General features: G+C 42.4%; 52 protein-coding genes, 5 tRNA genes and 1 pseudogene. 52 read left to right on the forward strand and 6 right to left on the reverse strand.

Annotation, left to right across the window (positions count from 1 at the left end):
• The first annotated feature begins 92 nt into the window (after positions 1-92).
• The 18 genes from PGZ10_RS09005 (at position 93) to PGZ10_RS09090 (ending at position 23,916) form a co-directional block, all read left to right on the forward strand.
• On the forward strand, positions 93-1,190 hold the full coding sequence (locus PGZ10_RS09005) for an ABC transporter substrate-binding protein (RefSeq protein WP_117834863.1): 1,098 nt from the start codon (positions 93-95) through the stop codon (positions 1,188-1,190).
• Between the two features lie 142 nt (positions 1,191-1,332).
• Positions 1,333-2,844 carry a sugar ABC transporter ATP-binding protein gene (locus tag PGZ10_RS09010; protein ID WP_117823726.1) on the forward strand — a complete coding sequence of 504 codons (1,512 nt, stop codon included), beginning with the start codon at positions 1,333-1,335 and terminating at the stop codon, positions 2,842-2,844.
• Positions 2,844-3,911 (forward strand): ABC transporter permease, encoded by a 1,068-nt coding sequence (locus PGZ10_RS09015; RefSeq protein WP_008372590.1) that lies wholly within the window; start codon positions 2,844-2,846, stop codon positions 3,909-3,911. The genes PGZ10_RS09010 and PGZ10_RS09015 overlap by 1 nt, the downstream gene beginning before the upstream one ends.
• Complete coding sequence (locus tag PGZ10_RS09020; protein WP_008372592.1) at positions 3,911-4,936, forward strand: ABC transporter permease subunit; 1,026 nt, start codon at positions 3,911-3,913, stop codon at positions 4,934-4,936. Before PGZ10_RS09015 ends, PGZ10_RS09020 begins: the two co-directional genes overlap by 1 nt.
• 174 nt (positions 4,937-5,110) lie before the next feature.
• On the forward strand, positions 5,111-5,554 hold the full coding sequence (gene rpiB, locus PGZ10_RS09025; protein ID WP_022220180.1) for a ribose 5-phosphate isomerase B: 444 nt from the start codon (positions 5,111-5,113) through the stop codon (positions 5,552-5,554).
• A 540-nt stretch (positions 5,555-6,094) separates the two neighbouring features.
• A complete protein-coding gene (locus tag PGZ10_RS09030) occupies positions 6,095-7,222 on the forward strand; it encodes a GntR family transcriptional regulator (RefSeq protein ID WP_243002841.1) in 1,128 nt (375 codons plus the stop codon).
• Positions 7,223-7,272: 50 nt separating this feature from the next.
• Entirely contained in the window at positions 7,273-8,868 is a 1,596-nt protein-coding gene (locus PGZ10_RS09035; RefSeq protein WP_270541200.1) for a xylulokinase, read from the forward strand.
• Positions 8,869-8,907: 39 nt separating this feature from the next.
• A complete protein-coding gene (araD, locus tag PGZ10_RS09040) occupies positions 8,908-9,597 on the forward strand; it encodes an L-ribulose-5-phosphate 4-epimerase (protein ID WP_270541201.1) in 690 nt (229 codons plus the stop codon).
• Positions 9,598-9,769: 172 nt separating this feature from the next.
• Complete coding sequence (araA, locus tag PGZ10_RS09045) at positions 9,770-11,269, forward strand: L-arabinose isomerase (protein WP_270541203.1); 1,500 nt, start codon at positions 9,770-9,772, stop codon at positions 11,267-11,269.
• A 272-nt stretch (positions 11,270-11,541) separates the two neighbouring features.
• Complete coding sequence (locus PGZ10_RS09050; RefSeq protein ID WP_270541204.1) at positions 11,542-12,531, forward strand: LacI family DNA-binding transcriptional regulator; 990 nt, start codon at positions 11,542-11,544, stop codon at positions 12,529-12,531.
• Positions 12,532-12,860: 329 nt separating this feature from the next.
• Positions 12,861-14,099 carry an ABC transporter substrate-binding protein gene (locus tag PGZ10_RS09055; RefSeq protein ID WP_117558541.1) on the forward strand — a complete coding sequence of 413 codons (1,239 nt, stop codon included), beginning with the start codon at positions 12,861-12,863 and terminating at the stop codon, positions 14,097-14,099.
• 68 nt (positions 14,100-14,167) lie between these two features.
• Positions 14,168-15,103 carry a carbohydrate ABC transporter permease gene (locus tag PGZ10_RS09060; RefSeq protein ID WP_117558543.1) on the forward strand — a complete coding sequence of 312 codons (936 nt, stop codon included), beginning with the start codon at positions 14,168-14,170 and terminating at the stop codon, positions 15,101-15,103.
• Positions 15,103-15,924, forward strand: coding sequence for a carbohydrate ABC transporter permease (locus PGZ10_RS09065; RefSeq protein WP_022220172.1), 822 nt, complete (start codon positions 15,103-15,105; stop codon positions 15,922-15,924). The genes PGZ10_RS09060 and PGZ10_RS09065 overlap by 1 nt, the downstream gene beginning before the upstream one ends.
• 86 nt (positions 15,925-16,010) lie before the next feature.
• Entirely contained in the window at positions 16,011-19,004 is a 2,994-nt protein-coding gene (locus tag PGZ10_RS09070) for a glycoside hydrolase family 2 TIM barrel-domain containing protein (RefSeq protein WP_118217628.1), read from the forward strand.
• Between the two features lie 21 nt (positions 19,005-19,025).
• Entirely contained in the window at positions 19,026-21,338 is a 2,313-nt protein-coding gene (locus PGZ10_RS09075; RefSeq protein WP_118217629.1) for a glycoside hydrolase family 65 protein, read from the forward strand.
• A gap of 22 nt (positions 21,339-21,360) precedes the next feature.
• Positions 21,361-22,266: a DMT family transporter gene (locus PGZ10_RS09080; protein WP_118217630.1), complete on the forward strand. Its 906-nt coding sequence runs from the start codon at positions 21,361-21,363 to the stop codon at positions 22,264-22,266.
• Positions 22,238-22,882, forward strand: a complete 645-nt coding sequence (gene pgmB, locus PGZ10_RS09085; protein WP_022220168.1) for a beta-phosphoglucomutase — start codon at positions 22,238-22,240, stop codon at positions 22,880-22,882. Before PGZ10_RS09080 ends, pgmB begins: the two co-directional genes overlap by 29 nt.
• A gap of 17 nt (positions 22,883-22,899) precedes the next feature.
• Positions 22,900-23,916, forward strand: coding sequence for a M20/M25/M40 family metallo-hydrolase (locus PGZ10_RS09090; protein ID WP_117558549.1), 1,017 nt, complete (start codon positions 22,900-22,902; stop codon positions 23,914-23,916).
• A gap of 97 nt (positions 23,917-24,013) precedes the next feature.
• Here PGZ10_RS09090 and PGZ10_RS09095 read toward each other — a convergent pair whose 3' ends face one another.
• Positions 24,014-25,147 carry a cell wall hydrolase gene (locus PGZ10_RS09095; protein WP_270541205.1) on the reverse strand — a complete coding sequence of 378 codons (1,134 nt, stop codon included), beginning with the start codon at positions 25,145-25,147 and terminating at the stop codon, positions 24,014-24,016.
• A gap of 146 nt (positions 25,148-25,293) precedes the next feature.
• Here PGZ10_RS09095 and PGZ10_RS09100 point away from each other — a divergent pair, with 146 nt between their 5' ends.
• The 9 genes from PGZ10_RS09100 to PGZ10_RS09140 all read left to right on the forward strand — a co-directional run bounded on the left by PGZ10_RS09100 (position 25,294) and on the right by PGZ10_RS09140 (position 32,721).
• Positions 25,294-26,136, forward strand: coding sequence for a Cof-type HAD-IIB family hydrolase (locus PGZ10_RS09100; RefSeq protein WP_270246820.1), 843 nt, complete (start codon positions 25,294-25,296; stop codon positions 26,134-26,136).
• 12 nt (positions 26,137-26,148) lie between these two features.
• Positions 26,149-26,967, forward strand: a complete 819-nt coding sequence (locus tag PGZ10_RS09105) for an undecaprenyl-diphosphate phosphatase (protein WP_270541206.1) — start codon at positions 26,149-26,151, stop codon at positions 26,965-26,967.
• A 120-nt stretch (positions 26,968-27,087) separates the two neighbouring features.
• Entirely contained in the window at positions 27,088-27,861 is a 774-nt protein-coding gene (locus PGZ10_RS09110; protein ID WP_008372628.1) for a basic amino acid ABC transporter substrate-binding protein, read from the forward strand.
• A gap of 24 nt (positions 27,862-27,885) precedes the next feature.
• On the forward strand, positions 27,886-28,575 hold the full coding sequence (locus PGZ10_RS09115; RefSeq protein ID WP_008372629.1) for an amino acid ABC transporter permease: 690 nt from the start codon (positions 27,886-27,888) through the stop codon (positions 28,573-28,575).
• Positions 28,565-29,308, forward strand: coding sequence for an amino acid ABC transporter ATP-binding protein (locus PGZ10_RS09120; protein ID WP_055261689.1), 744 nt, complete (start codon positions 28,565-28,567; stop codon positions 29,306-29,308). Before PGZ10_RS09115 ends, PGZ10_RS09120 begins: the two co-directional genes overlap by 11 nt.
• Positions 29,309-29,421: 113 nt before the next feature.
• On the forward strand, positions 29,422-30,099 hold the full coding sequence (locus PGZ10_RS09125) for a phosphatase PAP2 family protein (RefSeq protein WP_243002843.1): 678 nt from the start codon (positions 29,422-29,424) through the stop codon (positions 30,097-30,099).
• Positions 30,089-31,123 (forward strand): lysylphosphatidylglycerol synthase transmembrane domain-containing protein, encoded by a 1,035-nt coding sequence (locus tag PGZ10_RS09130; protein WP_055261693.1) that lies wholly within the window; start codon positions 30,089-30,091, stop codon positions 31,121-31,123. Before PGZ10_RS09125 ends, PGZ10_RS09130 begins: the two co-directional genes overlap by 11 nt.
• Positions 31,117-31,758, forward strand: coding sequence for a CDP-alcohol phosphatidyltransferase family protein (locus tag PGZ10_RS09135; protein WP_270246818.1), 642 nt, complete (start codon positions 31,117-31,119; stop codon positions 31,756-31,758). Before PGZ10_RS09130 ends, PGZ10_RS09135 begins: the two co-directional genes overlap by 7 nt.
• 96 nt (positions 31,759-31,854) lie before the next feature.
• On the forward strand, positions 31,855-32,721 hold the full coding sequence (locus PGZ10_RS09140) for a phosphatidylserine decarboxylase (RefSeq protein WP_178413643.1): 867 nt from the start codon (positions 31,855-31,857) through the stop codon (positions 32,719-32,721).
• 273 nt (positions 32,722-32,994) lie between these two features.
• On the opposite strand, the gene PGZ10_RS09145 is transcribed toward PGZ10_RS09140, so the two are convergent.
• Entirely contained in the window at positions 32,995-33,777 is a 783-nt protein-coding gene (locus PGZ10_RS09145) for an HAD family hydrolase (protein WP_055261699.1), read from the reverse strand.
• Positions 33,778-33,934: 157 nt separating this feature from the next.
• Here PGZ10_RS09145 and PGZ10_RS09150 point away from each other — a divergent pair, with 157 nt between their 5' ends.
• The 6 genes and pseudogenes from PGZ10_RS09150 to eda all read left to right on the forward strand — a co-directional run.
• Entirely contained in the window at positions 33,935-34,381 is a 447-nt protein-coding gene (locus tag PGZ10_RS09150; protein WP_270541207.1) for a TnpV protein, read from the forward strand.
• A 214-nt stretch (positions 34,382-34,595) separates the two neighbouring features.
• On the forward strand, positions 34,596-34,925 hold the full coding sequence (locus tag PGZ10_RS09155) for a DUF6442 family protein (RefSeq protein WP_005608366.1): 330 nt from the start codon (positions 34,596-34,598) through the stop codon (positions 34,923-34,925).
• Complete coding sequence (locus PGZ10_RS09160; protein WP_003865061.1) at positions 34,922-35,128, forward strand: helix-turn-helix transcriptional regulator; 207 nt, start codon at positions 34,922-34,924, stop codon at positions 35,126-35,128. Before PGZ10_RS09155 ends, PGZ10_RS09160 begins: the two co-directional genes overlap by 4 nt.
• A 9-nt stretch (positions 35,129-35,137) precedes the next feature.
• Positions 35,138-35,440 carry a hypothetical protein gene (locus tag PGZ10_RS09165; RefSeq protein WP_008121271.1) on the forward strand — a complete coding sequence of 101 codons (303 nt, stop codon included), beginning with the start codon at positions 35,138-35,140 and terminating at the stop codon, positions 35,438-35,440.
• A gap of 19 nt (positions 35,441-35,459) precedes the next feature.
• Positions 35,460-36,257, forward strand: coding sequence for a YhfC family intramembrane metalloprotease (locus PGZ10_RS09170; RefSeq protein ID WP_226854287.1), 798 nt, complete (start codon positions 35,460-35,462; stop codon positions 36,255-36,257).
• Positions 36,258-36,542: 285 nt separating this feature from the next.
• Positions 36,543-36,947, forward strand: a pseudogene (eda, locus tag PGZ10_RS09175) (bifunctional 4-hydroxy-2-oxoglutarate aldolase/2-dehydro-3-deoxy-phosphogluconate aldolase); the annotation flags it as partial.
• A 129-nt stretch (positions 36,948-37,076) separates the two neighbouring features.
• Here the strand turns inward: eda and PGZ10_RS09180 are convergent.
• Together PGZ10_RS09180 and PGZ10_RS16945 are read right to left on the reverse strand one after the other, a co-directional pair.
• Complete coding sequence (locus PGZ10_RS09180) at positions 37,077-37,376, reverse strand: hypothetical protein (RefSeq protein WP_182438613.1); 300 nt, start codon at positions 37,374-37,376, stop codon at positions 37,077-37,079.
• Positions 37,377-37,435: 59 nt separating this feature from the next.
• Positions 37,436-38,434, reverse strand: coding sequence for an N-acetylmuramoyl-L-alanine amidase (locus tag PGZ10_RS16945; protein ID WP_330674261.1), 999 nt, complete (start codon positions 38,432-38,434; stop codon positions 37,436-37,438).
• Between the two features lie 419 nt (positions 38,435-38,853).
• Between PGZ10_RS16945 and PGZ10_RS09195 the strand changes: the two genes are divergently transcribed.
• The gene (locus PGZ10_RS09195; protein WP_270541208.1) at positions 38,854-39,543 is read left to right on the forward strand and encodes a hypothetical protein; all 690 of its coding nucleotides are present in this window, start codon (positions 38,854-38,856) and stop codon (positions 39,541-39,543) included.
• A 416-nt stretch (positions 39,544-39,959) separates the two neighbouring features.
• Here PGZ10_RS09195 and pckA read toward each other — a convergent pair whose 3' ends face one another.
• Both pckA and PGZ10_RS09205 read right to left on the reverse strand, forming a co-directional pair.
• Positions 39,960-41,564, reverse strand: coding sequence for a phosphoenolpyruvate carboxykinase (ATP) (pckA, locus tag PGZ10_RS09200; RefSeq protein WP_008372665.1), 1,605 nt, complete (start codon positions 41,562-41,564; stop codon positions 39,960-39,962).
• A 286-nt stretch (positions 41,565-41,850) separates the two neighbouring features.
• Entirely contained in the window at positions 41,851-43,143 is a 1,293-nt protein-coding gene (locus tag PGZ10_RS09205) for an HlyC/CorC family transporter (RefSeq protein WP_270541209.1), read from the reverse strand.
• A 288-nt stretch (positions 43,144-43,431) separates the two neighbouring features.
• Between PGZ10_RS09205 and murB the strand changes: the two genes are divergently transcribed.
• The 18 genes from murB (at position 43,432) to PGZ10_RS09295 (ending at position 57,541) form a co-directional block, all read left to right on the forward strand.
• Entirely contained in the window at positions 43,432-44,343 is a 912-nt protein-coding gene (murB, locus tag PGZ10_RS09210; RefSeq protein ID WP_117823387.1) for a UDP-N-acetylmuramate dehydrogenase, read from the forward strand.
• A gap of 2 nt (positions 44,344-44,345) precedes the next feature.
• On the forward strand, positions 44,346-45,227 hold the full coding sequence (rapZ, locus tag PGZ10_RS09215; protein WP_022219977.1) for an RNase adapter RapZ: 882 nt from the start codon (positions 44,346-44,348) through the stop codon (positions 45,225-45,227).
• 8 nt (positions 45,228-45,235) lie between these two features.
• Positions 45,236-46,195: a DNA-binding protein WhiA gene (whiA, locus tag PGZ10_RS09220; RefSeq protein ID WP_117823389.1), complete on the forward strand. Its 960-nt coding sequence runs from the start codon at positions 45,236-45,238 to the stop codon at positions 46,193-46,195.
• Positions 46,192-46,455, forward strand: a complete 264-nt coding sequence (locus PGZ10_RS09225; RefSeq protein WP_117558570.1) for an HPr family phosphocarrier protein — start codon at positions 46,192-46,194, stop codon at positions 46,453-46,455. The genes whiA and PGZ10_RS09225 overlap by 4 nt, the downstream gene beginning before the upstream one ends.
• Before the next feature lie 121 nt (positions 46,456-46,576).
• On the forward strand, positions 46,577-47,473 hold the full coding sequence (locus PGZ10_RS09230) for a diacylglycerol/lipid kinase family protein (RefSeq protein WP_117823391.1): 897 nt from the start codon (positions 46,577-46,579) through the stop codon (positions 47,471-47,473).
• Positions 47,474-47,569: 96 nt separating this feature from the next.
• Positions 47,570-47,641: transfer RNA gene (locus tag PGZ10_RS09235), tRNA-Glu, on the forward strand.
• A gap of 40 nt (positions 47,642-47,681) precedes the next feature.
• On the forward strand, positions 47,682-48,548 hold the full coding sequence (gene fba, locus PGZ10_RS09240) for a class II fructose-1,6-bisphosphate aldolase (RefSeq protein ID WP_022219974.1): 867 nt from the start codon (positions 47,682-47,684) through the stop codon (positions 48,546-48,548).
• 152 nt (positions 48,549-48,700) lie between these two features.
• Complete coding sequence (locus tag PGZ10_RS09245) at positions 48,701-50,821, forward strand: glutamine synthetase III family protein (RefSeq protein ID WP_117823392.1); 2,121 nt, start codon at positions 48,701-48,703, stop codon at positions 50,819-50,821.
• Between the two features lie 334 nt (positions 50,822-51,155).
• Positions 51,156-53,270, forward strand: coding sequence for a glutamine synthetase III family protein (locus PGZ10_RS09250; RefSeq protein ID WP_270541210.1), 2,115 nt, complete (start codon positions 51,156-51,158; stop codon positions 53,268-53,270).
• A 320-nt stretch (positions 53,271-53,590) separates the two neighbouring features.
• Positions 53,591-54,046, forward strand: coding sequence for a DUF1700 domain-containing protein (locus PGZ10_RS09255; protein WP_117834894.1), 456 nt, complete (start codon positions 53,591-53,593; stop codon positions 54,044-54,046).
• Between the two features lie 319 nt (positions 54,047-54,365).
• Entirely contained in the window at positions 54,366-54,599 is a 234-nt protein-coding gene (locus PGZ10_RS09260) for a hypothetical protein (protein ID WP_022219969.1), read from the forward strand.
• Between the two features lie 179 nt (positions 54,600-54,778).
• The gene (locus tag PGZ10_RS09265; RefSeq protein ID WP_117823400.1) at positions 54,779-55,939 is read left to right on the forward strand and encodes a THUMP domain-containing class I SAM-dependent RNA methyltransferase; all 1,161 of its coding nucleotides are present in this window, start codon (positions 54,779-54,781) and stop codon (positions 55,937-55,939) included.
• 19 nt (positions 55,940-55,958) lie between these two features.
• The gene (gene rdgB, locus PGZ10_RS09270; protein ID WP_195251722.1) at positions 55,959-56,564 is read left to right on the forward strand and encodes an RdgB/HAM1 family non-canonical purine NTP pyrophosphatase; all 606 of its coding nucleotides are present in this window, start codon (positions 55,959-55,961) and stop codon (positions 56,562-56,564) included.
• Entirely contained in the window at positions 56,561-57,043 is a 483-nt protein-coding gene (locus tag PGZ10_RS09275) for a metallophosphoesterase family protein (RefSeq protein WP_117823404.1), read from the forward strand. The genes rdgB and PGZ10_RS09275 overlap by 4 nt, the downstream gene beginning before the upstream one ends.
• A gap of 166 nt (positions 57,044-57,209) precedes the next feature.
• Positions 57,210-57,284: transfer RNA gene (locus PGZ10_RS09280), tRNA-Pro, on the forward strand.
• A gap of 8 nt (positions 57,285-57,292) precedes the next feature.
• Positions 57,293-57,363, forward strand: a tRNA-Gly gene (locus PGZ10_RS09285).
• 22 nt (positions 57,364-57,385) lie between these two features.
• Positions 57,386-57,459 (forward strand) — tRNA-Arg (locus PGZ10_RS09290).
• Between the two features lie 8 nt (positions 57,460-57,467).
• A tRNA-His gene (locus PGZ10_RS09295) sits at positions 57,468-57,541 on the forward strand.
• The last annotated feature ends 130 nt before the right edge of the window (positions 57,542-57,671 follow it).

Genomic DNA, 57,671 nt, shown 5'->3' on the forward strand with positions numbered 1-57,671 from the left:
TTTTGGGGCTTTTGACCCTGGCATCATGAAAATTTTATTATTATAAGTACATCAAGAGGTTAAGAAAACCCAATGAAGGAGGAACATGTAAAATGAAAAAAAGAAAAGTGTTAGCAGTATTGTTATGTGCAGCGATGACAGCAGCTTTAGCAGTTGGATGCGGTGGAAGCAAAGGATCTGACAGCAGCGACAAGAGCAGTGATTCATCAAGCTCATCCGATGATGTGATCACAGTAGGCTTCTCACAGGTAGGTGCAGAATCTGACTGGCGTACAGCAAACTCTCAGTCAATGAAAGACACATTCAGCAAAGAAAACGGATATGACCTGATCTTTGATGATGCTCAGCAGAAACAGGAAAACCAGATCACAGCAATCCGTAACTTCATCCAGCAGGAGGTTGATTACATTCTTCTTGCACCTGTTACAGAGACAGGATGGGATACAGTTCTTCAGGAAGCAAAAGATGCAGACATCCCGGTAATCATCGTTGACCGTATGGTTGATGTATCTGATGACAGCCTTTACACAACATGGATCGGAACCGATGCTCTTTGTGAAGGTCGTAAAGCAGCTGAATGGCTGAATGGATTTGCAGAAGCAAAAGGAATCGCAGCATCTGATATCCATATCGCTGATATCCAGGGAACAATCGGATCTACAGCTCAGATCGGACGTACAAAAGGTCTTGAAGAAGGCGTTGACAAATACGGATGGGATCTTGTAGCTCAGCAGACAGGTGAATTTACACAGGCTAAAGGTCAGGAAGTTATGGAGTCTATGCTGAAACAGTATGACAACATCAACGTAGTATACTGCGAGAACGATAACGAAGCATTCGGAGCAATCGATGCAATCGAAGCAGCAGGTAAGACAGTTGGATCTGATATCGCTAACGGCGAAATCATGGTAATTTCATTCGATACAACACATGCAGGACTTCAGGATGTTCTTGATGGAAAGATCGAATGCGATGTAGAGTGTAACCCACTTCACGGACCACGTGCTGAAGAACTTATCAAAAAACTTGAAGCTGGCGAAGACGTTGATAAACTGAACTATGTAGATGAAGAAATCTTTGCTCATGATGACACAGTTAAATCTGTAAAAGCTACAAACAGCTTAGACGAAGAAAAAGATTTTGATGTAACACCACTTACACAGGATATTCTTGACAAACGTGCATACTAAAATGCATTAGGAAAGTCGGATATATAATTTGACAGACACATAAGGGTGGATGAATAGAGAGGCGTGGTAGATAATAATCGGAATGTGCCGGATATTTATACTACGCCCTCTTTATTGAAAAAAGGAAAGCAGGTGGAAGAGTATGGAGGGTAATGTTGTACTTACAATGCGGGATATTTCCAAGACATTTCCCGGTGTAAAAGCATTGCAGCATGTTGATTTTACACTTCGCAAGGGCGAAATTCACGCTCTGATGGGTGAGAACGGTGCAGGTAAATCTACACTGATCAAGGTTCTTACCGGTGTACATGAATTTGAAAATGGCGAGATCCGTCTGGATGGAAAAGACGGTCCGATTATTAATAAATCACCTCAGGACGCACAGAACAATGGTATCAGTACTGTATATCAGGAAGTTAACCTTTGTCCGAATCTGACGGTGGCAGAAAATCTGTTTATTGGACGCGAACCAAGAAAAGCAGGATTTATTGACTGGCGTACAATGAACAAACGTGCAACAGAATTGCTTAAGAGTCTTGAAATTGATGCTTCAGCTACCCAGAAGCTGGAAGAGGTTTCTCTGGCAAGACAGCAGATGATCGCAATCGCACGTGCAGTTGATATGAAATGTAAGGTTCTGATCCTTGATGAGCCAACTTCATCTCTGGACGATGATGAGGTTGCAAAGCTGTTCAAACTGATGAACAGACTGAAAGATGAAGGTGTAGGTATTATTTTCGTAACACACTTCCTGGAACAGGTATATGAGGTCTGTGACAGAATCACAGTTTTACGAAATGGGGAACTGGTTGGCGAATACGAAGTCAAAGATCTGCCAAGAGTTATGCTTGTTGCCAAGATGATGGGTAAAGACTTTGATGATCTTGCAGATATCAAGGGAGATCATGCAGAACTCAAAGAATTCATCCCGGTTATCGAGGCAGAAGGACTTAGCCATAAAGGAACGATCAAACCGTTTGATATGACGATCAACAAAGGTGAGGTTGTCGGATTTACAGGGCTTCTTGGATCCGGACGTTCGGAACTTGTCCGTGCAATTTATGGAGCTGATAAAGCGGATTCCGGTAAACTGAAAGTTAACGGAAAAGAAGTGAAGATTCATGCTCCGATCGATGCAATGAAGCTTGGTATGGCATATCTTCCAGAAGACAGAAAGAAAGATGGTATCATCGCAGATCTGTCTGTCCGTGAAAATATTATTATCGCACTTCAGGCGAAAAAAGGTATGTTCCATCCAATGAGCAGAAAAGAAATGGATGAAGCAGCAGATAAATATATTAAGATGCTTCAGATTAAGACAGCAAGCCGTGAAACTCCGATCAAGAGTCTGTCAGGTGGTAACCAGCAGAAGGTTATCATTGGTAGATGGCTTCTTACCAATCCGGATTTCCTGATCCTGGATGAACCTACAAGAGGTATTGATATCGGAACCAAGACAGAGATCCAGAAACTGGTACTTGATCTTGCAGATCAGGGAATGGCGGTTGCATTTATTTCTTCAGAAGTAGAAGAAATGCTCCGTACCTGTTCACGTATGGCAGTTATGCGAGACGGTAAGAAGGTTGGAGAAATTTCCGGTGATGAATTATCACAGGAAGGTATCATGAAAGCAATCGCAGGAGGTGAAGAGTAATGAGCACAAATAAATCAACATGGAAAAAGCTTACCTCTATGAGGCTTTTCATGCCACTGGTGTGTCTGCTTGCAATCATTATCGTAGCTACAATTACAATTCCGGGCTTCTTAAGCATGTCTCTTAAGAATGGAGTTCCATACGGATATCCGGTCGATGTGATCAACCGTGCATCCGAGCTGGTTATTTTGTCAGTTGGTATGACACTTGTTACAGCAGCTTCCGGAGGACAGGACATCAGTGTCGGAGCTGTTATGGCAGTCGCAGGAGCCGTATGCTGCCAGATTCTTTCCGGTGGGGAAGTATCTGTAAACTCTCTGTCAGCACCGATTATCGTTGCATTCCTTGCAGCACTGGTTGCTTCAGGAATCTGCGGTGCATTTAACGGATTTCTGGTTGCAAAGCTGAATATTCAGCCGATGGTTGCGACATTGATCCTTTACACAGCAGGACGTGGTATCGCCCAGCTGATCACAGACGGACAGATTACATATATCCGTGTGAAATCTTATCAGGTATTCGGAAGCTATGTCGGAAAATTCCCGATTCCGATGCCAGTTGTAATTGCAATTATCGTAGTTATCATTGCATATGTTATTTTGAAAAAGACAGCTCTTGGACTTTATATCGAGAGCGTTGGTATTAACGGAACCGCATCCAGACTGGTCGGACTTAATTCAACCATGATCAAGTTCCTTACTTACCTGATCTGTGGTGTACTTGCAGGTGTTGCAGGATTTGTGGCTTCCAGCCGTATCTACTCAGCAGATGCCAACAACATTGGTCTGAACCTTGAAATGGATGCCATCCTTGCAGTTGCCCTTGGTGGAAATGCCCTTGGTGGTGGTAAGTTCAGCCTGATGGGATCTGTGATCGGAGCTTATACAATCCAGGCACTTACAACTGTTCTTTACGGATTGAATGTATCAGCCGATCAGCTTCCGGTCTACAAGGCAATCGTTGTTGTAGTCATCGTTGTCCTTCAGAGCCCGGTATTCAAGAAATTTATTGCAGTGCAGAAAGAAAAAAGAACATCAAAGGCTGCAGTGAAAGGAGGAGCTAACTAATGAAAGCAAAAGTATCCGGAACAAAAAAGAAAATTAACGGAACGACATTCCTCCTTATGATTACAATTTTACTGTTTGTTGTAATGTACGCAGCAGGTATGATCGTATTTAACGACAAAGGTTTTGCAAAACCGCAGATGTTCCTGAATCTGTTCATTTCCAATGCAGGTCTTCTGGTTATCGCGATGGGCGAAACGATCGTTATGATCACAGCCGGAATCGATATCTCAGTTGGTTCTGTTACAGCACTTGTATGTATGGTTGCTGCAAACCAGATGGAAAATCACGGCGCAAGCGCTTATACCGCACTTCTTATGGCACTGGTGATCGGACTTCTCTTTGGTCTGGTTCAGGGATTCCTGGTATCTTATCTGGAGATCCAGCCATTCATTGTAACACTGGCAGGTATGTTCTTTGGACGTGGTATGACATCAATCATCAGTACAGATATGATTTCTATCAAAAATGCAACTTTCATGGCATGGGCTAAATACAAAATTTACATGCCGTTTGGTTCTTACAGTAAGAGGGGAAAATTCCTCCCGGCATATATTTATCCGACAGTTATCATTGCAATCATCGTTCTGATCGTAATCATAATCGTTATGAAGTATACAAAATTCGGACGTTCTGTATATGCGATCGGTGGAAATGAACAGAGTGCACTTATGATGGGACTGAATGTTAAGAGAACAAAAATGGCTGCATACCTTCTGGACGGCTTTCTTGCAGGACTCGGCGGATTCCTTTTCTGTATGAACAGCTGTGCCGGATTCGTAGAACAGGCAAAAGGTCTTGAGATGGATGCGATTTCAGCAGCCGTTATCGGGGGTACACTACTTAGTGGTGGTGTCGGAACTCCATTCGGAACCCTGTTCGGTGTACTGATCAAAGGAACGATTTCCAGTCTGATCACTACACAGGGAACACTTTCAAGCTGGTGGGTACGAATCGTACTTTCCGCACTCCTCTGCTTCTTCATCGTTCTGCAGTCTGTATTTGCAAGCCTGAAGAAGAAAAACTAAAGAAAGAACAGTACTTGAAACATTACAGGCGAAAAGAGAAGACGACGGGTATTGACGGAAACTTTTTAATTGCCTATAATAAAAAAGTAGGATTTAAACACCGGATGTTCATATCGTACATCCGGTGTTCTTTTTGTAAGTATTGAGTATAAAGGGGAAGGAGGAAGATGAGATATGAAAATAGGGATTGCGAATGACCATTCTGCAGTGGATATGAAAAAGCAGGTGGTAGAGTATCTTGTGGAAAAAGGATATGAAGTTGTCAATTACGGAACTGATTCTTATGAGAGCTGTCCTTATCCGAAATATGGGGAAAAGATTGGAAAAGCAGTTGCAGACGGAGAAGTGGATCTCGGAGTTGCAATCTGTGGAACCGGTCTTGGCATTTCCATGGCAGCCAATAAGGTTCACGGTGTCCGCGCAGCGGTGTGTTCTGAACCATATACGGCAAAGATGGCAAGAGAACATAATAATGCAAATGTGATTGCGTTCGGTGCAAGAGTAATTGGAATCGAGATGGCAAAGATGATCCTTGATACATTTCTTGGTGCAGAGTTCCTTGGGGGACGTCACCAGGATCGTGTAGATATGATTATGGCGATCGAAGAAAATCAATAGCGCGGATGAAAAACAACAAGAGCAGATAAAGGCAATGAAAAAGCTTTTATCTGCTCTTGTTGTGTATATGGTGAGCCAAGTACAGATTTGTGCTTGTACAAGAATCTGTATTTGGCGAATGTACATCATCGAGCTGTTAAGCGAGATAGTGTACAAAGTATACGAATCGAGTAGAAGTCAGCCTACTCGATTGTATATGGTGAGTCAAGTGCAGATTGGCGCCTGCACAAGGTTCTGTATTTGGTGAAGGGAAGATGTTACAGAAGTACGGGAACCGAAAAAAAGCTTGTTATACTTGTTTTGGCGGCGTCAAAAAACAATACCATATTATTTGATGTTTTATAAGAAGTGCACAAAGGATGCAAAAAGAAGAATACAAGTTAGGACCTCGATGAAAAACAAATATGTATTCAAGTTGTACACATATAATAAATACAACTTAGCAAAAACATACAAAAGTTGTACGATAATTTGTAACATATTACGGGTTGAAAATCAGGTGTTTCTTAAGGTATATTAGAGGTAAGGAGAGCAGGGGATTTGTACGTAAATCAGGGGGAAAAGAAGAAAAAAGTGAAAGAAACATCAGCAAAATATGAAGGAATTGTAAGATGGATTCGAGAACAGATTGAAGCGGAAGAACTGCAGCCGGGAGAGCGGATAGAGTCGGAATACCAGCTTTGTGACCGTTTTGGGGTAAGCCGTCAGACCGTCAGACATGCGATCGCTGTTCTGGAAAAAGAAGGTATGATCGAGAAACGCCGTGGAAGTGGGACTTATATAAAGGAAAGTGGTATCATCGGGGTCAGACGAAAAAAAACGATGCAGATCGCAGTGATGACAACTTTTGTTCAGGAATATATTTTTTCTGGTATTATTCAGGAAATCGAGAACAAGATGTCACGCGCCGGATATGGAATCCAGATTTCCATCACCAACAATTCTGTAGAAAAAGAACGTTTTATATTGAAAAGCATTCTGGATAAGAAAAGAGTGGATGGAATTATAGCGGAACCGACAAAGAGTGGCCTTCCTAATCCAAATCTCGATCTGTACAGGCAGATCATGGAGCAGGGAATCCCGGTAATCTTTATCAACAGCTATTATCCGGAACTGAAAGCGCCGCATGTAAGTCTTGATGACAAGATGGCAGGGAAGATGGCGACGAAATATCTGATCCAGTGCGGACACCGTGAGATCGCAGCGATTTTCAAGGCAGATGACGGGCAGGGACACAGAAGGTATGCCGGTTATATCGAAGCTTTAATGGAAGCAGATATCAGGATCGAAGATAAACGGATTGTCTGGATTGATACCGAAGATGTGCGCAATCGCAATATGCGTGAGGAGAGCAGCTGGATTTTAAGAAGGATTCAGGGATGTACGGCATGTGTATGCTACAACGATGAGGTTGCGAGCAACCTTGCGGCGACATGTCTGGAACAGAAGATCAAAGTGCCGGACAAGATGTCGATCATTGGAATCGATGATTCTGACCTGGCAAATTATTGCGAAGTACCGCTCGCTTCTGTGAAGAATCCGATCCGGGAGCTAGCGAAGAAGGCAGCAGAAGAGATCCTTGATCTTATGCAGGAGAAAGAAGTGCCGGACAGTGTAGAACTGAAACCGGAGATTATCAACCGGAGTTCTGTAAAAATCATCAAATAAAAATATTTATCAAATCAAATATATTTTATGAAAGGAAAGGTAAAGAAAAAATGAGTGATGTAAAAAGTATGATCGAAGCGGGAAAGACTTCTCTTGGAATCGAGTTTGGTTCCACACGAATCAAAGCAGTTCTGGTAGGAGAAGATAATGCACCGATTGCTTCGGGAAGCCATGAATGGGAGAACCGTCTTGACAACGGTGTCTGGACTTACACATTAGAGGATATCTGGACAGGTCTTCAGGACTGCTACAGAGATCTTGCCGTAGATGTGAAGAAGCAGTATGACGTAGAGCTTACTACTGTCGGAGCACTTGGATTCAGTGCCATGATGCATGGATATATGGTATTTGACAAAGCAGGAGAACAGCTTGTACCGTTCCGTACATGGAGAAATACAATGACAGAGCAGGCAGCAAAAGAACTGACAGAATTATTCCGTTTCAATATGCCACAGAGATGGAGCGGAGCACATCTGTATCAGGCAATCCTGAACAAAGAAGAACATGTAAAGGATATTGATTTTATTACAACGCTTGCAGGTTATGTACACTGGAAACTGACAGGAGAGAAAGTCCTTGGCGTTGGTGACGCATCCGGAATGTTCCCGATCGACAGCACAACACGTAACTGGAATAAAGAGATGCTTGCCAAGTTTGATGAACTGGTTGCACCGAAAGGATATTCTTGGAAAGTAGAAGATATCCTTCCAAAAGTCCTGGTTGCAGGTGAAAAGGCAGGAACACTTACCGAAGAAGGTGCAAAGCTTCTGGACCCAACAGGAAAGCTTCAGGCAGGCATTCCGGTATGCCCTCCGGAAGGTGATGCAGGAACCGGTATGGCAGCTACGAATAGCGTCAGAGTCCGCACCGGTAATGTATCAGCAGGAACCAGTGTATTTGCAATGGTTGTTCTTGAAAAAGCACTTGAGAAAGTACATGAAGAGATCGATATGGTAACAACACCTGCAGGAGATGCTGTGGCAATGGTTCACTGCAACAACTGTACTTCAGATCTGAATGCATGGGTAAATATTTTCAAAGAATTTGCAGAAGCATTCGGTATGAAAGTCGATATGAACGATCTGTTCGGAACTCTTTACAACAAAGCTCTGGAAGGTGATGCAGACTGTGGAGGTCTGATGTCTTATAACTTCTTCGCAGGAGAACCGGTTGTTGGATTTGATGAAGGACGTCCGTTATTTGTTCGTATGCCAGACAGCAAATTCAATCTTGCAAACTTTATGAGAGCAAATTTATATGCATCTTTGGAAGTCCTGAAAGTCGGAATGGACATTCTTCTGAAAGAAGAGAAGGTAGCCGTTGATGAGATCCTCGGACACGGCGGACTCTTTAAGACAAAAGGCGTTGGACAGAGCATCCTGGCGGCAGCACTTGACACACCGGTATCAGTTATGGAAACAGCCGGAGAAGGCGGTGCATGGGGAATCGCACTTCTTGCATCTTACATGAACAACAAGGCAGAAGGCGAGGCTCTGGATGATTATCTGGATGCAAAAGTATTTGCAGGACAGAAGGGTACAAAGATGGATCCGGATCCGAAGGATGTAGAAGGATACAATGCATTTATTGAACGCTTCAAGAAGACGCTTCCGATCATGAAAGCTGCAACAGAGACTATGAAATAGAACCCGAAATATTTTACATAAACACAGGAGGTTAAAGCAATGTTAGAAGAACTGAAAAAAGAGGTTTATGAAGCCAATATGCTTCTGCCTAAGTATGGACTTGTCACATTTACCTGGGGCAATGTCAGCGGAATCGACCGCGAAAGCGGGCTTGTTGTGATCAAACCGAGCGGTGTGGATTATGACAAAATGACAGTAGATGACATGGTTGTTGTAGACCTGGAAGGAAACCGCGTGGAAGGCAACTTAAATCCGTCTTCTGATACGGCAACACATCTGGAACTCTACAAAGCGTTTCCGGATATGGGTGGTATCGTCCATACACATTCCCCATGGGCAACCAGTTGGGCACAGGCAGGAAGAGGAATTCCTTGCTACGGAACCACACATGCCGACTATATGTACGGTGAGATCCCATGTGTCCGCAATCTGACAAAAGAAGAAATCGACGAAGCATATGAGAAGAATACAGGAGTTCTCATTGTGGAACATTTCAAAGGTACAGAATACATGGCAATGCCTGCAGTACTCTGCAAAAACCACGGACCATTCACCTGGGGAACCGATCCACACAATGCAGTACATAATGCAGTCGTACTCGAAGAAGTAGCCAAAATGGCAGCTCGCTGCGAAATGATCAATCCAGACGTAAAACCTGCCCCACAGGAATTACAGGATAAACACTACTACAGAAAACACGGTAAAGACGCATACTATGGACAAGGCTAAAGCACTTAATGAATGCGAGCCGTAGGCGACACATGAATTTAGTGCGTTGCCTGTTCGGCGCACTTAGCGAGCGGGAGCGTATGCGACTGAGAGCTTAGTAAGACCGAACTTGTGTTGGAGAGATAGAGTAAATCAATCAACAAAGAAATCAAATAAAAAGGAGAATAAAAACATGTTAGTACAGAAAGATTACAAATTTTGGTTTTGCACAGGATCACAGGATTTATACGGAGATGAATGCCTCGCACACGTAGCAGAACATTCACAGATCATCGTAAAAGCCCTCAACGAATCAGGAATTCTTCCATACGAAGTAGTCTGGAAACCAACCCTGATCACGAATGAAGTAATCAGAAGAACCTTCAACGAAGCAAATACAGATGAAAACTGTGCAGGTGTTATTACATGGTGTCATACATTCTCACCGGCAAAATCATGGATCCTCGGATTAAAGGAACTGAGAAAACCATTACTTCACCTTCACACACAGTTCAACCGTGAAATCCCATACGACACCATCGATATGGACTTCATGAATGAGAACCAGGCAGCTCATGGCGACCGTGAATTCGGACATATTTTCACACGCCTTCATAAGAACCGTAAAGTCATCATGGGTTACTGGGAAGACAAAGAAACACAGGAAAGAATCGGTGACTGGATGCGTACAGCAGTTGGTGTCATCGAAAGCAGCCATGTACGTGTTATGCGTGTAGCTGACAACATGAGAAACGTTGCCGTAACAGAAGGTGACAAAGTAGAGGCTCAGATCAAATTCGGATGGGAAGTTGATGCTTACCCGGTAAATGAAGTTGCTGACGCAGTAGCTCAGGTTGGACAGGGTGATGTAAATGCACTTGTTGAAGAATACTATGACAAATATCAGATTCTTCTGGAAGGAAGAGATGAAGCTGAATTCAGAAAACATGTAGCAGTTCAGGCTCAGATCGAACTTGGATTTGAAAGATTCCTTGAAGCAAACAATTATCAGGCAATTGTTACACACTTCGGAGATCTTGGATCACTTCAGCAGCTTCCGGGACTTGCAATGCAGAGACTGATGGAAAAAGGATATGGTTTCGGTGCGGAAGGTGACTGGAAGACAGCAGCTATGGTTCGTGTAATGAAGATCATGACACAGGGCAAGAAAGATGCAAAGGGAACTTCCTTCATGGAAGACTACACATACAACCTTGTACCTGGAAAAGAAGGTATCCTGGAAGCTCATATGCTGGAAGTTTGCCCGACAATCGCAGATGGACCGATCAGCATCAAGTGCCAGCCGCTTAGCATGGGTGACAGAGAAGATCCTACACGTCTTGTATTTACAGCCAAAGAAGGACCGGCTGTCGCAACATCACTTGTTGATCTTGGCGACAGATTCCGCCTGATCATCAACAGTGTAGACTGCAAGAAGACAGAAAAACCGATGCCGAAGCTTCCGGTTGCAACTGCATTCTGGACACCACAGCCAGACCTCAGAACAGGTGCAGAAGCTTGGATCCTGGCAGGTGGAGCTCACCATACAGCATTCTCTTATGACCTGACACCGGAACAGATGGGTGACTGGGCAGAAGAAATGGGAATCGAAGCTGTTTATATCGACAAAAATACAAAGATCAGAGATTTCAAAAATGAATTAAGATGGAATGAAGCTGCGTATAGAAAATAAATAGTAGCAGATGAATTCTAAGAAATAAACAACCGGGCAGAATCACATTTAAAAGTGAACTGCCTGGTTTTTTGCAACGTATAAAGTTCTAGGTAAAAGTAAAAGTTGAAAAACAGAGCAGTAAAAAAGTTAAATTTTACTAAAGTTATTTATTTCTCCGAAATGTGTGCTATAATGAATTAAATAAATTGCAAAGGAAAGTCATCAAGGGAAAATGCATTAAGGCAATATTGAAAGAAAATAAAAAGAAAGAGAAATAATGGGGGAAGGACATGGCGACGATTAAGGACATTGCGGCAAAAGCGGGGGTTTCCATAGCGACAGTATCCAGAGTGTTGAATCATGATGAAACTTTGAATGCGCAGGAAGAGACAAAAAAAAGAATTTTTGAAATTGCAGAGGAATTAGAATACGAAGTACGCGCACAGAAAAAACGCAGGCGAAAACTGAAGATAGGTGTATTTTATTCTTATTCTCCTGAAGAAGAACTTCAGGATCCTTATTATCTTTGTATCAGGCTTGCTATAGAAAAAAAACTGGAAGAAGAAGGATATACAAAGGTGATTGTGAAACTGGATGATTCGCCGGAGATGATCAACGGATTAGATGGTGTAATCTGTACCGGTACATTCACAAAAAAAATGGTAGAAGCAATAGAGATATGGGAATGCCCGGTTATATTTATTGATGCAGATCCAAACCCAAAGAGATTCGATTCAATTGTGGTAGACTATAGACGGGCAGTAGAAGAGATTGTTTCCTATCTGGTAGGGTGTGGACATACGAAAATAGGGATGATCGGCTGTCGAGAAGTTGATAAGGAGGGGGATGAAGTACTGGATACGAGAATACAGCATTTTCAGAACGCTTTGAAAAAACGGGGACTGTATCACCCGGAATATACAAAGTTTGGCGCTTATTATGCAAAATATGGATACAAACTTCTGAAAGAGTTTTACGAGGAAGGGAATCTGCCGACTGCCTTGTTTGTTGCGAATGATTCGATGGCAGCAGGAAGTTATCGGGCTGCATATGAACTTGGACTTAAAATACCGGATGATATCAGTATTATTGGCTTTAATGATATCCCAACTGCGAAATACATGATTCCTCCACTTACTACGGTGAGATTGTACATGGAGTTCATGGGAGAATATGCAGTAAAACTTCTGGAAGAGCGAATTATACATGGAAGAGAGATTTGTGTAAAAGTTTCAATCCCGACTAAACTTTATATACGTGACAGTGTTAAAAAATTTTAATAAGGTAAAAAAGTAAGAGGCTATGGAACGGAGAATGTCCTATAGTCTCTTTATGTATATAGATCGAGTGATGACAGATTGTTTTGTTATGATTTTTTAGCTAAAAATAAAGAGTTAAAATCAATCAAGTAAAAACAGACAACTTTATTTAAAATAAAAATATAGTTTTACCAAGATAAAAATTGTGAAAAGTATATAAAAATATGGTGTAAATAATAGGTAAAATAGAGAAAAAATATTTATAGGGTAAAAAGTATTTACATTTAACCAGTAAAATAGTATAGTGGTTTTACCAAATAAAATAAGTGAATCAAAGGAGGAAATGATTTATGAAGAGGAAAATTGCAGTAATGTGCGTACTTGCACTTACAGGAACAATGATGCTGACTGCTTGTGGAAACAAGAAAGACAGTAATAATGGAAAGACAAGTGACGGAAAGACAGCAATACGTTTTGCAACATGGGATGTAGCTGATGATGTAGATGCTCAGCAGAAACTTGTAGATAAATTTAATGAGGAACATGATGACATTGAAGTAACACTGGAAGCATACGGAAGTGATTTTGATACAAAGATCAGTGCAGGTATGGGATCTGGAGATACACCGGATGTTATGTATATGTGGAACTACCCGGCATATGCAGATGGTCTTGAACCTCTGGATGAGTATATCGACAAAGAAGGCGATGACTATAAGAATGATTTCTACAGCACACTGTGGAATTACAACTCATTAGACGGAACAACATATGGTATTCCAGTGGGATTTACAACACATTCACTTTTCTATAACAAAGACCTTTTTGCACAGGCTGGTGTAGAAGAACCTACAGATGACTGGACATGGTCGGATCTTCAGGCAGCTGCCAAGACAATTGAAGAAAAGACAGGTCAGAAAGGTTTTGCATTCCAGATGAAACCAGATCCGTATGATTTTGAAATGTATCTGTGGAGCAATGGAACTGCTTATTGTGACGAAGACGGACAGATGGCAGGTCAGATTGATTCAAAAGAATCTCAGGAAGTATTTAAAATGTTCCAGGATATGGAAAAAGACGGATATGCAATTGCAACAGAAAAGAACGGAACTGATGAATTCCGTGCCGGTACAGCAGCAATGTATGTATATGGATCATGGTCAATTGCTTCTCTTAATGAGGATGGAATGAATTATGGTGTGGCAAAAATTCCTTCTTTTGACGGAAAGACCTCTGTAAGTATTCTGAGCTCTTCAGGACTTTCTATTTCAAAGGACAGCAAGAATAAAGATGCTGCATGGGAATTTGTAAAATACTGGACAGGCGAAGAATGCAACAAAGCAAGAATCGGTATGGAACTTCCGGTACTTAACAGTGTTGTAGAATCTGAAGGTATCATGGATGAACCAGAATATGCACCATTCTATGAGATGCTTGAGCAGAGTGACGGACATACTCCGGCAAGCTTCCTGATTGAAGACTGGTCAGAAATTTCAGAAAACCTCAGCTTATCATTTGAACAGATTTTCAATCCAAGCTCATACATGGATGTAAAAGATGTTTTAAAAGAGGCAGCAGACGCACAGTAATAGCATACAAACAAACCGGCGCCGGAACAATTTATGATTCCGGCGCCGATAAATAGGAGAGAAGAAAAATGAAGCAGAGAAAATTCCTGAAGACGGCCACACCGTATTTGTTTATTATGCCGTGGATTATCGGGTTCCTTGTATTTACAATCGGTCCCCTGATTCTGTCTTTGATCATGAGCTTTTTTGACTGGCCGCTTACCACAGCACCAACATTCAGGGGACTTGGAAACTATATTGATATGTTTACAAAGGACAAACAGTTCTGGAAATCCCTTATAATCAGTTTGAAATATGCGGCAATTTTTGTACCGCTTAACATGATTATTGCATTGTTCCTTGCAATGCTGATTACACAGCCGGTTAAAGGAGTAAAAGTATTCCGTACAATTTTCTATATTCCGGCAGTTATCTCAGGTGTAGCGGTTTCTATCATCTGGGGATGGATCCTCAACGGAGATTATGGCGTACTGAATTATCTGTTATCTCTTCTGGGAATCAAAGGACCGAAGTGGCTGGTTGATCCGGCATGGGCACTCCTTGCAGTTATAATTGCAAGTGCGTTTGGTGTTGGAACGATGATGCTTATCTTCTACACAGATATCAAAAATATTCCGGTTGATGTATACGAAGCTGCATCTATTGATGGAGCAGGTCCTGCAAGAAAATTTTTCAGTATTACACTTCCGATTATTACACCTACAATTTTATTTAACCTGATTACGTCAATTATCAGTTCTTTCCAACAGGTAACATTGGTTATGCTTCTTACCGGAGGCGGACCGCTTAAATCTACCTACTTCTATGGACTGTATACATACAATAACGCATTCAAACATCACAAACTTGGATATGCCAGTGCAAACGCATGGGTAATGTTTATCATCATTCTGCTGCTGACTGCCGTGGTATTCAAGTCATCATCCGCATGGGTATTCTATGAGACAGAAGCTAAAAACAGCGGAGCAAAGAAAACAAAAAAGAAAAAAGGGGGTAGAAAGTAATGAAGATGTCTAAAAAATCAAAAATTGTAATTTACATATTACTCGGACTGGTAGCCATTTACTTTCTTGCACCGTTTATTTACATGCTGTTTTCTGCATTTAAGACAGAAGGAGAAGCAATTGCATATCCGCCGAAACTTCTGCCGGCAGAATGGCATTTTGAGAACTTTATTAATGCATGGAAATCACAGCCGTTTGGAACATATCTTTGGAATTCAATCCTTGTAACAGTTCTGACAACAGTCGGACAGGTTCTTTCATGTTCACTGGTTGCTTATGGATTTGCAAGATTTAACTTTAAAGGAAAAAATATCCTCTTTATGATCCTGCTTTCAACAATGATGATTCCATGGGATGTTACCATGATTCCGCAGTACATGGAATTCAACTTATTCGGATGGATCAATACACTGAAGCCGCTGATCGTGCCGGCATGGTTCGGATCTGCCTATTATGTATTCCTGATGAGACAGTTCCTTATGGGAATCCCGAAGGATTTTGAGGAAGCAGCACGAATTGACGGCGCAAATCAGTTCCAGATTTACTGGAAGATTTTCATGCCGATCATGAAACCTTCATTGATTCTTGTCGGTGTACTTAATATGCTGACTGTATGGAATGACTATCTTGGACCACTCATTTTCTTACAGGACAGAAGCAAATATACATTGGCACTTGGACTTGCTTCATTTAAAGGAGTTCACAGTACACAGATTATTCCGATGCTCTGTATTACGATTATTATGATTATTCCGCCGATCATTATTTTCATTATCGCGCAGAAATATATTGTTGAAGGAACCAGTGGTTCTATCAAATAGACAGGCGTATGGAGCGGTCAGGCAGACTGTATCTGTCTGACCGCTGTTGCTGTCTTATATGGGATACCACTTGAGAGGAGAAAATTATGGCAAGAAAAAAAGTAAAAAGATGGGAAGACCATCGGATTACCGGAATTGGGAGAAGAGAAGCACGAACGGCTTTTTATAAAGATTCGCAAAAGAAAATCAGTTTAAATGGAGAATGGGATTTTAAATATGTTGATGCACCGGAATTATCGCCGGAAGGATTTGAACAGTCGGGGGCATGTGAAGGATGGGATAAGATTGATGTTCCGTCCGTATGGCAACTTAGAGGGTATGACAAGATGCATTACACAGATGTGTTATATCCATTTCCGGTAAACCCACCGCATGTACCAGATGAAAATCCAACTGGAATTTATAAAAAGACAGTTGTATTAGATGAACAGTGGATGGAAAAAGACACGGTTCTGAAATTCCATGGTGTTGACAGTGCATTTGATGTATGGGTAAATGGAAAACATGTTGGATTTGGAAAAGTCAGCAGACTGCCTTCAGAATTTGACATTACCGGGTTTGTAAAAACAGGTGAAAATGACATTACCGTTCGTGTATACAAGTGGTCAGACGGTACTTATCTGGAAGATCAGGATATGTGGTGGTTATCAGGAATCTACAGGGATGTAGAACTGATCAATGAGGAAAAGAATGCAGTTCTGGATCTTCGTGTAAATGGAACACTGGATGACAGCTACAAAAATGGTTTTTTTACAGCTGGAATTACAATGAAACAGGCTGGTACAAATCTTGGCTGGAAGCTTTCTTATAAAGGAAAGACTGTTCTTGAAGGTGAACTTGTTTCGGAAGGAAAAGATATATGTATTGAGGCTGAGATCCCGGAAGTTCATACATGGACAGCCGAGACACCTGAGTTATATGAATTTACAGTAATGACAGAAAATCAGGAAGTAACAGTCAGATGTGGATTCCGCAAAATCGAGATCAAAGATAAGAACTTCCGTGTCAATAATCAGGTAATCCTTCTGAACGGAATCAATCATCATGATTATAATCCGAGAGAAGGAAGAAGAGTGACAAGAGAGCAGATGGAATCAGATATTCGTCTGATGAAACAGTACAATATCAATGCTGTTCGTTGCTCGCATTATCCGGCAAATGAATATTTTTATGATCTGTGTGACGAATATGGACTTTATGTGATCAATGAAGCAGACCTGGAATGCCATGGATTTGAATGGGTAGAAAATTACACATGGATCACAGATGATGAGACCTGGAAAGATGCTTACGTAGACCGTAGTGTCCGTATGGTAAAGAGAGATAGAAATCATCCATCGATTATTATGTGGTCTATGGGAAATGAATCCGCATTCGGATGCAATTTCCGCAGTGCAGCAGAAGCAATTCGTGAGTTGGATGATACCAGACTGGTTCATTACGAGGGAGATTTTGAGGCAGAAGTGACAGACGTATATTCTACGATGTATACTAGACTGAAAGGTCTCAAAGAGATTGCAGAATATCAGATCAAAGGGGATAAGCCACACGTAATGTGTGAATATGGACATGCGATGGGAAATGGTCCTGGAGGATTAAAGGCATACCAGGATATGTATCGCAAGTACAAACGTCTTCAGGGTGGATTTCTCTGGGAGTGGTATGATCATGGAATTTACACTGAAGAAAAGGATAAGAAATATTATAAATATGGTGGAAATTATGGAGATTTTCCAACAAACGGGAACTTCTGCATCGATGGGATTCTGATGCCGGACAGAACACCGTCTCCGGGAATGGAAGAATACAAACAGATCATTGCACCAGTAGAAATTACAGCTGTTGAAGGAAGCATGAACAAGCTTCAGATCCGGAATTATTATGATTTCCTGAATCTGGATACGACAACACTTTATTGGGAAGTAAAAGCGGAAGATCAGACGATACAGGACGGAATCGTTGAAGGACTTTCGGTTGCTCCGCATGAAGGCAAGATCATTGCCCTACCAATTACAGCATTTGAATTACAGGAAAATACAGACTATTATCTGAATCTGACTGTATGTCAGAAAGAAGAAAGAAACTATGCACCAGCAGGGTATGAAATCAAGAAAGTCCAGATTCCGATGCAGATCCGAAAAGATGGATTTTCGGTAAGAGAAACAGCTGATAAGCTTCAGGTAACAGAAGGACAGGGGGGTCTTACTGTAGAAAACAGCCGTGTGACAGCAAAATTCAGTACTGTATTTGGAAAATTGATTTCTTTTGGAAAAGATGGAAAAGAGTATCTGACTGAAGGACCAAGAATGAATGTATACCGTGCAACAATCGATAACGATATGTACAAGAAAGAGGACTGGATGAATAAATATTTTATTCAGAAACCGGTAGAAGAGACAGAATATGTCAGCTGTCTGAAAGAAGACGATAAGGTGATCGTCCAGATCGGAACATTCTTCAGTTGCTATAACCAGTCCTGGGGATTTGAATGTGATTACACTTATACGGTTTATTCTTGTGGACAGATGAAGGTGGAAATTCAGGGAAAAGCTGTTCAGAGAGGAAAACTGGAACCAGCGTTCTTACCACGTATCGGAGTCATTATGAAAGGAAATAAAAACTTTCAGAAGGCGATGTGGTATGGTATGGGACCTGGTGAGAGTTATGTAGACAGTAAGGCTGCATCTATTATGGGAATTTACGAAAATACAGTTGACGGAATGATGACAGATTATGTATTCCCACAGGAAAACGGACATCATGAACAGGTGAAATGGTTCCGTATTGGAGATGGAAAAGATGGTCTGTTATGCAAGATGGAGGAGAAGCTTGGTCTGAACCTTGCTAATTATACCGATGAAAGTCTGGAAAAAGCACAGCATCCATTTGAAATTGAAAAAGCGGATGATGTGATTATCCATCTGGATTATCGCCAGTCAGGACTTGGAAGCAACAGCTGTGGAGAAGAACAGTTGGAAGAAAATAAAGTAAAACTTCAGGATTTTGCAATGGCATTTACTGTGCAGGCAGCAGAATGCGGAACCGAAATCCGGGAAGCAAGAAAACAGTACATCGATTAAGAATAAAGGAGACAATCATATATGAGCAGAGAAATGTTTTCAGAAAATCTGAGAAACAGATTACATAGCGATGAATGGCTCATCTGGCAGGATCAGTATGAGGCAAAAGAGAATCTCAAATATGAGAGTTTGTTTGCTCTTTCCAATGGCTACCTCGGAATCCGGGGAAGTCATGAGGAAGGAACAAAGATTACACTTCCATATCTTTATATCAATGGAGTGTTTGACAAGTCAGAGACATTTATGCGTGAACTTTCCACACTTCCGAACTGGCTTGGAATCAGACTTTATGTAGAAAAAGAGTTGATTGGAATTGAAGACTGTGAAATTTTGGAATTTTCAAGAGTGCTTGATATGAAAGGAGCTTTTCTTGGAAAGAGAGTTCGTCTGAAGGACTCAAAAGGAAGAGAGACTTTGATCGAAGGAATCCGGTTTGTGAGCAGAAACAATGTACACAGGATGGGAATCCGGCTTTATGTGACACCGCTCAACTACAGTGGAATCATTGAAGTAGAAAGCATTATTGATGGTACGATCATTAATTTTTATGATGCACCACGCTTTAAGGTAAAACATACTTATATGACAGCGAATGAAAAGCTGGCAGCAGATGGATGTTATGTGGAAGTTGCAACCAGAGAAAATCATCTGCATGTAGGTTGTGGATGCCGTATCGAAGCTTATGCAGATGGAAAACAGATTCTTGGAAACAGAATGATAAGCAGATTTGGTGAGCAGAGTGTGGAATTTGGTGATATCCATGTAGAAGAAGGAAAAGAAGTAGAAATCGTAAAATATGTTTCGATGTATACAGAAAGAGAATGCCCGGCTTATGCTCTTCATACAACAATCGAAAAAGAAATTGAAGGATTTGTTGAAACGGGATTTGATCAGGAACTGAAAGCGCATGAAGATGTTTATAAGAATATGTGGGAAAATGCAGATATTCAGATTACAGGGGATGAAGAATTGAACCGTGCAGTCCGTTTTAACATCTTCCATCTGATGAGTACGGGAAACGAACATGATGACCATGTGAATGTTGGGGCAAAGCTTTTAACAGGAGAAGAATATGGTGGACATGCTTTCTGGGATACCGAACTTTTTATGCTTCCGTTTTTCTCATGGGTATTTCCGAAGACTGCACAGAATCTGGAAAATTACAGATACCATCTTCTGGATGCAGCGCGTGCAAATGCACATAAGAATGGATATAAAGGAGCACAGTATCCGTGGGAGTCAGCAGATGATGGTACAGAGCAGTGTCCGGATTGGACCATTGAGCCGGATGGAACCTGTTATAGATGTTATGTTGCGGTATATGAGCATCATGTAACAGCAGCAGTTGCTTATGGAATCTATAATTATGTTAAGATCACGCAGGATATGGATTTCCTTTACAGCAAAGGAGCGGAGATTCTGACAGAGACAGCAAGATTTTGGGCAAGCCGCTGTGAGTACAACAAAGAGCAGGATCGTTATGAAATCAATCAGGTAACGGGACCGGATGAATGGCATGAACCGGTTAATAATAACCTCTATACCAATTATCTGGCGAGATGGAATCTCGGATATGTTCTGTCACTGCTTGCATCAATCAAGAAAGAGAATCAGGAAGCGTATGATATCCTGATCGAAAAGACAGGACTTACAGAGGCGGAAACTGCACACTGGAAAGAAGTGCAGGAAAAGATGTATCTGCCAAGAAAAGAAGGCACAAGACTTCTGGAACAGTTTGAAGGATATTTCGAGCTTGATAATGTAACAATCGAAAAATATGATGAGAATGACTGGCCAGTACGTCCGGATGCACTTAAGACAAAAAGAGCAAGAGAGACACAGATCAATAAGCAGGCAGATGTTGTTATGCTGTTACACCTTATGGGAAATGAATTTGATGAAGAAACGATTAAAGAAAACTACGCTTATTACGAAAAGCGTACACTTCATGGTTCTTCATTGAGTCCGAGTATTTTCTCTGTTATGGGGCTTAAAGTAGGGGATGATTCAAAAGCATATCGGTATCTTCGCCGCGCAGCCTTTATTGACCTGTTGAATATGCAGGGAAATACAAGAGAAGGAATCCATGCGGCAAATACTGGTGGAGTATGGCAGACAATTGTATTTGGGTTTGCAGGTGTAGCGCAAAGAGAAGATGGTATGTTGAAAGTTCATCCGAATATGCCAAAGGAATGGCAGGGATTAACATTCCGTCTGCATTATAGAGGGGCATGGCTTGAAATTACAGCAGATGGAAGTAATCAGGCAAAGGTCATTCGTCTTGCAGGAGAACCTGTAGAAGCTGAAATAAATGGAAAAGTAACAACAATCTAAAAAAGAGACGGGAGGATATATGATGAAAAAATGGCTGGCAATCGGAGGACTTATACTGGTTACGGTCATATGGGGAGGCGGCTTTGTCGCAAGTGATATGGCACTGGGAAGCATGAAGCCTTTCCAGATTATGATGGTAAGATTTTTGTTGGCATCTGTGCTGATGGGGATGATCAGCATGGGACAGCATAAAAAAGAAGGGAAACTTGAGAATCGTGCAGGTGCAATAAAAGCAGGTATTCTGATGGGAATTGCACTTTTTGCAGGATTTGCACTTCAGATTATCGGTCTGCAATATACAACACCTTCCAAAAATGCATTCCTTACAGCACTGAATGTAGTTATAGTGCCGTTCATTGCATTTATAATTTTGAAGAAGAAAGTAGGCATGAAAGGAATCATTGGAGCAATCATGTCCGTTATTGGAGTAGCACTGCTTTCTTTGAATGGAAATCTTACACTGAGTCTGGGAGATGGTCTTACACTTCTCTGTGCGGTAGGATTTGCGTTCCAAATCTTTTTTACCGGAGAATTTGTGAAAAAATATCCGGCATCTGTACTGAACATGGTGCAGATGATCACAGCATTTGTATTATCGGCAGTCAGTCTTGTGATTTTTGGAGAGAACGATTTTCAGGTTACAACACAGGGATGGTTAAGTGTTTTGTATCTGGGAGTAATCAGTACGACTGTATGTTATCTGCTCCAGACCGCATGCCAGAAGTATGTAGATGAGACAAAAGCAGCGATTGTACTTTCAATGGAATCTGTATTTGGAACGATTTTTTCTATCATCATTCTGCATGAAGTGATTACACTTCGCATGGTGATCGGATGTGCGATCATCCTGGCCGCTGTCATCATTTCTAACTTGTCTGAAACAGAAGGAGAAGCAAAAGATGAAGAAATACAATGCAGTAATTTTTGATTTGGATGGAGTAATCTGTCATACAGATAAATATCATTATCAAGCATGGAAAGCAGTTGCAGATGAACTGGGAATCTATTTTGATGAAGAAATCAATAACCGACTCAGAGGGGTGAGCCGTATGGAAAGTTTTGAAATTATTCTGGAACGCTATGAAGGAGAAATGAGCGAAGAAGAGAAAGAATGCTGGACAACAAAGAAAAATGATATCTATAAAGAACTTTTGAAAAATATGAGTCCTGCAGATCTGTCTGCAGAAGTAAAGGAAACATTGGATGATCTTCGTGCGAATGGACATAAACTGGCGATTGGATCATCCAGTAAAAACGCAAGATTTATTCTCGGGCAGTTGGGACTTGGAGAGTATTTCGATGCAATTTCAGACGGAAATAATATTTCAAAATCAAAGCCGGATCCGGAAGTATTTGTGAAAGCAGCAGAGTATGTAGACGAACAGGCTGATAAGTGTTTGGTTGTAGAAGATGCAAAAGCAGGACTGCAGGCAGCAATCGCAGGGGGAATGGATTGTGCTGCTATCGGGGATGCAGTTGCAAGCGGACTTGGAACCTATAATCTGTCTGCATTTGCAGATCTTTTGAAAGTTACGGCTAAGTAAGAAAGAAGATGACTAGAATGAATGAAAAATTTTTAAATAACCTTCTTAACAGTATTTCGGTATCGGGTTATGAGGAGCAGGTGCAGGATATTGTAACAGAAGAAATGAAAGAATATACAGATGAGATTCGCCGTGATGAGATGCAAAATCTGACATGTATTCTGAATCCGGAAAACGATGTACGTATCATGCTTTCGGCACATGCAGATGAAATCGGACTTATGATTTCGAACATCCGGGAAGATGGAAGACTGCAGGTGATTGACCGAGGCGGAATTGTTCCGGCAACTTATCCGGGACGTCAGGTGCGTATCAAGACAAAAAACGGAGAGGTTTACGGTGTTGTCGAAGCATATCGTGATTTGTTCAAAGAAGAAAATCTGGGAACAAAACATTTTCTGATCGATATTGGGGCGAAAGATAGAGAAGATGCTTTAAAGAATGTAAGTCTGGGAGATCCGATTGTTCCGGATACACATATTCGTAAGATGAAAAATGGTAAATTTACAGCCAGAGCATTGGATGACAGACTTGGTGTTTATATCATTATGGAAGCAATCAAGAGAGCGAAAGAGCTTGGATGTAAAGTTGGTGTCTATGGAGCTTCTACAACTGGAGAGGAGACAACGAAAACCGGAGCTTTCTGGACAAGTACACGGATTAATCCGACACTTGCGATTGTTGTGGATGTGACTTACACAAGCGACTGCAGTGGAATGAATCCGGCTGAGATGGGAACGGTTCTTCTGGGGGGTGGACCGGTTCTTTGCAACAGTCCGATCGTGGTAAAAACTTTAAATGCCAAAATGGAAGAATGTGCAAAAAAAGTAGGAATTCCAGTTCAGAGAGAAGCTGCAAGCAGGCTTAGTTATACGGATGGAGATAAGATTCATTTTTCAAATCAGGGCGTACCGATGGTATTGGTATCAATCCCGCTTCGTTATATGCACATGCCTGCAGAGGTAGCAGATGAAAAAGATGTGGAAGGTTGTGTGGAATTGATAGCACAGTTTCTTGCAAACTATAATGCGTAGAAAATAAAAAACGGTATTTACTCGTGAAGATGAGTAAATACCGTTTTTTGTATTCTGTCCTGTGAATGAATCGAACGCACATCCACTGGGACAGGATTTAGAAAAATACATTTCCCCCAACGTTGATCCCGGACATTCCGGTACTTGCGCTTCGGAACTGGTAACATCCGCTTACGGATGCAAGACGTGATCCGCCGAGCGCTTCCTGAGCGACCTGATAGCATAAGGATACAGGTCCGCTTTGCAAGACGCGGCTTAAGCTTCCGTCCCAGGTTGGAGCAAACTGACCGCTCTGGTAGACGACACCGCTGATCGTATTCGGATACAGCGGACTCTCTACACGGTTCATGATGACTGTAGCAACGGCAAGAATACCGTTATAATTGTAACCGCCGGCTTCACACTGCAGAATTGCAGCAAAGAGAACCAGATCTGTGGTCTCGGCAGGAGTATTCGGAACTGTAATCGTCGTATTGCCGCCGGAACTACCAGAATCCGTGTTCCCGGAGCTGCTTGAAGTATTATTGGCAGCAGTCTGTGCAGCTTCTGCCTGTCGTTGTTGTTCTGCAGCTTCTTCTTCCTGCTTTTTCTTAAGTGCGGCAGCAGCGGCTGCCTGTGCTTCTTTTGCTTTTGCCAGTGCTTCGGATGAAGCCTGAAGTTCACCGGAAGTAGAGGAAATCTTATCATTCAGTTCCTGTTCCTGTTGGTCGAGATTTGTTTTCATCTCTGCCAGAGAAGCCTGCTCTGCTTTCAGATCAGAGTCCTTTTTAGCGACAAGCTCGTGAACCTTCTGTAATTCATCCAGCATATTTCTGTCGTATTCTGTAATGTTCTTGACAAATTCTGCTTTGTTTAAGAAATCTCCCATGCTTTCAGAAGAAAAGATGATCTGTAAGAGTGACGTATTTCCTGTTTCGTACATATATTTGATTCTTTTCTTCATAGCATCATACTGTAACTGCTCGTCCAGTTTTGCGGCGGCAAGATCCAGTTCTGCTTTCTGTACGGAAGCATCCGTATCCTCAATTTTTGATGCAAGATCTGTGATCTCAGCGCTGAGACTTGTGAGGTCCTGATTCAGAGAGTCGAGCTGGTTCTGAAGACCGTTTGTCTGCTTTTCGAGAGAGTCTACAGTGTCATCGGCGTAAGCTTTTGTAAACGGGGAACAGACCAGGGCAGCGGTAAGGAGTGCGATGGTTGTCCTTGAAAATGCTTTTAACCTTTTCTTCATAATTCTTCCTTTCTTCAAAATTGAGCCTTTATCAGTATACTACAAAATGCCTGAATCCGCAAATTTTGTTATACATGCACGGGGAATCGTGTTATACTAAGATTTGAAATGTATTTTTAGCTTTACCATAAATGAGGGAATTATTCATGAAAAAGATAAAAATGATAGGGCTTGATCTGGATGGTACTTTACTGAATGATAAGAAAGAACTGACCAGTCATACAAGAGAAATACTTACACGTGCGATCGATCAGGGAGTAACAGTACTGGTTGCAACAGGACGCCCGGTGACAGGGATCCCGGAAGTGCTCCGGAATTTCCCGGGGATGCGGTACGCACTGACATCGAACGGCGGAAGGATCCTGGATTTACAGGAAGACAAAGTACTTTATGCCAATATGCTCTCTTATGAGATGGGAGCAGCGATCCTTAAGATTTTTGGAGATTATGATACGTTCAAGGAGATTTATTTTGATGGAAGAGGTTTCGTGCAGGCAGATGAACTTCTGAAAGTCGGAGAGTATCTGCGGAATCCTGCGATGGCAGATTATATCCGAACCACCCGCAAAGGCATTACGAGTCTCTGGGAGAAGATGGAAGAGATGAATGGGCATGAGATGGATAAGATCCATGCACTTTTTAAGAATCAGGACGAACGGCTGGAAGCAAAGCAGCGGATCATGGAGCTTGGGAATTTAAGCATTAGTGATTCGATGGGAACGAACCTGGAGATCAATGCACCGGGAGTCAACAAAGGCATGGGACTGATCCAGCTCGGCAGGTTTCTTGGAATTGAACGGGAAGAGATCATGGCATGCGGGGATGGCAACAATGACCTGATGATGTTAAAAGAAGTCGGATTTGGTGTTGCGATGGCAAACGGAGCAGATGAAGTAAAAGAGGTGGCAGATTATATCACATTGTCCAATGAGGAGGATGGCGTGGCGGCTGCCATTGAAAAATTTGTATTGAATCCCGAGAGGGGATAGAAAGAGGGAAAAATGTTAGATATTTTAATTGCTGTCATTCTGGGTATCGTGGAAGGTATCACAGAATGGCTTCCAATCAGTAGTACAGGGCATATGATTCTGGTAGAGCAGTTCTTACATATGAGTACAAGTCATGAATTCAACAGTATGTTCCGTGTTGTGATCCAGCTCGGTGCAATTATGGCGGTCGTTGTTCTGTATTTCAATAAGCTGAATCCGTTTTCAAAGAGAAAATCAGCGAAGCAGAAGAGAAATACAATCAACCTGTGGTGCAAAATCGTTGTGGCTTGTCTGCCGGCAGCTGTGATCGGGCTGTTATTTGATGATATCCTTGACAAGTATCTTTACAATTATGTAGTTGTTGCACTGATGCTGATCATTTATGGTATCTTCTTCATTCTGATCGAGAAAAAGAATGAACACACCAGACCGCAGGTTACAAAGCTGACCGAGCTTACCTATCAGATGGCACTGATCATCGGAGGCTTCCAGGTTCTGGCACTGATCCCGGGTACTTCACGTTCAGGAGCAACCATCCTTGGAGCACTGCTCATCGGAACTTCCCGCTATGTGGCAACAGAATTTACCTTCTACCTTGCGATCCCGGTTATGTTCGGAGCAAGTATCTTAAAGGTTATCAAATTCGGATTCCATTATACCACGATCGAAGTAGTCATTCTGCTTGTAGGATGCCTGGTAGCGTTCTTCGTATCCGTATTTGCGATCAAGTTTTTGATGGGATATATCAAGAAGCATGACTTTAAGGCATTCGGTTATTACCGTATCGTACTTGGAGTTCTGGTACTTCTTTATTTCCTGATCTTTGGCTAAAAGAGAATAATCACGAAAAAAAGTGGGAATTTATGCAAAAAAATGTATAAAAACCCACTTTGTTTTTTCTTTATAACATGATAGAATAGGGGAAATGGATAAAATTTGGAGGTTGGTATTATGAAAATGAAAAAAGTAATCAGTGTTGTACTTGCATGTGCATGCGTATTCAGTTTTGCAGCTTGTGGATCAAAGAGTGATTCATCAAAGAGTGACTCTGCAAAATCAGACAAGAAAGAAAAGCTTGTTATGGCTACAAACGCAGAATTCCCACCATTTGAATACTATGACGGAGATGAAGTTGTCGGAATCGATGCAGAATTCGCAGCAGCGATTGCTGACAAACTTGGAATGGATCTGAAGATTGAAGATATGGCATTTGATTCTATTATCCCGGCCGTTCAGAGTGGGAAAGCAGATATCGGAGCAGCAGGTATGACTGTAACAGAAGACCGTGCTACACAGGTTGATTTCTCTGACAGCTATTACACAGGAGTTCAGGTTATCATTGTAACAGATGACAGTGATATTACAGAACCGGATGATCTGAAAGGAAAGAAGATTGGTGTTCAGCAGGGAACAACAGGGGATATTTATTCTACAGATGATTTCGGTGATGATAATGTAGAGCGTTTCAACAAAGGTATGGAAGCTGTACAGGCTCTGCAGCAGGGCAAGATCGATGCAGTGATCATTGATAACCAGCCGGCTAAGACATTCGTAGAAGAAAATGAAGGTCTGAAGATCCTGGAGACTTCTTATGTAGAAGAAGACTATGCACTGGCAATCAAAAAAGGTAATGATGATCTGGTTAAGAAAGTCAATGATGCAATCAAAGAGTTAAAAGAAGATGGAACATTTGATAAAATCGTTGCAAAATATATTACAGACTAATCGTGTACAGACTGGTGGTGTCTTATGAGTGATTTTAAAGCAAGATTTATAATGAATTTTATAAAAGATGACAGATGGCACTACATTGCAGACGGACTTAAGGTTACATTAATTGTAACCTTTTGTGCTGTCCTGATCGGTGTAGTTCTCGGATTCCTTCTGGCAATTGTCCGTTCCACATACGATAAGACCGGCAAGCTGAAGCTCCTGAATCTGATCTGCCAGATTTACATCACGGTCATCCGTGGTACACCGGTTGTTGTACAGCTGCTTATCATTTACTTTGTAATTTTTGCAAGTGTGGATGTCAGTAAGACGATCGTAGCGATTCTGGCATTTGGTATGAACTCCAGTGCTTATGTTGCTGAGATTTTCCGTTCCGGTATTATGGCAGTTGATAACGGACAGTTTGAGGCAGGACGAAGCCTTGGATTTAATTATCGTCAGACAATGATCTATATTATCATGCCGCAGGCGTTTAAAAATGTCCTTCCGGCACTTGGAAACGAATTTATCGTTCTCTTAAAAGAGACTTCTGTTGCCGGATATATTGCCCTTCAGGATCTGACAAAGGGCGGAGATATCATCCGAAGCAGAACCTACGATGCGCTTATGCCACTGATGGCAGTTGCGATCATTTACCTGGTTATGGTTATGATCTTCAGTAAACTGGTAAGTATGCTGGAAAGGAGGTTAAGGAACAGTGACCACTAATGGAGATGTATTGATCCGTGTAGAAAATCTGCAGAAAGCATTTGGCGATTTTCATGCACTGAATGGAATTACAGAAGAGATCCACAAAGGAGAAGTTGTGGTAATCATCGGACCGTCAGGATCCGGAAAATCTACATTCCTCCGTTCCCTGAACCTTCTGGAGGTGCCGACCGGAGGTCATATTTATTTTGAAGGTGTGGACATTACAGATGCAAAGGTAGATATCGACAAACACCGTCAGAAGATGGGAATGGTGTTCCAGCACTTTAATCTTTTCCCACATAAGACGATTCTTGAAAATATCACACTGGCTCCGATTAAGCTCCTGAAAAAGGATAAAGCAGAGGCAGAAAAAGAAGCAAGAGTACTTCTTAAGAGGGTTGGACTGGAAGAGAAGGCAGATTCTTATCCGTCACAGCTTTCCGGTGGACAGAAGCAGCGGATCGCGATCGTGCGTTCCCTTGCCATGAACCCGGATGTAATACTCTTTGATGAACCGACATCCGCACTGGATCCGGAGATGGTTGGAGAAGTACTGGAGCTGATGAAACAGCTTGCCCAGGAAGGCATGACCATGGTTGTTGTTACACATGAAATGGGATTTGCAAGAGAGGTTGCTGACCGTGTCATGTTTGTGGATGAAGGAAGAGTAAAAGAGCAGGGAACTCCGGAAGAGTTCTTTGCAAATCCTAAGGATGAGCGTTTAAAGGAATTCCTGTCAAAGGTTCTGTAAAAATAAAGAAATATAAAAGAAAAAAGTTCTGTTTTCTTAAGAGACAGAACTTTTTTCTTTAAGAATTGTGAAAGACTATTGCTATTTTTTTATTTATGTATAGTATAGATTGTATGAAGAAAATAAAAACTATAATTCCACTTATTATTACATTTTGTATGAATGCTGTGGTATACTGGGGAGTGCCGCTATTACGGACGGGAATCAAGACTCATAATCTTTCTGGTCCGGCGGATGAAGTGATTCCTTTTATGCCACAGTTTATTATTATTTATTTTGGCTGTTATCTTTTCTGGGTAGTGAACTATTTCATGGCATCGATGCGGGAGGAGAAAGTGAAATACCGGTTTTTTACTGCGGATTTTTATGCGCGGCTGGTATGTATGCTGTGCTTTATTTTTTATCCGACCACGAATACGAGACCGGTTCTGACAGGGACGGATATCTGGACGCAGGCAGTACGGTTTCTGTATACGGTTGATAAGCCGATCAACCTGTTTCCGTCCATTCACTGCATGGCAAGCTGGTTCAGCTATATTGCGGTCAGGAAGAATCGGAAGATTCCCAACTGGTATAAAGCTTTTTCAGTCCTGATGACGGTACTGGTTGTGATTTCGACACTGGCGCTTAGGCAGCATGTATGGCAGGATGCAGTAGCAGGAATTCTTCTTGCAGAAGTAACCTGGCAGATCAGCAGACGGACAAATGGATGGCAGATCTATCGGCGTCTGACAGAAAAAATAGCAAATAAACTTGGAAACTGGACAGGAATGAAGAGAGATGGAAAATAAAAAGAAGACGATCTTCAATGTCATATTTTTGCTGGTGGTATTTGCCGGTACAATGTATGGCGTATTTCATGGGGAAGATATTGGTGAGATTGTGAAGATCCTGGGGCAGGTCAATGTATTATGGCTGATTCCGGGAGTGATCTGTGTTGTGGTTTTTATCTGGGGAGAATCGATCATTATCTATTATATGATGCGGACACTGAAAATCCGGCTGAAAAAATGGACATGTTTTTTGTTTTCATCGGTTGGATTCTTCTTCAGCTGTATCACACCTTCGGCATCTGGAGGACAGCCGGCACAGATTTATTATATGAAAAAAGAAAAGATACCAATACCGGTTTCAACGCTGGTGCTGATGATCGTTACGATCACTTATAAACTGGTACTGGTGGTTGTCGGATTGTGGCTGGTACTGTTCGGACAGGGATTTATCCATAAGTATCTCTGGAGTATCCGGCATATCTTTTATCTGGGGACAGCTCTGAACGTTTTCTGCGTGACGGCGATGCTGGTGCTGGTGTTTCATCCGCGGCTTGCAAGAGAAATCCTGGTAAGAGGAATGGCACTGCTTGAAAAGCTGCACTTTCTACGCCATAAGGAAGCGCGTATTGAAAAGCTGAATGCATCAATGGACCAGTACCGGGATACAGCAGTTTTTCTGAAGGAGCACAAGCAGGTAATCGTGAATGTATTTGCAATCACCATGTTCCAGCGGTTTGCGCTGTTTACGGCTACATGGTTTGTATATAAGGCATTTGGACTTGGTGGTGCAAAAGCAGTCGCAGTCATTACACTGCAGGCGGTCATTGCGGTATCGGTAGATATGCTTCCTCTGCCGGGAGGTATGGGAATCAGTGAAAAATTATTTACCATGATTTTTATTCCGGTATTCGGAAAACGGCTTCTTTTGCCGGGAATGATCCTGAGCCGTGGGCTTGGATATTATACAGAACTGGGGCTGAGCGCCCTGCTTACGATCGTAGCAAACTTTACAATTGGAAGAAAGAGGGAGATAGAATGTTAGGGGTTTATGATTATACGGTAGTACTTACATATGTCAGCTTGATGGTATCGGTCGGAGGAATGATGTTTGCAGTGAACGGGCATCTGCACCTGGGTGTCATGTGTCTTGCAATCTCCGGGCTTTGTGATATGTTCGATGGAAAGATCGCACGGACGAAAAAGAACCGGACAGAGGTGGAAAAGCGTTTTGGGATCCAGATTGATTCTTTAAGTGATATCGTCTGCTTCGGAGCTTCACCGGCTGTTCTTTGTTACTGCTTTGGAATGCGTGGAGTGATCGGTGTGGCAATCCTGATGTTCTATGTGCTTGCAGGTCTGATCCGCCTTGCATGGTTCAATGTAATGGAAGAACAGCGGCAGGAAGAAACCTCAGAGAAGAGAGAATGCTACCAGGGACTTCCGATCACTTCGATGGCAATCGCACTTCCGCTTGTGGTTGTCTTAAAACCATTTTTAGGTTGTGAATTTATGCTTGCGCTTCATGTGGTCATGCTGGTGGTCGGCATTTTGTTTATCACCAATTTCAAACTGAAAAAGCCGAAAAATGTGACCATGGGTGCGATTGTAGCTGTTGTGGCAATGGCAGTGATCGCTATTCTGGTTCGGCACTATATGCGTTATATGAGCATGATGTAATGAAACCAGGTTATGAGCAGGCAGCAAAGTGAAGGGCTGAGATCTGCCTGACAGCTACATTATCAGGCATGGATAAGGCGGACAGGAGGTAGAAAAATGGATTACATGGACAGAGAAGGTCATCGGATAAAAAAGACAACCAGTCAGGATAAGTTTTTAAAATTTGTGTATACCCATACAGCAACCAGAGTACTGATGCGCCCGCTTCTTTTACCGGCAGTATCCAGACTGGGAGGGAAGCTGTTGAATACAAAAGTGTCCGCTGTTTTTGCCGGACTATTTGCCAGAACCCACGGGATCGATCTGAACAAATATGAAAAACAGAAATTTGATTCCTATAATGATTTTTTTACGAGAAAAATAAAAGCGGAAGAGCGTCCGGTTAACAGGGAAGATACCGTACTGATCAGTCCATGTGACGGGAAAGTGAGTGTCTATCCAATTCACGAAAACGGACGATTCTTCATTAAACATACACCATATACAACCCACAGCCTCATTCGCGATGCAAAGCTTGCCAGACATTATATGGGAGGCTGGGCGGTAGTGATCCGTCTTACAGTAGACGATTACCACAGATACTGCTACGTGGCGGATGGAGAAAAGACCTATCAGAGAAGGATTCCGGGAATTTTTCACACTGTAAATCCGATTGCAAATGATATCTGCCCGATCTACAAAATGAACAGCAGAGAATACTGTCTTGTAAAAAATGAAAAACTCGGCACCGTCCTGATGATGGAAGTCGGTGCACTGATGGTCGGAAAGATCCGAAATTATAAAAAAGAACGCTGCCAGGTAAAACGCGGCGAAGAAAAAGGAAGATTTGAATTCGGAGGTTCAACGGTTGTGCTGCTTCTGGAACCAGATAAAGTCTTGCCAGACAGTGATCTGATCCGGAACACGTTGCAGGGAGCAGAAACCATTGTGAAGATGGGAGAACGCATAGGGGGAGTTATATAGGCTTGCTGGTTCAAAAGGGACGCGCAGCTGAATGTTTCCATCTTGCCGGACAGGCTTGAGGCATTAAGGGACTCTAAAATTTTGAAAAGATGCTAAAAACAGGGGAAGAAATCCACAAACTCGCTGTCGCTCAGACAGTGTGGATTTCTTCCCCTAACGCATCTTCTCAAAACCTAAGATTCCCTAAAAGTCTCAAATGCCGTCAAGACGGAAACATTCAGCTGCGCTGTTCGTTTCAGAAAATTATTTAGCTGCAGCGTCCCCATTTTCACTCTACAACAACCCCTGCATCACCGGCAAAGGTGATTCCACAACGTAATCTGCCGCCTTTTTGGCGAGAGGGTGGCCGGTTGCCATGACATACGCTGTTCCCGCAGCTTTCAGCATCTCGATATCATTTTGCTGGTCTCCGAAGCAGATGCATTCCTCTTTTTTGATCCCGAATTTTTCCATTAGAACTTTCAGTGCCGTTCCTTTATTTGCATTTGGCGCAATAAAATCAATCCAGTGATCCGCAGAAGTTACAACGCGGATTTCATCCCCGATCCTTTTGTGGAAGAAGGGTTCCAGATTCTTTGTGCCACCAAAATCACAGATGGCTGCTTTGATGATCGGTTCTTTGATCGCATACAGATCCGGCACGTAGGTAACGATGTTATGCATATCATTTTCCATATAATCAATGAAACGTTCATCGGTTGAGTCGCTGTAATAAGTATCTTTTACAGAAAGGATACAGTGTCCGGTGTGATAGATCTTCCGGTATTCCATCAGGGCATCCAGAATATGCCGGATGGTTTTGGATGGAGTCAGACCGGTGGCGAGTACCTCTTCTTTATAGACGCACATGGAACCATTTTCAGCGATATATGGAATGTCGAAGCCGAGAGGAGCGAAAAGTCTGCGGATATTGGCATATTGGCGTCCGCTTGCAGCAGTGAAGATGATTCCTTTTTCATGAAGTGCTTTAATCGTATCATATATTTCTTTCGGCACAGTCTGCTGATAGTTGTGAAGCAGAGTGCCGTCCAGATCACTTGCAACTAATTTAATCATAAATTTCCTCCTGAGTCAAAATAACGATACGCCGGAAACTATGGCGTAAAACTACATTGACAGTATAGCAAAAATGAGAAGGGCAGGCAATGCAGAGCTGAAAAGAGAAAAAACAAATGCGAAAATTTGAGAAAGCGGATAAGCAGGAGGTGACGAAATGCAGCAAAGCGGAAAAGGTGTAAAACGGACACTGGGACAGAAGACAGAGGATCGACTGATGAAATATATTCTGGATAAACCGGTAAAAATAGGAGAGAGGATACCTACTGAAGGTGAACTGACAGAATTATTTGAAGTTGGACGAAGTACGGTAAGAGAGGCGGTTAAAGGGCTGGTCACAAGAGGCGCTCTGGAAGTGCGCAGAGGAGACGGAACTTATGTCATCAGTACCATTTATATGGAAAATGATGTTCTCGGGTTTGGAAACGTGGAGGACCGTTATCGGCTGGCACTGGATCTGTTTGATGTACGTCTGATGATCGAACCGGAGATTGTAACCTGGGTGTGCAGAAAAGCAACGGATATGATGAGATGGATAGGATTAATGAATAACATTCGAGCCTGTGCCGATGAGATTGTATTGAATGATATTGTGTATTCCTAACGGATACCAACCGAAGAAGAACTGCTGTCAAACCGATGGCAGTTTTTCTTTTTCGGCAAGTATTCAAGAAGTCATTAAGTCGTGAGTATAATCGAAGTGGTAGAAAAGTTATCTCTTATATCGGTTGTAACTTTTTTATGAACTCTATTGACAAGAAAACTTGGTATGCATATAATTAAAATATGCAAAGAAAACTTGTCATGGAGGTGTTTTTATGAAAAAGGACGAAATCTTAAATGCAAGCAGAAAAGAACATCGCAATAAGGACTTGGCTGAAATGGAAGTGGTATATCAAGCCGGAAGTCACGCAAGCAGAGTTGGTGCTTTAGTGTGTTGTTTGCTTTCGCTGTTATCTTCTGTGCTTGCTCATACTATGATTTACAGTCCGTGGGTTATATACTTCAGCATTATTGCAACACAATGGTTAGTTCGTTTTATCAAAATGAAGCGAAAGAGCGATTTGGTCTTGACTGTTCTGTTTTTTGTGCTTTCCATTTTGGCATTTGTTGGATTTGTTAGCCATCTTTTAGAGGTGAGAATATGAAAGAACAATTACAACTGAAAAATCACTTAAAGGAAGTTCGCACAGAAGCAAATCTTTCTCAAGCTCAACTTGCAGAAATGGTGGGTGTATCAAGAAACACGATTAGTTCTATTGAAACAGGACAATTTAATCCAACTGCAAAATTGGCTCTAATTCTTTGTATTGCATTGGACAAAAAATTTGAGGAACTATTCTATTTTTAGGAGGTCATTATGGAAAATATTATAATGTTGATTTTGGGAGTGTTCATATCTGTTGTGGGAATTGTAAATATCAAAGGCAATATCAGCACAATTCACTCTTATAACAGGCGAAAAGTAAAGGAAGAAGATATACCAAAGTATGGAAAAACAGTCGGCACAGGAACGCTGATTATAGGAATATCTCTTGTATTAGGTTTTATTGTTTCGTTTTGGAGTGAAATAATTATAGATTATATCATTCTTCCAGCAGTTATTGTCGGATTAGGCTTTATATTGTATGGACAGTTCAAATACAATAAAGGAATTTTTTGAGAATCAGGGAGGTATAAAGATGGAATTGAACACAATATCAGGTCTGGCGATAGCGGGAGTTATCTGCTCCGTTGTCCTCTCGATGGGGGTACCGATTGCTTTGTTCATTGCAGGAAGGGTGAAGCTTAAGGCAAGGATTTCCTCGTTCTTTATCGGAGCAGGAACCTATCTGCTGTTTGCCATGCTGTTGGAGCAGCAGCTGCATGTTCTTGTCATTCAGTTCTGCGGACTGAACGCACAGAGCAGGCCATGGCTTTACTATGTGTACGCGGCTTTGGCTGCAGCGGTTTTTGAAGAGACCGGAAGACTGATTGCCATGAAGTTCTGGATGAAGAAATGGCTGGATTTTCCAAATGCACTGATGTATGGAATCGGGCATGGCGGTGTGGAGGCCATTCTGATCGGAGGACTCTCCGGAATCAGTAATCTTGTGTCCATGCTGATGATCAACAGCGGAGCCATGCAGAATACGCTGGCGGCACTTCCTGCTGAGTCTGCAAACCAGACCGTGTCACAGCTGTCGGCCCTATGGACAACACCGGCACCACTCTTTTTTGTAAGCGGAATCGAAAGAATCAGTGCCATCATTCTGCATATCGGGTTGTCACTGCTGATCTACCGGGCGGTAAAGGCAGGCAAATGCAGGACAGCGGCTTTTACAGCGGTTCTTGCATATGGGATTCATTTTATCGTGGACTTCTTTGCCGTGGCAGGTCCGGCGCTTCTTCCCATCTATGTGATTGAAATTGGTGTCTTTGTGATGGCAGCCGGAACTCTTGTTATGGCGCTGAAGATGGGAAGGATGGAAGAACTGTGAATTCCAGTTTTCTGCTATCATAAAACAGAATATATCTGACAGAACACACCGTAGAAATACGGTGTTTTTTGTTACCCAAAACTCATAATTCAATACATAACCACAGGTTAGTACAAATAACTTATGTGCTTTTTTGAAAGGCTTAGAAAGGTACCAGCGGTCATGTAAACAAGGTATGGTTTTCTTTCAGCGCGTTTTTTATCAAGGAACTGATAGACAGGTTCGTTTACAGACTTGGAGAAAACTTAGAGGAACTCAAGGAAAACGGATTTTATGAGAAATGCTGCTGTTAAGGCAGGAGCAAAATTCATCGTAAGTCCTGGATTCAATCCTGAAATCGTAAATTATTGTCTGGAAAAAGAAATTCCGATTTTCCCGGGATGTGTGACACCGTCTGAAGTGGAACAGGCAGTAAAAAGAGGACTGAAAGTAGTTAAATTCTTCCCGGCAGAACCTGCAGGTGGAGTGTCTATGATCAAAGCAATGGCAGCACCATATCATCAGCTTCGTTTTATGCCGACCGGTGGAATCGGAACACAGAATCTGAAAGACTATCTGGGCTTTGACAAAATTATCTGCTGCGGCGGAAGCTGGATGGTAAAAGCAGATCTGATCTAAAACGGCGAATTCGAGAAAATCTGTAATCTGACAAAAGAAGCGAAAGAACTGGCAAAGAGCATTCGCCCTTAATGAACTGAGCCCTTTTATCAAGGGGAACACATGACCTCTGAGGAGGTACTAATCTATCCTTTATAATATACAAAAAAGAACAGAAAAGATTTTGGTATCTGAGAATCTTTTCTGTTCTTTTTACTTGGCTTAAAGTGCATTGATGTGGATATGATTAAAACCTCTGGGAGATTTATTGTTTGGTTCAAAATAAGTTTCTGTATCTTTTTCATCACGGAAAATATCAGCAACAGAACCGTCACAAGCAACCAAACGATAACGGTTCCTGTATAGAGTAGGTTTAAGCTTCTGGTTAAAAATCTGCAAAAGTTCCCATAATGCACCATCTTTTAATTTTGTACGTTGGCGATAAAAAGCAGCTTTTGATGGTGTTTCATCGGAGCGTCCGAAAAAATGGTAAAGTTCTTCCCTTAAACAGTCATCTTCCATGGTCAGCAAAAGAAGAAGAAAATCATGGAAGCTAATGTATGAATTTTTTGCAGAATCAATCAGGCTTCTTCAGAAAAACTCACGATCACAGTTGGATATCCGCTCTGTTTTAGTCTTCGTTCCATCATGGCGGCATCATTCAATACATCGAACTGACCGACCAGAACCCGGTCATACTGGCTGCTGTCATCAGTCCGGGCAGGGAAATCCATTTCGGTCAGTTCATTAAGAAGCCGTCTGGCATACGCCGGATTTCGGAATGCACCGACCTGCACACTGTAGGTTACAGATGGAGAAAAATTAGGAAATTCGGAGTCTGTATTTTTATCAGACGGATTCATGTGAGCAGAGTCTGACGTACAAGGAGAATCAGGGACTGAGCCTGAATTTGTCAGGGTACCAACATCTGATTTTGTAGAACCGTCAGCAGGAGAAACGGAAGCAGAAGTATCTGCGTCAGAAGAAGTCCTTCCTGATTCCGATGCGGTCGAACTGTTTCTTGCGCCTTCTGGTTTCCAGAGCCCTTTTTCTTCCAGCGTATCCAGGATTCCATCTGCAATTGCTTGCGCAATATCATTGAAGTTCTTATCGAAAATTGTGTTATCAGAATCGGAATTGATAAAACCGACTTCGACCAGAATCGCCGGCATTTTTGTACGGCGAAGGACAACCAGATTTGGGCGCGCCTTTACTCCGAGATCCTTGAACCCAACTGTCTCCAGCTGTGCATTGATATTTTCCGCCATCTCATATTTGATACCGACAAGATTGTAGATCAGGCTTTCCACACCCATGTACTGATTGGCAAGAGGACTGGAATTACGGTGGATTGATATGAAGAAATCCACACCGGCTTCGTTTGCCTCTGTTGCTTTCTGGAAAGGTGTCTCATAAATATCTGTTGTCCGTGTGTATTCCACATCAATTCCGCTGTTTTGTAAAATTTCTCCGATCGCAAGCACCAGCTTCAGTACATCATCCTTTTCCTGGCGACCATTATACACAGCTCCCGGATCACGTCCTCCGTGACCGGCATCGAGCATGATAGATACAGGCATAGATATACCTCAAAAAATGAACTTTATATAATATATGTCGGATATCCTGAAAAGTGAAAATGAGAAATCGATTAAGAAAAATAAGCTACGTGCTTTGCACTCTAGCAATCCTCAAAAACATTCGTAATCCGCTCATTTTTCTTTGAAAAATGGCTACTTACTCATGTTTTTGGTGGGTCAAGAGGTCAAAAATCCTCTTGCAAGCAAGCATGCATCGGCTTTCTGACCTTTTGACCTTGGTATCCTCATTATATTGCAGAAAAATAAATTGTCAGGTAGGAAATATAATGTTATGATAAGTCTGTAGCGATATGCTACAGGAAAGCAATCATTAGTTTGTTGATTACGTTTCTTGTCTTTCTTGACCGGAAGAACAAGAAAAATATATTCATATATTATAGAATCGGGAGAATCAAAATATGGCAGAAAGATTAGAATTTCGTGAAAAACTTTCAGGGATCCTTACCCTGTGTGAAAGCCAGAATAACATCACAGACAAAGCCACAGTCGAAGCTTACTTCGCAGAAGACAATTTATCAGCAGAACAGATGGAGCTTGTATTTGATTATCTTCTTTCCAAGAAAGTAATCGTAAAAGGCTACGTCAAAGCTGGTGGTTCGATCAAAAATGCAGAAAACACCGAAGGACCGATCCGATATACCCAGGAAGAACAGGATTATTTAAACCTTTACGAGCAGGATCTGAAAGGATTAAGAGATGGGGATCCATTAAAAGAACTCCTACCGGCAATCCTCACCATGGCAAAAGAGATGCACAGGACAGATATCTACATCGGAGATCTCGTCCAGGAAGGCAACATGGGACTCATGCTCGCCATGGAAGACCATGCAGATGATACCGAAGCCCTTTTAAGCATGGCAAAAGAAAGCATGCAGGCACTTCTTGAATCTCAGGAAGAGACTAAAAAACAAGATAACCGCATGGTAGAAAAAGTCAACGACCTTGATGAACAGATCAAAAAACTTTCCGATGAACTCGGCCGAAAAGTCAGCGTAGACGAGCTGGAAGAATTCGCTGGCATCACCGAAGATGAGATCAGCAACATCCTAAAACTAGCCGGTGAAGAACTTCCCCCAGAAGAGAAGTAGAAATATACTGCAGAAAAAAATTATTTTACATAAATACATGTAGTTGATATTACACTATCGTCATACTATAAAAGTACGAAAAGAATATCTGCAACCAACAAACTTCAACAGTCAATAGAACCCACAGCCCGAAGATGGCTGTGGGTTCTGTTTCTCATAAATCATTCCATTCTGTTTTGTCTTGAAAAACCAGAGGGAGAGGTTATTGCAGCCTCTCCCTCGTCCCTTCGCACAATCGAGTAAGCTGACGCCTACTCGATTGGCATACTTTGTACACCATCTCGCTTGACAGATCGATGATGTACATTCGCCAAATGCAGATTCTTGTGCAAGCACAAATCTGCACTTGGCTCATCGTATACACAAAAAAATGGATGCAGGAGAAACTCTCCCACATCCATTTTCTAATTTTGCATTTAAGCCTGCGGTCCAGCAGATACAAGTGCTTTACCAGCAGCATTTCCTTCGTATTTAGCGAAGTTCTTAACGAATCTTGCAGCAAGATCCTTAGCTTTTTCTTCCCATTCAGAAGCATCAGCATATGTGTCGCGAGGATCAAGGATTCCTGAATCAACGCCCGGAAGTTCTGTAGGTACTTCGAAGTTGAAGTAAGGAATTTTCTTGGTCGGTGCATTTAAGATGTCTCCGTTCAGGATTGCATCGATGATACCACGAGTATCTTTGATAGAGATACGTTTTCCTGTTCCGTTCCATCCTGTGTTAACGAGGTAAGCTTTTGCTCCGCTCTTTTCCATCTTCTTAACAAGTTCTTCTGCATATTTTGTCGGATGCAGTTCAAGGAATGCCTGTCCGAAGCAAGCAGAGAATGTTGGTGTCGGTTCTGTGATTCCACGTTCTGTACCGGCAAGCTTAGCTGTGAATCCAGACAGGAAGTAGTACTGTGTCTGTTCCGGCGTCAGTACAGATACCGGTGGAAGTACTCCGAAAGCGTCTGCAGACAGGAAGATTACATTCTTAGCTGCCGGTGCAGAAGAAACCGGACGTACAATATTTTCAATGTGGTTAATCGGATAAGATACACGTGTATTTTCTGTTACACTCTTATCAGCAAAATCAATTTTTCCTTCAGCATCAAGAGTTACGTTCTCAAGAAGAGCGTCACGTCTGATTGCGTTGTAGATATCTGGTTCAGATTCTTTGTCAAGGTTGATAACCTTAGCGTAGCATCCACCTTCAAAGTTGAATACTCCGTTGTCATCCCAGCCGTGTTCGTCATCACCGATGAGGAGACGCTTCGGGTCTGTAGAAAGTGTAGTTTTACCTGTTCCTGAAAGACCGAAGAAGATAGCTGTGTTTTCGCCGTTCAGATCAGTGTTTGCTGAGCAGTGCATAGCAGCGATTCCCTTAAGTGGGAGGTAGTAGTTCATCATAGAGAACATACCTTTCTTCATCTCTCCGCCGTACCATGTATTAACGATAACCTGTTCTTTGCTTGTGATATTGAATAAAACAGCTGTTTCAGAGTTAAGTCCAAGTTCTTTGTAATTTTCAACTTTAGCTTTAGAAGCGTTGTATACTACGAAGTCTGGTTCGAAGTTCTCAAGTTCCTCAGCTGTTGGTTTGATGAACATGTTTGTCACAAAATGAGCCTGCCAGGCAACTTCAACGATGAAACGGATTGCCATACGTGTATCTTTGTTAGCGCCGCAGAATGCATCTACTACATAAAGTTTCTTGTTAGAAAGTTCTTTCTTGGCGATCTCCTTTACAGCTTCCCATGCTTCCTGTGAAGCCGGGTGGTTGTCATTCTTATATTCGTCTGAAGTCCACCATACAGTGTCTTTAGAGTTTTCATCAACTACGATGAATTTGTCTTTAGGGGAACGTCCGGTGTATACACCTGTCATTACGTTCACAGCACCAAGTTCGCTGACCTGACCTTTTTCAAATCCTTCAAGACCTGCTTTTGTTTCTTCTTCAAACAGTAATTCGTAAGAAGGGTTGTGCACGATTTCTGTTGTTCCAGTAATACCATACTTGCTTAAATTGATTTCTGCCATTGCAATTAACCTCTTTCTCCTAATTCTAGTTAAATGGTTAAATGATAAAAGCTGTGAGCGCAGATTTTATCATCTGATGAAGTAAAATTCTTCACCCATTTACCATAATTATACATAATTACGCAATAAAATCAATAAAAAACCGATATTTCTTGAAAAAATTGTTTAAAAAATAACGAAATCCGAAAAAGAAAAAGGCAGTCCACTTTTGGCTGCCTTGAAATTATTGTATATTCTGCAAAATATAAAGAAAAAATCTGTCAGGATTTCTTCCCGGGAGGTCTGCTTAGTCGTCAGTTTCCAACGAGTCAGACGGATGTTCGCGGTAATTCTCCGGAAGATACAGGTGAACGGTCTCAATCCGGTTTTTGTCGAGCTTTTCTACGACCATACGGATTCCATCTTCGGTGACAACGGAGTCACCAGCTTTCGGAAGGCGGTCCAGCTTTTCGATGATAAAGCCTCCGAGAGAATCATAATCTTCCGATTCCAGATTCAGCTCCAGGGAATCATTGAGATCGTCAAGATTAGTAGAACCCTCAATAATATATTCGTGTTCGCCTACCGCTTTGATATTTTCTTCTTCATTCTCATCATATTCATCGTGGATCTCGCCAACAATCTCTTCAAGAATATCTTCCAGGGTGATCAGACCGGATGTTTCACCGTATTCATCCAGGACAATTGCGATATTGAATGAGGCCTGGCGCATTTCAACAAGAAGCTCGGAAATGCTCTTGTATTCATAAGTGAAGTAGGCTTCACGGAGAATGTCTTTAATCTGGAACTCACTTTTCTTATTGTCATAAAGAAGAAGATCTTTCATATTGATCGTTCCGACAACATTATCCTTTGTCTCCTGGTAAACCGGAAGACGGGTGAATTTGTCTTCCCGGAACAGGTCGATCAGTTCATCGTAACTGCTGTCAATATCAGCAAAAGTTACGTTGACACGGGGAACCATGACGTCTTTGGCAATGGCATCACCGAGATCAAACACATTGTAGATCATCTCTTTTTCATCCGATTCGATCACGCCGTCCTGATGGCTGACATTTACCACGCTTCGGAGTTCAGCTTCGGTCATGGTATTGTCTTTGGCATTCGGATCGATGCGAAGAAGCATCAGAAGACCGGTGGAGAGACCATTTACAATGAAGATAATCGGAGTCATGATCTTCATAAAAATATTGATAACCGGTGCGTAGAAAAGAGACATCTTCTCAGCATGAATGGTTGCCATTGTCTTCGGAGTAATCTCTCCGAAAAGGATGATGAGAAGCGTCATAAGCCCACTTGCGATCGCGACGGCGGTTCCACCAAGGCGGTATGCGATTGTGGTGGCAAGGGAAGCTACCGCAGTATTAACAATGTTGTTGCCGATGAGGATCGCGCTAAGCATTTTACCTGAATTCTCAGTTACGGCAAGTACGGCGCTGGCACGCTTGTTACCCTCGTCTGCAAGGGCACGCATCCGGATTTTGTTGTAGGTTGTAAGTGCTGTCTCGGCTGACGAAAATATGCCGGATAAGAGCAGCAGGACTAGCAAAATAAGTATTTGCGAGACACTCGAGTCCACAGTTAAAAATCACTCCTTTTTGAAAATATTGATAAAATTTCTATGTTATGCCTTACTATATCGCATTTCACTTAATTTTGCAAGAGCGCGTTGAACTTGCATATTTTTTGGTGTATCATATGATGTAAGTTCCAAAATTTATTTTTGACACTTACATCATATGAGGATGATATTAAAACGTGCTTTGGCACGTAGTAACTTCTATTTGGCGGGAGGTCCAATGGCAATTTCCTGTTAAATAAAAAAAGAAGAATGGCATAGAATATTTATAGATACTAGGAGAAGAGAATGGAACAGAATTTTGAGACATGTTTGTATAATGTGGTCGATGCAGCCAAAATACAGAAGGATGAACCGATGAAGAAGCATACAACCTTCCGAATCGGTGGTCCGGCAGATTATTTTATCATGCCATCGAATGAAAAGGAACTGGCAGAGGCAGTCCGGGTGTGCCGGAAATTTTTGATACCTATATATATAGTAGGAAATGGAAGTAATCTTCTGGTTGGAGACAAAGGTTTCAGAGGCGCGATCATCCAGCTTTATAAGAGTATGGGAACATTTCAGGTAGAAGGAAATCAGATTACGGCGCAGGCAGGATGTTCGCTTGCGCAGATTGCAAATGCAGCACTTGATGCAGCACTGACCGGATTTGAGTTCGCAGCGGGTATTCCGGGAACGCTTGGCGGAGCGGTTGTGATGAACGCCGGTGCGTATGGCGGAGAGATGAAGGATGTACTGACGAGTGTCAGGGTTATGACAGAAGAGGGCGAGATCATGGAGCTTCCGGCAGAAGAACTGGGACTGGGATACCGTACAAGCATTATTCCGGAGAAAAGATATATCGTTTTGGGTGCTGTGATTTCGCTTACAGAAGGCAAAAAAGAAGAAATAAAAGCGCAGATGGATGACCTACGTCAGAAGCGGGTATCGAAGCAGCCGCTGGAGTATCCGAGTGCAGGCAGTACCTTTAAGCGTCCGGAAGGATATTTTGCAGGAAAACTGATCCAGGACAGCGGACTGAAAGGATTTACAGTAGGTGGAGCGCAGGTTTCTGAAAAGCACAGTGGATTTGTGATCAATAAAGGAAATGCGACAGCGGCTGATGTGATGGAGCTGATCCGTCAGGTAACAGCGAAAGTGAAAGAAGATACCGGTGTTACGATGGAACCGGAAGTGAAACAAATAGGAGAATTTTAGGGATGAGATTCGTAATTGTAACGGGAATGTCCGGAGCAGGGAAAAGTACAACTTTGAAAATGATGGAAGACATGGGATATTTTTGTGTGGATAACATGCCGATTCCTTTAATGACAAAACTGACAGAACTTTTGATCGTTCCAAATGGTGAGATCACGAAGATCGCTCTGGGACTTGATATCCGCAGTGGTCAGAATCTGCGTGCACTGGACCAGGTTCTGGACGAACTTGAAAAAGCCAAGATACCACTGGAGATTCTTTTCCTTGAATCGAATGATGATACACTGGTGAAAAGATATAAAGAGACAAGAAGGAACCACCCACTCTCAAAGGGCGGCAGAATTGAGAACGGGATCGCCAAAGAACGTAAGAAGATTGCCTTTTTAAAAGAAAGGGCAGATTACATCCTGGATACAAGCCGGATGCTGACCAGGGAGCTGCGCAGTGAACTGAACCGTATTTTTGCCGAGAATAAAGAATACAAGAATCTCTACATTACCGTGTTATCTTTCGGATTTAAATATGGAATTCCGAGTGATGCAGATCTGGTATTTGATGTCAGATTCCTTCCGAATCCGTATTATATTGATGAACTTCGCCCGCAGAGTGGCAATGATAAGCCGGTCAGGGATTACGTGATGAATAACGATATTTCAAAAGAATTCCTGAAGAAGCTGGTGGACATGGTTGAGTTCCTGATTCCGAATTATGTCGCAGAAGGAAAGAACCAGCTTGTGATCGCAATCGGATGTACCGGCGGAAAACACCGCTCCGTGACACTTGCCAATGAGTTGTATGAACGGCTGTCTGTGGCAGAAAAAGAGTACGGTGTAAGAAAAGAGCATCGTGATATCGAGAAAGATGCAATTACGAAAGCAAAATAGGTGATAGTATGTCTTTTTCTGGAAATATTAAAGAAGAAATATCGCGCCAGCTAAGTCCGGCAAGGCATTGCCAGATTGCAGAACTTGCAGCGATCATCAGCATGTGCGGGGCTGTCATGATCGACAGCAGAGGTCAAGCAGCACTTAAGATTCATACGGAAAATCTGGCAGTTGCAAGAAAAAGCTTTACTTTATTGAGAAGAACGTTTAATATAGTGGTTGATATCGCTATTCGGGTGAACCGGGAAAAAGGCAGCAGCTACTATTATATAGTTGTAAAAAAACACGAAGATGCTGTCAGGGTTCTTCAGGCGGCAAAGCTGATCAATCCTTATGGAGAGGTGGAAGAAGAGCTTTCTGTAGTTAAGAATGTCGTGATTCAGGAAACTTGCTGTAAGCGGGCTTTCTTGCGTGGCGTTTTTCTTGCATCGGGATCTATGAGCGACCCGGAGAAGTCCTATCATTTTGAAATTGTCTGTGCGTCGATGGGAAAAGCACAGCAGATTCAGAAGATAATGAGATGCTTTGCTCTGGATGCAAAGATTGTATCAAGGAAAAAAACACTTGTGGTTTATCTGAAAGAAGGAGCTCAGATCGTGGATGTGCTGAATGTGATGGAGGCACATCAATCACTGATGGAGCTTGAGAATATCCGCATATTGAAAGATATGAGGAATACGGTGAACCGAAAAGTGAACTGCGAGACTGCGAATATCAATAAAACGGTTTCCGCTGCTGTAAAGCAGATTGAAGATATAAGGTATATTGAGGAAACAAAAGGACTCGATAAGCTGCCGGAAGGATTGAAGGACATGGCCCTTACAAGACTTACATATCCGGAGGCATCTTTAAAAGAGTTAGGCGCACTTCTGCAAAATCCGGTAGGCAAGTCCGGAGTGAATCACAGATTGCGCAAGTTAAGTGAAATGGCGGAAGAGATAAGGGCTAAGCAAGGAGGAACATTATGATCAAAAAACCTGTTAAGATTCAATTGTCCGAGGGATTAGACGCCAGACCGATTGCGCTTCTTGTTCAGGAAGCTAGTCAGTATTCAAGTTCGGTATATATTGAAGTTGACCAGAAGCAAGTCAATGCAAAGAGCATTATGGGGATGATGAGTCTGACACTGCTGCCGGGAGAGGAAATCACCGTTGTTGCGAACGGAACAGATGAAAAGGAAGCGGCAGCTGGTATTGAAAGGTTTCTTGTGAACGTTAAGAACAGATAATTGCATAAAACATTGAAGAGTCTGCCAAAAGCAGGCTCTTTATGCTATAATGCATGTATCTGTAAGGAGCTGTGTGGACAGGTCTTACAGAGGAAAGAACAGATAACAGGAGGACGGACGTATGAAAAAAGCATTGTTTATTTATAATCCGAATGCAGGAAAGGGACTTTTAAAACCGAAGCTTTCTGATATTATTGACATTATTGTAAAAGCAGGATATGAAGTGGTTGTATATCCGACGCAGAAATATAAAGACGCTTATTATAAAGTAAAGACATTTACAGAGGAGTACGACCGTGTGATCTGCAGTGGTGGCGACGGAACACTTGATGAGGTCGTAACCGGAATGATGAAGAGAGAAAAAAAGATTCCGGTCGGTTACATCCCGACAGGAACGACCAACGACTTTGCGAGCAGTCTGCATATCCCGAAAAATCTTCTCCAGGCGGCAAGTACAGCAGCCGAGGGAAGAGAATTCCCTTGCGATATCGGACGATTTAACGGAGATGTGTTCGTATACATTGCAGCATTCGGACTCTTCACGGATGTATCTTATGAGACAAAGCAGGAAATGAAGAATGTTCTGGGACATCTGGCATATGTGCTGGAAGGAGCAACCAGAATTTTTGATATCCCGTCATATAAATTAAAAGTGACACATGACGGAGAAACGATCGAGGACGAATTTATTTATGGTATGGTGACGAATTCCAAATCTGTTGGCGGTTTCCGTAATATGATCGGAAAGAATGTGGTCTTTGATGACGGAGAATTTGAGGTTACCCTGATCCGGACACCGAAGAATCCAATCGCGCTTCAGGAGATCGTCGGGGCGCTTCTGAGCAGCCAGATCAATACGAAGCACATTTATTCATTTAAGACAGGTGAGATCCATTTTGAATCAGTGGAAGAAATCCCGTGGACGCTGGATGGAGAGTTCGGCGGCGAGCACGACAGTGTCTGCATCAAAAATGCGAAACAGGCACTTAAAATCGTAGTTCCGGAAGAGGAGCAGTAAAAAAGCAGTAAAAAATAAAAAAAAGGCTTGTCAAATGAAAAGAAGTACGCTATACTAAGCAAGTGAGTTAGCAAGACAGCTAATGAACGTACATCTGGCCCCCTGGTCAAGCGGTCAAGACGCGACCCTCTCACGGTCGAATCAGGGGTTCGATTCCCCTGGGGGTCAGCCTATAAAAGCCTTTAACAGAGAAGTGGAGGAATACAAAATGTTAGTTTCAGCAACAGAAATGTTAAAAAAAGCAAAAGCAGGTCATTACGCAGTAGGACAGTTTAATATCAACGATCTTGAATGGACCAAAGCAGTTCTGACTGCAGCTGAGGAATTAAGATCACCGGTTATCCTTGGTGTGTCTGAAGGTGCAGGAAAATACATGGCTGGATACAGAACAGTTGTAGGAATGGTAAATGGAATGATCAAAGAGATGGACATTTCAGTTCCGGTTGCACTTCATCTTGATCATGGTAGCTATGAAGGCTGCCTGAAATGTATAGATGCAGGATTTTCATCAGTTATGTTTGACGGATCTCATTATCCGATCGAAGAAAACATTGAGAAGACTACAGAACTTGTTAAACTTTGCCATGGAAAAGGACTTTCTATCGAGGCAGAAGTTGGTTCTATCGGTGGAGAAGAAGATGGTGTTGTAGGAATGGGCGAATGCGCAGATCCTAAGGAATGCAAGATGATCGCAGACCTTGGCGTTGATTTCCTTGCAGCAGGTATTGGCAACATCCATGGAAAATATCCGGCAAACTGGAAAGGACTCAGCTTTGAGACTCTTGCAGCAGTTCAGGAGCTCACAGGAGAACTTCCGCTTGTACTTCATGGAGGTACAGGAATTCCGGATGATATGATTAAGAAAGCGATTGACCTTGGAGTATCTAAGATCAATGTTAATACAGAATGTCAGCTGGTATTCGCAGAAGCTACCCGCAAATACATTGAAGCAGGAAAGGATCTTGAAGGAAAAGGATACGATCCACGTAAACTTCTGAAACCAGGTGCAGATGCAATCGTTGAAAAAGTAAAAGAGAAAATGATTCTGTTCGGTTCTGACGGAAAAGCTGAATAGTCTGATTTTTGATAATATCATGGACAAAGGCGTCCGAAGAAAACGGTATAAAAGGAGTTTTGCGTAAGTGCAAGACTCCTTTATTTGAATCAAAAAACGACCGTTTTGTATGAGTAGTAGAAAATGAGTAGTAGAAAAGAGAGGTACATGGGATGAGCGAATGGATTAGTGTAGCAGAAATATTTGGAGAAAACGTCTTCAATGATGCTGTTATGCAGGAAAGACTTCCGAAGAAGACTTACAAAGAGCTGAAAAAGACGATCGAAGAAGGTAAAGAGCTTCAGGCTGCAACAGCAGATGTTATTGCACATGAGATGAAAGAGTGGGCGATTGAAAAGGGTGCCACTCACTATTCGCACTGGTTCCAGCCTCTTACAGGAGCAACAGCTGAAAAGCATGATTCGTTTATTTCAGCACCGAAGTCAGATGGAAAGATCCTGATGGAGTTTTCGGGAAAAGAGCTGATCAAAGGAGAACCGGATGCATCTTCCTTCCCGTCAGGAGGACTGCGTTCCACATTTGAAGCAAGAGGTTATACAGCGTGGGATTGTACATCGCCTGCATTTGTTAAAAAGAGTCCGGATGGGAAAAGATCGATTTTATATATACCGACAGCATTTTGTTCCTATACCGGAGAAGCACTGGATCAGAAGACACCTCTTCTTCGCTCTATGGAAGCAATCAACAAACAATCCATCCGTCTTCTGCGTCTTTTTGGAAACACAACGTCCCAAAAGGTTACACCATCTGTTGGAGTTGAGCAGGAATATTTCCTGGTAGACAGAGAAAAATATCTTAAGAGAAAGGATCTTGTATTTACAGGACGTACATTATTCGGGGCAAATCCTCCGAAGGGACAGGAACTGGATGACCATTATTTTGGTGCGATCCGTGAGAGAATCGCAGCATTTATGACTGATGTCAATGAAGAACTCTGGAAGATGGGTGTATCTGCAAAGACACAGCACAACGAAGTAGCACCTGGACAGCATGAGCTTGCGCCGATCTATGCACAGTGCAACGTAGCAGTTGACCATAATCAGCTGATCATGGAGACGCTGAAGAAAGTGGCATATCGCCATAATCTTCAATGCCTGTTACACGAAAAGCCGTTTGAAGGTGTAAATGGTTCCGGAAAGCATAACAACTGGTCACTGGTTACAGATGATGGGATCAACATTCTGGATCCGGGAAAGACACCTCATGATAATATTCAGTTCCTTCTGGTTCTGACCTGTATTCTCCGTGCAGTAGACCTGCATGCAGACCTGCTCCGTGAATCTGCTTCTGACGTAGGAAACGATCACAGACTTGGAGCAAATGAAGCACCGCCGGCAATTATTTCCGCATACCTCGGAGAACAGCTTGAAGACGTGCTTGCACAGCTTATTGATACCGGAGAAGCTGCACACAGCTTAAAAGGCGGCAAATTACATACCGGTGTAAGTACGCTCCCGGATTTTGCAAAGGATGCAACTGACAGAAACCGTACTTCGCCATTCGCATTTACAGGAAATAAATTTGAGTTCCGTATGGTAGGATCCAGAGACTCGGTGGCAGCACCGAACGTAGTATTAAATACAATCGTGGCTGAGTCCTTCTCTGATGCCTGCGATGTGCTCGAAAAAGCAGAAGATTTTGATCTTGCAGTCCATGATCTGATCAAGGAATATGCATCCAAACATCAGAGAATCGTATTCAATGGCAACGGATATTCTGATGAGTGGGTGAAGGAAGCCGAAAGAAGAGGACTTCCGAATATTAAGACCATGGTAGAGTCTGTTGAATGTCTGACATATGACAATACGGTTGAAATGTTTGAAAAATTCGATGTATTCAGCCGTGCAGAACTGGAATCCCGTGCAGAGATCAAATATGAGGCATACTCAAAGGCAATCAACATTGAAGCACGTTCCATGATCGATATTGCAAGCAAGCATATTATCCCGGCTGTGATCCAATATGTAACTTCGCTGGCTAATTCGATCAACCAGGTAAAACAGGCAAGCGCTGTAGCATATACAGGTGTACAGGAAGAGCTTCTTGTACAGTCGGCTGATCTTTTGAAAGACACAAAAGAAGCACTCAGAGCACTGGAAACTGTTGTGGCAGAAGTACCGGAGACAGAAGGAAAAGAACAGGCATTCTTCTTCATGCAGAAAGTTGTACCGGCAATGGAAGCTTTAAGAAAACCAGTGGATGAACTGGAAATGATCGTCAATAAGAATATGTGGCCGATGCCTTCTTACGGAGATCTGCTGTTCGAGGTCTAAGAAGTGACTGGTATAAATGTTGAAAAAGAAGTTGAAAACTTATGAAGTTTTGTGAAAATATACACAAATTAAAAAATTGGTCTTGAAATTTGAAAGAAAAAAGAGTATCGTAAATATATCTTAAATAACAGAGATCACAATGAACGAGGAAGTTCCACAAAGTGGAGTTTCCTCGTTTTTTTGTGTATACGATGAGCCAAGTGCAGATTTGTGCTTGCACAAGGATCTGCATTTGGTGAATGTACATCATCGAGCTGTTAAGCGAGATGATGTACAAAGTATAAGAATCGAGTAGGAGTCAGCCTACTCGATCGTTAGAGAAAGGAAGGTAATTATGAGTAGTGAATGGTTAAGCGTGGCAGAAATTTTTGGCGAAGATGTTTTTAACGATGCAGTAATGCAGGAGAGACTTCCGAAAAAAGTATACAAAAAATTAAAACAGACAATTGAAGAAGGAAAAGAGCTGGATCTTGAGACAGCAGATGTAATTGCACATGAGATGAAAGAATGGGCAATCGAAAAAGGTGCAACCCATTATACACACTGGTTCCAGCCACTGACAGGAGTTACTGCTGAAAAGCATGATTCCTTCATCTCAGCTCCGCTTCCAAGCGGAAAGGTTCTGATGAGCTTTTCCGGAAAAGAACTGATCAAAGGGGAGCCGGATGCTTCTTCTTTCCCGTCAGGCGGACTTCGTGCTACATTTGAAGCAAGAGGATATACAGCATGGGATTGTACATCACCGGCATTTGTAAGAAAAGATGCAGCCGGAGCGATCCTTTGCATCCCGACAGCATTCTGCTCTTACACAGGTGAGGCACTGGATGAAAAAACACCGCTTCTCAGATCTATGGAAGCAATCAACAAAGAATCCATCAGACTGCTTCGTCTGTTCGGAAATACAACATCAAAGAAAGTAACACCTTCTGTAGGACCGGAGCAGGAATACTTCCTTGTTGATGCAAAGAAATTCTTACAGAGAAAAGACCTTATTTACACAGGACGTACACTTTTCGGAGCAATGCCGCCGAAAGGACAGGAGCTTGACGATCACTACTTTGGAACGATCCGTCAGAGGGTTGCTTCCTATATGAAAGATGTCAACGAAGAATTATGGAAACTCGGCGTTGCAGCAAAGACACAGCACAACGAAGTGGCACCTGCACAGCACGAACTTGCACCGATCTATGCAGAGGCCAATATTGCAGTGGATCACAACCAGATCATCATGAAGACACTGAAAAAGGTAGCATGCGAGCATGGACTGAAATGTCTGCTTCACGAGAAACCGTTTGCAGGAGTCAACGGATCTGGTAAGCATAACAACTGGTCTATCACAACAGATGACGGAATCAATATGCTGGATCCGGGAAAGACACCTCATGAAAATGTACAGTTCCTTCTGGTACTGGCATGTATCCTGAAAGCAGTTGATGTACACGCAGATCTGCTTCGTGAATCGGCTGCCGATCCGGGAAATGACCACAGACTTGGAGCAAACGAAGCACCGCCGGCAATCATCTCTATCTTCCTTGGAGAACAGCTTCAGGACGTTGTAGAACAGCTTCTCAGTACAGGTGAGGCAACACACAGCCTGAATGGTGGAAAGCTGCAAACAGGTGTAACAACCCTTCCAGATCTTACAAAGGATGCAACCGACAGAAACCGAACTTCCCCATTTGCATTTACCGGAAATAAATTTGAATTCCGTATGGTAGGTTCCCGCGATTCCATTGCAGGATCAAACGTAGTACTGAATACAATCGTAGCAGAGGCATTTGCAGAGGTATGCGATGTCCTGGAAAAAGCAGATGATTTTGATACAGCTGTACACAGCCTGATCAAAGAATATCTGACAGATCATCAGAGAATTATCTTCAACGGCAACGGATATTCTGACGAATGGGTAGCTGAAGCAGAAAAGAGAGGACTTCCGAATATCAAGTCCATGGTAGAAGCAATCCCGGCACTGACAACTGACAAAGCGGTAGAACTGTTCGGAAAATTTGGTGTATTTACCAAGGCAGAGCTGGAATCCCGTGCAGAGATCAAATACGAGAACTATGCAAAGGCAATCAATATCGAAGCAAAGGCCATGATCGATATTGCTGCAAAACAGATCATTCCTGCAGTTGTAAAATATACAAAAGAGCTTGCAGATACGGTTCTTGCAGTAAAAGAAGCCGGAGCAGATGCATCTGTACAGGCTGAAATGCTTGCTGACATCTCAGGACTTCTGACAGAAACAAAGGCTGCCCTTAAGAAACTGGAAGCAGTCACAGAAGAAGCAGCAGGAAAAGAAGAAGGAAAAGTACAGTCTGAATTCTATCACTTCAGCGTGGTTCCGGCTATGGAAGGCCTCCGTACACCGGTAGATGAACTGGAAATGATCGTGGATAAAGAAGTATGGCCAATGCCTTCTTACGGAGATCTTTTATTTGAAGTTTAGAAAATACATATAAAATTCTTATAGAAATTTAAGGACCTTAGACTTGGAAAGAAGCAGAAATTATGCTACTCTAAGTCTGAGGTTCTTTTCTATATCCGGAAATTTATTTCCGGATATAGAAAGCCTCCGGCGGGATGTGCACTGTGATACAGGGAAGATGTTGCGGGTAATGGACCAAGGCACATTTTTGTATCAGAATGATGTTGGGGTCAAAAATCCTCTTGCAAGCAAGTTTGCATTGGATTTCTGACCTTTTGACCCTGGTATCATCAGAATATAATTATAAACAATGAAATAATGAGAATAGAGGAGAAAGAAAGATGACGAAAGCAGAGTTCCTTGAAAAACTGAGAATTGAACTTTCTTCCGGTGTGACACCACAGGTGCTGCAGGAGAATCTGAACTACTACGGTCAGTATATTGATGATGAGATCCGAAAAGGAAGAACGGAGAGTGAGGTACTGGCGGAACTTGGAGATCCGTGGATTCTTGCGAAGACGATCGTGGATGCGCAGAGAGAAGAAAGTGTAGAAGATGTGATCTATGATTCGGATGGAAGGACCTACAGAGGCAACAGCAGCACAGAAGAAAGCAGCAATATCCATGTGTGGAGCCTGGACAGCTGGTGGAAGAAACTTCTGCTGATTCTTGTGGTTGTGGCTGTGATTGTTGTGATCTTTGCGGTGATAAGTGGGATTGTAAGCCTGATCGCACCGGTACTGATTCCTCTTCTGGTGATCATACTGCTGGTCAGAATGCTGAGAAGGCGATGGTAATTAAAAAAGCCGGATGTATAAGATTCTTCTGCAATGAAAAGAAGCTTATGCCTCCGGCTTTTTGATTATATGTTCTATATGGCAGGTTCAAGTACTTAAAAAGGATCTGCCTGTTATATAACGTTAAACGCTCGATAGGGGAGCTATCGAGCGTTTGAGGGGAGTATAAATAATTAATAAGGGGTTGTAGAAAATAAATCTCTACACGACAAAGTATAATATAAACCGATTTAAAAATCAAGATAAAAATAAAAATGTATAAAAATACGAAAAGGATAGATACTATGTTTGTACAAAAAAATGTCAGGAGGAATTATCAATGGCAAAAAATTATAATGCTTCAGAAAACAGTACAAACAAAAATTCATATGGATCCAATAAGAATGCGTATGCTGAAAATGCTTCCGGCAAGAATCAGTCAAATAAAAATTCAGGCAATAAAAATGCATCCGGTAAAAATACGACTAACCGGAATGCAAAGAATGCATATGAATCAGACCGTAATGCATATGACAGCTCAAAGTCCTGCCATAACGAAAGTGATAAGTATTAAAAAGTGCAAAGCAGTTAAGAATGGAAAAGCAGCGGTTTGGATTCCGCTGCTTTTCTATTTTTGGTGTAGCAATCTGGTTCCTTAAAAAAAATTGTGGTACAAGCGCACTACTTGACAAAAGGCAACCGAAAAACGTAATATAGTTTATAACAGATTGCAGAGTAGAGAAAGGAAAAAGAATGGAAAAGATGGAGCTGATAGCACCCTGCCATTTCGGAATGGAAGCTGTTCTGAAGCGGGAAGTGCTGGATTTAGGATATGAGATATCAACAGTAGAAGACGGAAGAGTATGCTTCTGGGGAGATGCACAGGCGATTTGTGATGCGAACGTGTTCCTCCGGACAGCAGAGAGAATCCTTCTTAAGGTTGGTTCGTTTAAAGCAGAGACGTTTGATGAATTATTTGAGAAAACAAGAGTACTTCCGTGGGAGAATTATATTCCAAAGAACGGAAAGTTCTGGGTGACGAAGGCTGCATCTGTAAAGAGTAAGCTGTTCAGCCCGTCAGATATTCAGTCGATCATGAAAAAAGCCATGGTAGAAAGGCTGAGACGGATCTACGGGATAGAATGGTTCCAGGAGGATGGACCGGCTTACCCGATCCGTGTATTTCTGATGAAAGATATCGTGACGATCGGGATTGATACCTCCGGTGTATCTTTACATAAGAGAGGTTATCGTCAGATGACTGTAAAGGCACCGATCACAGAGACACTGGCATCTGCACTGATCATGCTGACACCGTGGCACAAGGACCGGATCCTGGTAGACCCTTTCTGCGGAAGTGGAACATTTCCAATCGAAGCGGCTTTGATGGCAGCTAATATTGCACCGGGGATGAACCGTTCCTTTACAGCAGAAGAATGGGTGAACCTGATTCCGAAAAAGGCATGGTATGATGCAATGGATGAGGCAAATGATGTGATCGACCGGAAGGTACAGGTTGATATTCAGGGATATGACCTGAATCCGGAGGCAGTAAAAGCAGCAAGACAGAATGCCAAAGATGCAGGCGTTGACCATCTGATCCATTTTCAGGAAAGAGCGGTAAAGGATTTAAGCCACCCGAAGAAGTATGGCTTTATCATTACCAATCCGCCGTATGGCGAGCGACTGGAGGATAAAAAGGATCTGCCGCAGTTATACCGAGAATTCGGTGAGAGTTTTAAAAAGTTGGATAGCTGGTCTGCATATATGATCACCAGTTACGAGGATGCAGAGCGTTATTTCGGAAGAAAAGCAGATAAGAACCGGAAGATATATAATGGTATGCTGAAGACCTATTTCTATCAGTTCTTAGGTCCGAAACCACCGAAACGCCCAAGAGAACCAAGACAGTAAGAGAAAGAAGAATTTACAGATGAAAATAATTTTTGCAACGGGTAATAAGAATAAAATGATAGAGATCCGTCAGATCTTGCAGGATCTGGGGATGGAGATCCTTTCTATGAAGGAAGCCGGGATTGATATTGATATCGTAGAGGATGGAAAGTCCTTTGAGGAAAATGCGATGATCAAAGCCGCAGCGATTGCAGAGCTGCCGGAAGTGAAGGCAATGGATGCGATTGTGCTGGCAGATGATTCCGGACTGGAAATCGATTATCTGAATAAAGAGCCGGGAATCTATTCTGCACGTTATGCAGGAACCGATACTTCGTATGATATCAAGAACAGCCTCCTGCTTTCGAGAATGAAGGGCGTACCGGATAAGCAGCGTACAGCAAGGTTTGTCTGTGCGGTGGCAGCAGTATTTCCGAACGGGGACAAAGAGGTTGTCCGTGGAACGATGGAAGGATGTATTGGTTACGAAATCGCCGGGGCAAATGGATTTGGCTACGATCCGATCTTTTTCCTGCCGGAATACGGTTGCACCTCGGCAGAGCTTGCACCAGAAAAGAAGAATGAACTCAGCCACAGAGGAGAAGCGCTTCGGATGATGAGACAGATCATGGAGAAAAAGTTATGAGAGTATTGATTATTAGTGATACACATGGAAGACATACTGCATTTGACCGGGCAATCATGGAAGCTGGAAAGATTGATTATCTGGTGCATCTCGGGGATACAGAGGGCGGAGAAGATTATATTGAGGCATTCTGCGGATGTCCGGCGTATATACTGGCTGGGAATAATGATTTCTTCTCACGCAATCTCCGGGAGATGGAGATTTATTTTGGCAAGAAAAAAGCATTTATGGCACATGGACACCAGTATTCGGTGTCTCTTGGTGTAGAGCGGATCCTGGATGAGGGAAGATCGAGAAATGCAGATATCGTGATGTTTGGTCACACACACAGACCGTATCTGAAAAAGTTTGGTGATATTACAGTGCTGAATCCGGGCAGTCTGTCATTTCCACGGCAGGAAGGCAGAAAAGGCAGTTATATTATTATGGAGATGGATCGGGACGGGAATACGGAGTTTACGATTCATTATCTGGATTAGAGTAGGTGGCACGTATTTCTGCTAAAAAAGGGCAAAAATGCGTGTCTTTTACAAGAAAAAGAAAAATAAAAATTTCTTTAAAAAAATTTAAAAAACATGTTGACTTTTTGAAAACCTTGTAATATAATAACTTTTGTCGTCACGGAGATGACAAACAGATAAACAACGGGGTGTGGCTCAGCTTGGCTAGAGCGCCTGGTTTGGGACCAGGAGGTCGCAGGTTCGAATCCTGTCACCCCGATGTGATCTGCGGGTGTAGTTCAATGGTAGAACACCAGCCTTCCAAGCTGGATACGTGGGTTCGATTCCCATCACCCGCTTACACTGAGAATCCAGTGTTGTGTGTTTGTAGCTCAGTTGGATAGAGCAACGGCCTTCTAAGCCGTGGGTCGGGGGTTCGAATCCCTCCAAGCACGTTTATATGGTGGGTATAGCGCAGTTGGTTAGCGCGCCAGATTGTGGCTCTGGAGGCCCAGGGTTCGAATCCCTGTATCCACCCTTTAATCTATAATATTTGAAAGAAATGGCAAGCAGAAATGCTCGCATTTTTTTTATGATAGACATTGCAAGAATGGATATCATAAAAGTCTCCGGCAGGATATGAGAGCTTTGGCAGATTCGGGATGCT

Origin of the sequence: Coprococcus sp. AF102-57 (assembly GCF_027686195.1) — a bacterium.
GTDB classification, from domain to species: domain Bacteria; phylum Bacillota; class Clostridia; order Lachnospirales; family Lachnospiraceae; genus Allocoprococcus; species Allocoprococcus comes.

Coding starts and splice junctions, on each gene's coding strand:
- PGZ10_RS09005 (WP_117834863.1), top strand. CDS start 93: ATGAAAAAAAGAAAAGTGTTAGCAGTATTGTTATGTGCAGCGATGACA.
- PGZ10_RS09010 (WP_117823726.1), top strand. CDS start 1,333: ATGGAGGGTAATGTTGTACTTACAATGCGGGATATTTCCAAGACATTT.
- PGZ10_RS09015 (WP_008372590.1), top strand. CDS start 2,844: ATGAGCACAAATAAATCAACATGGAAAAAGCTTACCTCTATGAGGCTT.
- PGZ10_RS09020 (WP_008372592.1), top strand. CDS start 3,911: ATGAAAGCAAAAGTATCCGGAACAAAAAAGAAAATTAACGGAACGACA.
- rpiB (WP_022220180.1), top strand. CDS start 5,111: ATGAAAATAGGGATTGCGAATGACCATTCTGCAGTGGATATGAAAAAG.
- PGZ10_RS09035 (WP_270541200.1), top strand. CDS start 7,273: ATGAGTGATGTAAAAAGTATGATCGAAGCGGGAAAGACTTCTCTTGGA.
- araD (WP_270541201.1), top strand. CDS start 8,908: ATGTTAGAAGAACTGAAAAAAGAGGTTTATGAAGCCAATATGCTTCTG.
- araA (WP_270541203.1), top strand. CDS start 9,770: ATGTTAGTACAGAAAGATTACAAATTTTGGTTTTGCACAGGATCACAG.
- PGZ10_RS09050 (WP_270541204.1), top strand. CDS start 11,542: ATGGCGACGATTAAGGACATTGCGGCAAAAGCGGGGGTTTCCATAGCG.
- PGZ10_RS09055 (WP_117558541.1), top strand. CDS start 12,861: ATGAAGAGGAAAATTGCAGTAATGTGCGTACTTGCACTTACAGGAACA.
- PGZ10_RS09060 (WP_117558543.1), top strand. CDS start 14,168: ATGAAGCAGAGAAAATTCCTGAAGACGGCCACACCGTATTTGTTTATT.
- PGZ10_RS09065 (WP_022220172.1), top strand. CDS start 15,103: ATGAAGATGTCTAAAAAATCAAAAATTGTAATTTACATATTACTCGGA.
- PGZ10_RS09070 (WP_118217628.1), top strand. CDS start 16,011: ATGGCAAGAAAAAAAGTAAAAAGATGGGAAGACCATCGGATTACCGGA.
- PGZ10_RS09075 (WP_118217629.1), top strand. CDS start 19,026: ATGAGCAGAGAAATGTTTTCAGAAAATCTGAGAAACAGATTACATAGC.
- PGZ10_RS09080 (WP_118217630.1), top strand. CDS start 21,361: ATGAAAAAATGGCTGGCAATCGGAGGACTTATACTGGTTACGGTCATA.
- pgmB (WP_022220168.1), top strand. CDS start 22,238: ATGAAGAAATACAATGCAGTAATTTTTGATTTGGATGGAGTAATCTGT.
- PGZ10_RS09090 (WP_117558549.1), top strand. CDS start 22,900: ATGAATGAAAAATTTTTAAATAACCTTCTTAACAGTATTTCGGTATCG.
- PGZ10_RS09095 (WP_270541205.1), bottom strand. CDS start 25,147: ATGAAGAAAAGGTTAAAAGCATTTTCAAGGACAACCATCGCACTCCTT.
- PGZ10_RS09100 (WP_270246820.1), top strand. CDS start 25,294: ATGAAAAAGATAAAAATGATAGGGCTTGATCTGGATGGTACTTTACTG.
- PGZ10_RS09105 (WP_270541206.1), top strand. CDS start 26,149: ATGTTAGATATTTTAATTGCTGTCATTCTGGGTATCGTGGAAGGTATC.
- PGZ10_RS09110 (WP_008372628.1), top strand. CDS start 27,088: ATGAAAATGAAAAAAGTAATCAGTGTTGTACTTGCATGTGCATGCGTA.
- PGZ10_RS09115 (WP_008372629.1), top strand. CDS start 27,886: ATGAGTGATTTTAAAGCAAGATTTATAATGAATTTTATAAAAGATGAC.
- PGZ10_RS09125 (WP_243002843.1), top strand. CDS start 29,422: ATGAAGAAAATAAAAACTATAATTCCACTTATTATTACATTTTGTATG.
- PGZ10_RS09130 (WP_055261693.1), top strand. CDS start 30,089: ATGGAAAATAAAAAGAAGACGATCTTCAATGTCATATTTTTGCTGGTG.
- PGZ10_RS09135 (WP_270246818.1), top strand. CDS start 31,117: ATGTTAGGGGTTTATGATTATACGGTAGTACTTACATATGTCAGCTTG.
- PGZ10_RS09140 (WP_178413643.1), top strand. CDS start 31,855: ATGGATTACATGGACAGAGAAGGTCATCGGATAAAAAAGACAACCAGT.
- PGZ10_RS09145 (WP_055261699.1), bottom strand. CDS start 33,777: ATGATTAAATTAGTTGCAAGTGATCTGGACGGCACTCTGCTTCACAAC.
- PGZ10_RS09150 (WP_270541207.1), top strand. CDS start 33,935: ATGCAGCAAAGCGGAAAAGGTGTAAAACGGACACTGGGACAGAAGACA.
- PGZ10_RS09155 (WP_005608366.1), top strand. CDS start 34,596: ATGAAAAAGGACGAAATCTTAAATGCAAGCAGAAAAGAACATCGCAAT.
- PGZ10_RS09160 (WP_003865061.1), top strand. CDS start 34,922: ATGAAAGAACAATTACAACTGAAAAATCACTTAAAGGAAGTTCGCACA.
- PGZ10_RS09165 (WP_008121271.1), top strand. CDS start 35,138: ATGGAAAATATTATAATGTTGATTTTGGGAGTGTTCATATCTGTTGTG.
- PGZ10_RS09170 (WP_226854287.1), top strand. CDS start 35,460: ATGGAATTGAACACAATATCAGGTCTGGCGATAGCGGGAGTTATCTGC.
- PGZ10_RS09180 (WP_182438613.1), bottom strand. CDS start 37,376: ATGGAAGATGACTGTTTAAGGGAAGAACTTTACCATTTTTTCGGACGC.
- PGZ10_RS16945 (WP_330674261.1), bottom strand. CDS start 38,434: ATGCCTGTATCTATCATGCTCGATGCCGGTCACGGAGGACGTGATCCG.
- PGZ10_RS09195 (WP_270541208.1), top strand. CDS start 38,854: ATGGCAGAAAGATTAGAATTTCGTGAAAAACTTTCAGGGATCCTTACC.
- pckA (WP_008372665.1), bottom strand. CDS start 41,564: ATGGCAGAAATCAATTTAAGCAAGTATGGTATTACTGGAACAACAGAA.
- murB (WP_117823387.1), top strand. CDS start 43,432: ATGGAACAGAATTTTGAGACATGTTTGTATAATGTGGTCGATGCAGCC.
- rapZ (WP_022219977.1), top strand. CDS start 44,346: ATGAGATTCGTAATTGTAACGGGAATGTCCGGAGCAGGGAAAAGTACA.
- whiA (WP_117823389.1), top strand. CDS start 45,236: ATGTCTTTTTCTGGAAATATTAAAGAAGAAATATCGCGCCAGCTAAGT.
- PGZ10_RS09225 (WP_117558570.1), top strand. CDS start 46,192: ATGATCAAAAAACCTGTTAAGATTCAATTGTCCGAGGGATTAGACGCC.
- PGZ10_RS09230 (WP_117823391.1), top strand. CDS start 46,577: ATGAAAAAAGCATTGTTTATTTATAATCCGAATGCAGGAAAGGGACTT.
- fba (WP_022219974.1), top strand. CDS start 47,682: ATGTTAGTTTCAGCAACAGAAATGTTAAAAAAAGCAAAAGCAGGTCAT.
- PGZ10_RS09245 (WP_117823392.1), top strand. CDS start 48,701: ATGAGCGAATGGATTAGTGTAGCAGAAATATTTGGAGAAAACGTCTTC.
- PGZ10_RS09250 (WP_270541210.1), top strand. CDS start 51,156: ATGAGTAGTGAATGGTTAAGCGTGGCAGAAATTTTTGGCGAAGATGTT.
- PGZ10_RS09255 (WP_117834894.1), top strand. CDS start 53,591: ATGACGAAAGCAGAGTTCCTTGAAAAACTGAGAATTGAACTTTCTTCC.
- PGZ10_RS09260 (WP_022219969.1), top strand. CDS start 54,366: ATGGCAAAAAATTATAATGCTTCAGAAAACAGTACAAACAAAAATTCA.
- PGZ10_RS09265 (WP_117823400.1), top strand. CDS start 54,779: ATGGAAAAGATGGAGCTGATAGCACCCTGCCATTTCGGAATGGAAGCT.
- rdgB (WP_195251722.1), top strand. CDS start 55,959: ATGAAAATAATTTTTGCAACGGGTAATAAGAATAAAATGATAGAGATC.
- PGZ10_RS09275 (WP_117823404.1), top strand. CDS start 56,561: ATGAGAGTATTGATTATTAGTGATACACATGGAAGACATACTGCATTT.